The 57671-nt window shown below is 64.7% G+C and carries 42 protein-coding genes (2 of these 42 only partly in view); 19 read left to right on the top strand and 23 right to left on the bottom strand.

Going from position 1 to position 57671, the window contains the following annotated elements:
- A protein-coding gene (locus IC757_RS01315) for a TonB-dependent receptor domain-containing protein (protein ID WP_190975615.1) crosses the window boundary here: on the bottom strand, positions 1-2515 show its 5' portion. The gene continues 575 nt to the left of window position 1, outside the view; the window shows 2515 of its 3090 coding nt (coding positions 1-2515); the start codon lies at positions 2513-2515; the stop codon falls past the left edge of the window.
- A 464-nt stretch (positions 2516-2979) separates the two neighbouring features.
- Here IC757_RS01315 and IC757_RS01310 point away from each other — a divergent pair, with 464 nt between their 5' ends.
- The 5 genes from IC757_RS01310 (at position 2980) to IC757_RS01295 (ending at position 6400) form a co-directional block, all read left to right on the top strand.
- Positions 2980-3927, top strand: a complete 948-nt coding sequence (locus tag IC757_RS01310) for a tetratricopeptide repeat protein (protein ID WP_190975614.1) — start codon at positions 2980-2982, stop codon at positions 3925-3927.
- Positions 3876-4166 carry an IS66 family insertion sequence element accessory protein TnpA gene (gene tnpA, locus IC757_RS16950; RefSeq protein WP_411913464.1) on the top strand — a complete coding sequence of 97 codons (291 nt, stop codon included), beginning with the start codon at positions 3876-3878 and terminating at the stop codon, positions 4164-4166. Before IC757_RS01310 ends, tnpA begins: the two co-directional genes overlap by 52 nt.
- Positions 4166-4546: an IS66 family insertion sequence element accessory protein TnpB gene (tnpB, locus tag IC757_RS01305; RefSeq protein ID WP_190975613.1), complete on the top strand. Its 381-nt coding sequence runs from the start codon at positions 4166-4168 to the stop codon at positions 4544-4546. The genes tnpA and tnpB overlap by 1 nt, the downstream gene beginning before the upstream one ends.
- Entirely contained in the window at positions 4539-6098 is a 1560-nt protein-coding gene (gene tnpC / locus IC757_RS01300; protein WP_190975612.1) for an IS66 family transposase, read from the top strand. The genes tnpB and tnpC overlap by 8 nt, the downstream gene beginning before the upstream one ends.
- Before the next feature lie 149 nt (positions 6099-6247).
- Positions 6248-6400, top strand: coding sequence for a hypothetical protein (locus tag IC757_RS01295; RefSeq protein ID WP_190975611.1), 153 nt, complete (start codon positions 6248-6250; stop codon positions 6398-6400).
- A 277-nt stretch (positions 6401-6677) separates the two neighbouring features.
- On the opposite strand, the gene IC757_RS01290 is transcribed toward IC757_RS01295, so the two are convergent.
- From IC757_RS01290 to IC757_RS01280, 3 genes are all read right to left on the bottom strand, one after another.
- Positions 6678-9584, bottom strand: coding sequence for a TonB-dependent receptor plug domain-containing protein (locus tag IC757_RS01290; protein ID WP_190975610.1), 2907 nt, complete (start codon positions 9582-9584; stop codon positions 6678-6680).
- Between the two features lie 360 nt (positions 9585-9944).
- Positions 9945-11699, bottom strand: a complete 1755-nt coding sequence (locus IC757_RS01285; protein WP_190975609.1) for a phosphoenolpyruvate carboxykinase (GTP) — start codon at positions 11697-11699, stop codon at positions 9945-9947.
- A gap of 91 nt (positions 11700-11790) precedes the next feature.
- Positions 11791-13053, bottom strand: coding sequence for a 6-phosphofructokinase (locus IC757_RS01280; RefSeq protein ID WP_190975608.1), 1263 nt, complete (start codon positions 13051-13053; stop codon positions 11791-11793).
- Positions 13054-13242: 189 nt separating this feature from the next.
- Between IC757_RS01280 and IC757_RS01275 the strand changes: the two genes are divergently transcribed.
- Positions 13243-13803 (top strand): adenylate kinase, encoded by a 561-nt coding sequence (locus IC757_RS01275; RefSeq protein WP_190975607.1) that lies wholly within the window; start codon positions 13243-13245, stop codon positions 13801-13803.
- Here the strand turns inward: IC757_RS01275 and IC757_RS01270 are convergent.
- Positions 13772-14035, bottom strand: a complete 264-nt coding sequence (locus IC757_RS01270) for a sulfurtransferase TusA family protein (protein WP_190975606.1) — start codon at positions 14033-14035, stop codon at positions 13772-13774. The genes IC757_RS01275 and IC757_RS01270 overlap by 32 nt on opposite strands.
- On the opposite strand from IC757_RS01270, the gene IC757_RS01265 reads away from it, so the two are divergent.
- Genes IC757_RS01265 through IC757_RS01255 form a run of 3 tightly spaced genes read left to right on the top strand, consistent with a single transcriptional unit; the run spans position 14034 to position 16482 of the window.
- Positions 14034-14534 carry a hypothetical protein gene (locus IC757_RS01265; RefSeq protein WP_190975605.1) on the top strand — a complete coding sequence of 167 codons (501 nt, stop codon included), beginning with the start codon at positions 14034-14036 and terminating at the stop codon, positions 14532-14534. The genes IC757_RS01270 and IC757_RS01265 overlap by 2 nt on opposite strands.
- Positions 14531-15889 carry a UDP-N-acetylmuramate:L-alanyl-gamma-D-glutamyl-meso-diaminopimelate ligase gene (gene mpl / locus IC757_RS01260; protein ID WP_190975604.1) on the top strand — a complete coding sequence of 453 codons (1359 nt, stop codon included), beginning with the start codon at positions 14531-14533 and terminating at the stop codon, positions 15887-15889. Before IC757_RS01265 ends, mpl begins: the two co-directional genes overlap by 4 nt.
- Positions 15886-16482 carry an LON peptidase substrate-binding domain-containing protein gene (locus IC757_RS01255; RefSeq protein WP_223846199.1) on the top strand — a complete coding sequence of 199 codons (597 nt, stop codon included), beginning with the start codon at positions 15886-15888 and terminating at the stop codon, positions 16480-16482. The genes mpl and IC757_RS01255 overlap by 4 nt, the downstream gene beginning before the upstream one ends.
- Here the strand turns inward: IC757_RS01255 and IC757_RS01250 are convergent.
- Positions 16412-18463: a VTT domain-containing protein gene (locus IC757_RS01250; RefSeq protein WP_190975603.1), complete on the bottom strand. Its 2052-nt coding sequence runs from the start codon at positions 18461-18463 to the stop codon at positions 16412-16414. The genes IC757_RS01255 and IC757_RS01250 overlap by 71 nt on opposite strands.
- A gap of 73 nt (positions 18464-18536) precedes the next feature.
- Here IC757_RS01250 and IC757_RS01245 point away from each other — a divergent pair, with 73 nt between their 5' ends.
- Positions 18537-19358, top strand: coding sequence for an SDR family oxidoreductase (locus IC757_RS01245; protein ID WP_190975602.1), 822 nt, complete (start codon positions 18537-18539; stop codon positions 19356-19358).
- 140 nt (positions 19359-19498) lie between these two features.
- Here the strand turns inward: IC757_RS01245 and IC757_RS01240 are convergent, their stop codons facing one another.
- Positions 19499-20788: a citrate synthase gene (locus IC757_RS01240; protein WP_190975601.1), complete on the bottom strand. Its 1290-nt coding sequence runs from the start codon at positions 20786-20788 to the stop codon at positions 19499-19501.
- 380 nt (positions 20789-21168) lie between these two features.
- Positions 21169-22461 carry an IS1380 family transposase gene (locus IC757_RS01235; protein ID WP_190975600.1) on the bottom strand — a complete coding sequence of 431 codons (1293 nt, stop codon included), beginning with the start codon at positions 22459-22461 and terminating at the stop codon, positions 21169-21171.
- Positions 22462-22647: 186 nt separating this feature from the next.
- Here IC757_RS01235 and IC757_RS01230 point away from each other — a divergent pair, with 186 nt between their 5' ends.
- Positions 22648-23790, top strand: coding sequence for a hypothetical protein (locus IC757_RS01230; RefSeq protein WP_190975599.1), 1143 nt, complete (start codon positions 22648-22650; stop codon positions 23788-23790).
- A gap of 109 nt (positions 23791-23899) precedes the next feature.
- On the opposite strand, the gene recG is transcribed toward IC757_RS01230, so the two are convergent.
- The 7 genes from recG to IC757_RS01195 all read right to left on the bottom strand — a co-directional run bounded on the left by recG (position 23900) and on the right by IC757_RS01195 (position 31017).
- The gene (gene recG, locus IC757_RS01225) at positions 23900-25948 is read right to left on the bottom strand and encodes an ATP-dependent DNA helicase RecG (protein WP_190975598.1); all 2049 of its coding nucleotides are present in this window, start codon (positions 25946-25948) and stop codon (positions 23900-23902) included.
- A gap of 6 nt (positions 25949-25954) precedes the next feature.
- Positions 25955-26341 (bottom strand): RidA family protein, encoded by a 387-nt coding sequence (locus IC757_RS01220; RefSeq protein ID WP_190975597.1) that lies wholly within the window; start codon positions 26339-26341, stop codon positions 25955-25957.
- Between the two features lie 39 nt (positions 26342-26380).
- On the bottom strand, positions 26381-26986 hold the full coding sequence (locus IC757_RS01215; RefSeq protein ID WP_190975596.1) for a DUF6445 family protein: 606 nt from the start codon (positions 26984-26986) through the stop codon (positions 26381-26383).
- Between the two features lie 38 nt (positions 26987-27024).
- Positions 27025-29139 carry a RelA/SpoT family protein gene (locus IC757_RS01210; protein ID WP_190975595.1) on the bottom strand — a complete coding sequence of 705 codons (2115 nt, stop codon included), beginning with the start codon at positions 29137-29139 and terminating at the stop codon, positions 27025-27027.
- A 64-nt stretch (positions 29140-29203) separates the two neighbouring features.
- Positions 29204-29476 carry a DNA-directed RNA polymerase subunit omega gene (gene rpoZ / locus IC757_RS01205; protein ID WP_190975594.1) on the bottom strand — a complete coding sequence of 91 codons (273 nt, stop codon included), beginning with the start codon at positions 29474-29476 and terminating at the stop codon, positions 29204-29206.
- A 52-nt stretch (positions 29477-29528) separates the two neighbouring features.
- The gene (gmk, locus tag IC757_RS01200; protein WP_190975593.1) at positions 29529-30170 is read right to left on the bottom strand and encodes a guanylate kinase; all 642 of its coding nucleotides are present in this window, start codon (positions 30168-30170) and stop codon (positions 29529-29531) included.
- Positions 30160-31017 carry a YicC/YloC family endoribonuclease gene (locus IC757_RS01195; protein WP_263405578.1) on the bottom strand — a complete coding sequence of 286 codons (858 nt, stop codon included), beginning with the start codon at positions 31015-31017 and terminating at the stop codon, positions 30160-30162. Before IC757_RS01195 ends, gmk begins: the two co-directional genes overlap by 11 nt.
- An 83-nt stretch (positions 31018-31100) precedes the next feature.
- Between IC757_RS01195 and rph the strand changes: the two genes are divergently transcribed.
- From rph to IC757_RS01175, 4 genes are all read left to right on the top strand, one after another.
- Positions 31101-31823 (top strand): ribonuclease PH, encoded by a 723-nt coding sequence (gene rph / locus IC757_RS01190; protein ID WP_190975591.1) that lies wholly within the window; start codon positions 31101-31103, stop codon positions 31821-31823.
- Positions 31804-32421: an RdgB/HAM1 family non-canonical purine NTP pyrophosphatase gene (gene rdgB / locus IC757_RS01185; RefSeq protein WP_190975590.1), complete on the top strand. Its 618-nt coding sequence runs from the start codon at positions 31804-31806 to the stop codon at positions 32419-32421. The genes rph and rdgB overlap by 20 nt, the downstream gene beginning before the upstream one ends.
- Positions 32422-32566: 145 nt before the next feature.
- Positions 32567-33718 carry a radical SAM family heme chaperone HemW gene (hemW, locus tag IC757_RS01180; RefSeq protein ID WP_190975589.1) on the top strand — a complete coding sequence of 384 codons (1152 nt, stop codon included), beginning with the start codon at positions 32567-32569 and terminating at the stop codon, positions 33716-33718.
- A gap of 75 nt (positions 33719-33793) precedes the next feature.
- The gene (locus IC757_RS01175) at positions 33794-35059 is read left to right on the top strand and encodes an MFS transporter (RefSeq protein ID WP_190975588.1); all 1266 of its coding nucleotides are present in this window, start codon (positions 33794-33796) and stop codon (positions 35057-35059) included.
- Between the two features lie 45 nt (positions 35060-35104).
- On the opposite strand, the gene IC757_RS01170 is transcribed toward IC757_RS01175, so the two are convergent.
- Both IC757_RS01170 and IC757_RS01165 read right to left on the bottom strand, forming a co-directional pair.
- Entirely contained in the window at positions 35105-35494 is a 390-nt protein-coding gene (locus IC757_RS01170; RefSeq protein ID WP_190975587.1) for a type IV pilin protein, read from the bottom strand.
- A 195-nt stretch (positions 35495-35689) separates the two neighbouring features.
- On the bottom strand, positions 35690-35941 hold the full coding sequence (locus tag IC757_RS01165; protein ID WP_190975586.1) for a type B 50S ribosomal protein L31: 252 nt from the start codon (positions 35939-35941) through the stop codon (positions 35690-35692).
- Positions 35942-36269: 328 nt separating this feature from the next.
- On the opposite strand from IC757_RS01165, the gene IC757_RS01160 reads away from it, so the two are divergent.
- From IC757_RS01160 to IC757_RS01145, 4 genes are all read left to right on the top strand, one after another.
- Positions 36270-37814 (top strand): gamma-glutamyltransferase, encoded by a 1545-nt coding sequence (locus IC757_RS01160; protein ID WP_190975585.1) that lies wholly within the window; start codon positions 36270-36272, stop codon positions 37812-37814.
- A 147-nt stretch (positions 37815-37961) separates the two neighbouring features.
- Positions 37962-43022 (top strand): hypothetical protein, encoded by a 5061-nt coding sequence (locus IC757_RS01155; RefSeq protein WP_190975584.1) that lies wholly within the window; start codon positions 37962-37964, stop codon positions 43020-43022.
- Positions 43019-48838: an alpha-2-macroglobulin family protein gene (locus tag IC757_RS01150; protein ID WP_190975583.1), complete on the top strand. Its 5820-nt coding sequence runs from the start codon at positions 43019-43021 to the stop codon at positions 48836-48838. The genes IC757_RS01155 and IC757_RS01150 overlap by 4 nt, the downstream gene beginning before the upstream one ends.
- A complete protein-coding gene (locus IC757_RS01145) occupies positions 48838-51027 on the top strand; it encodes a transglycosylase domain-containing protein (RefSeq protein ID WP_190975582.1) in 2190 nt (729 codons plus the stop codon). Before IC757_RS01150 ends, IC757_RS01145 begins: the two co-directional genes overlap by 1 nt.
- Positions 51028-51033: 6 nt before the next feature.
- Here IC757_RS01145 and IC757_RS01140 read toward each other — a convergent pair whose 3' ends face one another.
- The 6 genes in view from IC757_RS01140 to IC757_RS16905 are tightly spaced (at most 56 nt apart) and all read right to left on the bottom strand, a layout consistent with a single transcriptional unit that may run on beyond the window.
- Complete coding sequence (locus IC757_RS01140) at positions 51034-53184, bottom strand: primosomal protein N' (protein ID WP_190975581.1); 2151 nt, start codon at positions 53182-53184, stop codon at positions 51034-51036.
- Positions 53185-53195: 11 nt separating this feature from the next.
- Complete coding sequence (locus IC757_RS01135) at positions 53196-55355, bottom strand: carboxy terminal-processing peptidase (RefSeq protein WP_190975580.1); 2160 nt, start codon at positions 55353-55355, stop codon at positions 53196-53198.
- A gap of 1 nt (position 55356) precedes the next feature.
- Positions 55357-56070, bottom strand: coding sequence for a lipoyl(octanoyl) transferase LipB (lipB, locus tag IC757_RS01130; protein WP_190975579.1), 714 nt, complete (start codon positions 56068-56070; stop codon positions 55357-55359).
- Between the two features lie 56 nt (positions 56071-56126).
- Positions 56127-56396, bottom strand: a complete 270-nt coding sequence (locus IC757_RS01125) for a YbeD family protein (protein WP_190975578.1) — start codon at positions 56394-56396, stop codon at positions 56127-56129.
- Positions 56397-56405: 9 nt separating this feature from the next.
- Positions 56406-57569 carry a D-alanyl-D-alanine carboxypeptidase family protein gene (locus IC757_RS01120; protein ID WP_190975577.1) on the bottom strand — a complete coding sequence of 388 codons (1164 nt, stop codon included), beginning with the start codon at positions 57567-57569 and terminating at the stop codon, positions 56406-56408.
- Positions 57570-57597: 28 nt separating this feature from the next.
- Positions 57598-57671 carry the 3' end of a septal ring lytic transglycosylase RlpA family protein gene (locus IC757_RS16905; protein ID WP_190976891.1) on the bottom strand. 712 nt of this gene lie beyond the right edge of the window, so only the last 74 of its 786 coding nucleotides appear in the window; its start codon lies off the right edge, out of view; its stop codon occupies positions 57598-57600.

Genomic DNA, 57671 nt, shown 5'->3' with positions numbered 1-57671 from the left:
GACCACGATCGAACATGTCACAGAACTGGTTCGGGAAGTCCGTGGAGTCGTAACAGGCTTCCATGATGTCGTTGAGCGAGAAGCTGACGATGGCGTCCTCGATATCGATCTCGATGTAGTCGACCTGCAGCAGCAGCCCGGGGATAAAGGACGGGCTGTAGGCAATACCGATGTTGTAGCTTTCGGCCTGCTCGTTTTCGAGATCGAGGTTGCCGCCGGAGAAACCGCGACGCGATGCGTTGGGCGCAATGCTGACAAAGTCCGCCGGAATACCTTCGGCATCACAGTTGGCCTGACGCGTTGCCGGATCCGGCCCCGAGCCGCGGAAACGGCCGTCACAGGGGTCGTTCGCGAACTGGCTGCTCTCGACCACCGGCAGGAACAGTTCGGTCACCGCCGGGGCACGCACGGTTTCCTGCATGTTGGCACGAATCATGACGTCTTCGATCGGACGGTAGTTCAGACCAATCGCCCAGGTGTCATCGGTGCCGGCCAGGCTGTTGTCGATGGCCCGGTAGGAGCCTTCGAAGGTCAGCGCGTTCAGGAACGGGATCTCCATGTCCGGCGAAACCAGCGGGGCCAGGAATTCGCCGTAGACGTCGGTGGTGTCATATCCACCAGCCAACGAGTTGTCGGACAGACCCTTCAGGCTGGCAACCGGGCTGGCGGTGAAGGAAGCGAACTCGGTACGGTGCTCCACGCCACCGGCAAAGGCCAGCATGCCGGCGGGCAGTTCGAACAGATCACCGCCGATAAAGGCGCTGTAGACTTCCTGCTCGATCCGGGTGCGACCGCCCGTGCTGTAGCTGATGTAATCCTTGGCTTCCTCGGAGACTTCACCGAAGGGGTTGAACGGCACGCAGTCGCCCGGATTGCCCAGGGGCATATCGGCCGCGGCGATACCCATGCCACGCGGCCGCAACTCTTCACCGTAGCCTTCCTCGAAGTTGAAGCGGCAGTCGATCTGGCCGGTTTCGGGATTGGTAGCCACGTCCATGGCCGCCAGCCAGCGCCAGTCATTGACGCCCGTCGACGAGGAGGAAATGCCGCTTTCGCCATACTGATAGCCAACTTCCCAGAACCAGTCGCGGTCGGCCAACTCGAACTCGCCTTCCAGACCGACGCGCGAGCTGAAGGTGTTGCTTTCATTGGTGACTTCACGCGCACCGAGATTGGTCCAGCCACGATGCAGGTAGAAGAAGTCCTGGGCATTGCCATCCTCATCGACCGGCATCACGCCTTCAAGCTCGTCACGTGCAGCCTGGGGCAGGAAGGGGTGGTCCAGCGGGAACTGCAGGGCAGCACTCATGCCGCCAAAGGCGCCGGAACTGTAGAGCTGGGCCTGGTAACCCGGGTTCTCGGCGAAGTAGCGGTTGGCAAACACCTGGGTGGTGGCCCGCACATGGTCGTTGATGTCGTAATGACCGATACTGACGACGTTCCAGCGCTCGTAGCCTTCCTGGGCCGTATTCGTGGCCTCAAGGTCCAGACCGTCACCGCCGGAGCCCCACACCTGGTTACCCGTCGGGGTGCCCGGGTCATACGGAATGATGCCGCCCTGACCATCGAACTGACGGAACTGCCCGTCAGGCCAGATACCGAGACCAACATTGGTGATGGCCAGCGGCCCCGGAGCGATGATGCCGGTGAACGACAGAATGCCGGCACGGGGGTCGGGATAGAGCCGAACCTGGTTGCCCGGCACTTCGCCGGTCTCCGGATCGGGCACCATGTCATCGCCGACCGGGGTAAACGAAGAATAGGTGTTGGCAAACGACGGAACATCCCGGGCCGGAATGTTGTCCATTTCGTTGTACTCGATACCGAATACCAGGTTGCCTCGATTGTTGTCGAAGTTGCCGCCCAGCAGACCGCGGATGGAGACCTCGTTGCCGATGTCCTCACCGATGAAACGGTAGTCGGCAGCCAGCTCCATGCCCTCGTAGTCGTCCTTGAGGATGTAGTTGACCACACCGGCCACGGCATCAGCGCCATAGATGGCCGAGCCACCCACATTCATGACTTCGATGCGCTCGACCAGGCCCACCGGGATATTGTTGACGTCAAGCTGACCACCAGGGGCGGATGCGCCCCCAACCGGGGAGTTACTGGAAACGAAGCGACTGCCGTTGACCAGGGTCAGGGTACGCTGCGAACCCAGCCCGAACAGGTTGATGGTGCGCTGCCCGAGACCCTGGCCGGCCGCTGCGGTATTTGACGGCAGAATCGGCGAAGCCGCTGCCGAAACGCCCGGGATATCGGTCACGGCGTCCTGCACGTTGACCTGGCCGCGCTCGGTGAGATAGTCGCTGTCGATGGTGGTCACCGGCTGGGTGGTCACCATGTCAATGCTTCGAATACGTGAACCGGTTACGACGATCCGGTCCAGATCTGCTGCCTCTTCCTCGGTTTCTGCCTCGTCATTCTGCTGGGCAAATGCCGACGGCATGCCGTAAACACCGGCCAGCGCAACGGCGATCGCCGCAGGCAATAGCCTTTTATTGAACTCAACCATTCTGATTGCCTCCATCAAGTTACAAAGATTTCTGGTTTGGTTATCGAGTCGGATGTTGTGATGTGTATTTGGAAATCGCACCATCGACCTTAAGCAACAGTGCTGAAAACCTAACTTCCACCGCTTCAATGCTAGCAAGCTGCCTGCACAAGCGCAACACTTTCTTAATATTTCCTGAACCTCATCATGATCAATTCACAACATCCGGATACGGCTTTTTAACTGCTTGAATTGACAGCAAAAAACACAACTCACCCACGCCTGATGACCACTCGCAAAATGGCCACGGCGCGTAAAAGACCCAATCCAGGCGACCCCAATCGTCCAATTTTCGTGGATTTCCCGAGGAATCAATTGGCCAACTCATGGTCTATAAGATCGGAATTCCATTTTTCGCCCGGAGCAGAATTGATTCCGAAACACCCGGAAGGACCGGCGACCTGACCCGAATCTAGCGAGAGCGCATGATGCAATGGGTTCAAGCGGCAGCACTGGCGATGACGGTATCCGCGGCGCCGCCGCCACCGGAACCCGAGGCCGTATTGACGTTGCCCGATGAAATCATCGAGCAACTCGATGCAAGGATTATTCGCCACACCCGCTCCAGCGATCGACGGCTCGACCAGGTCGTGCGTTACATGCTCAGGTCCGGCGGACTGAACCTCAGCTACCTGCACTCACCCACTCGCGACGTGACCGGCGCCATTGAGGACGGTCAGGCCAACTGCCTGTCCTTCACGCTGATCTTTCTGGCCATGGCCGACCACCTCGGCCTGGACACCACCGCGCGCGAGGTCCAGGCCCCGATCAACTGGCGACGCGACGGCAGCTCGGTGTATGAGTCGGGCCATGTCAATGTCCGGGTGGTCACACCCCAGCGTCGTGCCGTGGTGGACTTCGAGCCCGACCCCATCCGCTCCCGCCAACTGGCCAATACCCGGCGGGCGCGCGACATCAGCCGGGAGCGACTCCTGGCGCACTTCTACAACAATCGCGCGGCCGAACTGCTGGGAGAAGGCTGGCTGGAAGCCGCACGACAATGGAGCGACGTGGCCCTGGAGCTGGCGCCGGAATTCTCGGCCGCACTCAACAACCGCGGCGTGATCGAGAATCGCCTGGGCCACACCGACGAAGCGCGCCGGCATTTCGAAAGGGCACTGGAGTTAGCCCCCGAGAACACCAGCGTACTGTTCAACCTCTACGAACTGTATCAGCGCGAAGAGCAGGAATATCTGGCCGAGAAGATGCTGGAGCGCATTGATGGCATTCGCTCTCGCGACGTAACCGGTCATTCGGGGCCGTTCTTCCCCAAGCGGATGTGGGCCGCTAACCTGCTCCCGAACTCACCAAGGAGCAAACCATGTCACGCACGACCCGTATCCGCCGATCTGCTGATCAATGGAGAAGTCTGATTTCCAAGCAGGCTGATAGCGGCTTGACTCAAAGCGTCTTCTGCCGACGCGAGGGGCTTTCATTGAGCACCTTTTGTAACTGGAAACGCAAGCTGTCATCGGAATCTGACTCTCGTGCCGAGGAATCGGCAGAGTCTGAGCCATGGATCGACCTGGGGGGTCTGGCGGCAACTGACCCTGGCTGGGACATTGAGCTGGACCTCGGTAATGGTGTGTGCCTCCGCTTCCGTCGCAGCTGATGTTCTTTCCAGAAGACCGTGTTCGAGTGTGGCTGTACGCGCGGCCCACCGACATGCGCAAGCAGTTTGACGGGTTGGCGGCACTGGCGCGCAACCAGCTCAATGAAGACCCGATGAGTGGTCACCTGTTCGTGTTCATCAATCGCCGACGGACCTACATGAAGGTGCTGTACTTTGATCGTGGCGGCTACTGTCTTTGGTCCAAGCGACTCGAGCAAGGGCAATTCAACTACAACTGCCAGCGTGGCGAGAAACAGGCCTTGAGCTGGACGGAGTTGAAGCTGTTGCTTGATGGTGTTCAGGTCCAGAAATCGCGTCAGTTCAAGCGCTATCAGCATCCTGTCGGCGCTGTAGCAAGGTATAATGCAGCCCATGGTTGAGGCCACTTCCAAGACGGATAGCACGACGAGCGAGAATGTCCAGTTGCGTAATGAGAATGACGCGCTGCGCGAGGAGCTTCAGTCCGTCAAGCAACAGCTTGCCTGGCTTCAACGTCAAGTCTTTGGGCGCAAGTCCGAGAAGCGCCTGATCGATCAGGATGCCCGTAGCGGACTGCTGTTCAATGCGTTGCCTGAATCAGAATCCCCGACACCGACTGAACAAGTCAGCTATACCCGTCGCAAGGGTGCCAAGGAACGCGGTGATGCGGTTACCGACTCGGGTCTTCGCTTCAACGAGGACGTGCCGGTCGAAGTGATCCATGTAGCGGATCCGGAGGCCGAATCGATCCCCCGGGAGCACCGTGAGGTGATCGATGAGAAGGTCACGCATCGTCTGGCCCAACGGCCCGGTAGCTACGTGGTGCTGGAGTATCGCCGGGCCGTGGTCAAGGACAAGCGTAGCGACCACATCCACACCGCACCCACCCCGGCCAACGTGCTGGAGGGCAGCCTGGCCGATGTCAGCTTCCTGGCCGGCCTGCTGATCGACAAGTTCTGCTATCACCTGCCCCTGTACCGTCAGCATCAGCGGCTGGCTATGAGCGGCATTACGGTCAGCCGCAATACGCTGACCCAACTGGTTGAGCGAGCCATCAGGCTGCTCAAGCCCGTTTATGATGCCCAGCTCGAACACATCCTGCGCTCGAAAGTCCTGGCGATGGACGAAACGCCGATCAAGGCTGGACGTGGCAAGCCGGGCAAGATGAAACAGGGCTGGTTCTGGCCGGTGTATGGGGAGGATGATGAAGTCTGCTTCATCTTCTCCGACTCACGCGGCAGCAAAGTCGTGACCCAGGCTCTGGGTGAGCAGCTCGATGGCACCTTGGTGACCGACGGGCACTCGGCTTATACCAAGTATGTGGACCAACGTCCTGCCGTCACTCATGCCAACTGCTGGGCGCACGCCAGACGCAAGTTCGAGGCGGCGCTGAAAGCCGAGCCCAAGGCTGCCAACGAGGCGCTGGAGCTGATCGGTCAGCTCTACCAGATCGAGCGCCAGATCCGCCAGAAGGATCTGCATGGCGACAAGAAGCTGACTTGGCGGGCCGAGCACAGTCTCCCGGTCGTCAAGGCCTTCTGGGCCTGGTGTGATCAGCAGCGTCAACGCATGGATCTGGCCAGGTCCAGCCCTTTGCTCAAGGCGCTCGGCTATGTGGCGGGGCGTCAGGCCGCTTTGCAGGTGTTCCTGAGCGACCCCGATGTCCCGATCGATACCAATCATCTGGAGCGGGCCCTTCGGCCGATCCCGATGGGCCGCAAGAACTGGCTCTTTAGCTGGTCGGAACTCGGCGCTCGTCATATCGGCGTGATCCAGAGCCTGCTGGTGACCTGCCGGCTGCATGAGGTCGACCCCTACACCTACCTGGTGGATGTGCTACAGCGCGTCAACGAGCACCCGGCCAGCCGGGTCGGAGAGCTGGTGCCACAGGTCTGGAAAGACACGTTCGCTGGCGAACCGCTGGTGTCGGACTTGCAGAGGGTCAGTCGGTAACGGTCTGTAATGACCGGTTACCTCGCGACCCCTATCTGCATTGGTCGATCGGGCGCAATTTCGAGCGGCTCGGCGAACTCGAACGTGCCGAGGCGCTGTATGCCAGAGCCATCCGGCTGGACGACGAGGAACCACTGTTTCACGCCGGAATGGCACGTGTCGCCAGCGCCAGGGGCCAGGCCCAGCGGGCCGAGGATGCCCTGCTCGAAGCCATGCGGCTGAGCCGCAAGGTGGGCAATGCAGACATGCCCTGGGACGAAACACTGCTGGCGCTCAAGGAAGGACTTCCCGAAGCCCGATAAAAGGTGCGGCCTACTCCCCCGCACGATCCGCAACCCACTGTCTCGACATAAACAAGAGACTGGATCACAGTGGGCACGCAGCGGCACCCCTTTAAACTCCAACTCTCTTTCCGTTTCTTTCCCTGTGCCCTCTGTGCCTCTGTGGTGAATTCTTTTAGCAAACCCAACGAAGGGGAAAGAAGACTCCACACGGCAGTCGCAGTATCAGCGATGCCTGCTAAAAAAAGGGCGGGCCCCCGAAAGGACCCGCCCTGCAAGGCTAACGACAGTTCAGCAATTAGAAGCTGACGTTCACCCCAAGCGTGTAGAACCGACCCAGCACATCGTAGAACTGCGGGAAGGTGTTACCGCTGTTGGCTGCCGTCGAGCCAATGGTGTCGCCGACGTTCGGAGCGCTCTTGTCGAACAGGTTGTTGATAGTGGCATTGAGCCGGACATTCTCGTTGATGCGCCATGCACCCGACAGGTCGAAGTAGCTGAAGCTACTGATGCTCGAGAAGTCGTCCAGCCAATCACCGGATCCCGGCTCGACGTCCAGACCGCTCATGTAGCGCCAGTTCAGCGAGACATCGTAATCACCACGCGTCCAGGTCGTCCGCTGGTTGAAGCGCGTCTCGTGAATCAGGCCGGCGCCGGTTGCTTCGTTACATGCCACGCTGTAGTAGCCAAGGCAATCACGTGCAGAGGAGGCCGGGCTGTCCTGAAACTCCCAGTTCAAGACACGGGTAAGGTTGAGCGTGAAGCTCAGGTCACCCATGTCGTTCGGGAGCGGCATGCCGTAGTTCACGCCCAGGTCGATACCTTCGGTCTTCGACCGACCCGAGTTGGACAGTGCCGTGACCACGCCAAGCGCATCCGAAGCATTGAGGTCGCCACCGGTCGGGCTGCGCAGGATCAACGAACAGGCCTCGTTGAACTCGAAACCCGGGTTGAGAGCCGGATCGTAGCACTGCTCCAGCAGGTCGGTGGAACTGGGCGAGGAGATCTGATCTTCAATCTCGATGCGATAGTAGTCCACCGTGACGGTCAGGTCATCGACGAAGAACGGCTGCCAAACAACCCCGGCCGTCCAGGTATCGGCTTCCTCGGGGCCCAGCTCGGGGTTGCCGCCGGAGAGCACGTTGATCTGGCCAGCAGCCGGCGAAGGCAGGTTACCCACGACGCCGGTCGGAACGCCCGTCTGCACACAGAGATTGGACAGCGTACCCGGGGTACCGGCTTCGTCCTGGTTGATCCGATCGCCCTGGCAGGGGTCGGTGCCCAGGTTCGACAGGCCGGAGACCTGCGGAGCGAACAGCTCGTTCACGTTAGGCGCACGCGTGGCGCGCTGCACCATGCCTCGAACCAGCAGCTCGTCGGTGGCCTCCCAGTTGAGGCCGGCCTTCCAGGTGTCGTACGAGGTCGAGCTTTCATCGGCAACCGAGAAGTCGGTGTAGCGATAACCACCTTCGAAGGTGACGCCCTGGACAATCGGGGCAATCATTTCGGCGTAGACTTCACGCAGCGTGAAGGCGCCCGAGCGATCGGGGGTGGGCGCACCGGTCCCCAGCACTTCGCCCTGAATCTGCGAAGCCTGATCGGACAGGGTGGCGGCAGCGACACGTCGATACTCAGCACCGACAGCAACACCGATCGGCTCATCGGCCATCGGGCTGCGAATGTCGCCCAGATCGCCGGCGAAGGTCAATGCTCCAACCTCCTGATCGACCGTCTGGGTCGACAACGACGACAGGTTGATGAAGTCGATCATCTCGTCGGTGATCGAACCTTCCGGTCCGAACAGGTTCAGCGGAACACAGTTGTTGGAATCGTCCAGGCACTCATCAACTTCAACCGCACGCAGGGCCTGCTGAACGCGGGAATTGGAACCCCAGTTGCCCTGTGTCTGAACCTGCGACGCCTGGCCCTGCGACCAGTACGCGTCATAAGTCCAGTTGATGCCGATGTCGCCACGCGCGCCTACCGTGTACTGGTAAACGTCGTTCTCGAAGTCGTTCAGACGCGGTCCAAGCTCGGTCATGCGACGACGGGCCTGCATCGTGACTTCTTCGGTGCTGCCGGCAACGCAGTCCTCAGGGGCGATATCGTGCGTGGCACAGATCTGGGCACGACCCTCGTCGGTGAGGAACGGATTGCCAATCGGGACATTCCAGTTATTGAAGAAGGTGCCCGACGGGGCCAACTGCGCCCGGCGCGTGTTGTCCATGTAAATGAACTCACCGTAGGCTTCCACTTCGGGGATGATTTCGTAGCGGGCCAGCGCCGTGGCCTGCGTACGCTCCAGTGCGCCCTGGTAGAAGTTCGTCGGGTTGTAGTTGTAGAGCTGCAGGTCGTCGGTAAACCGCCCCTGATCCGGATCCCACTGGGCCAGTACGGATCCCTCACCTTCTACCAGCTCCACCAGCGAGAAGGTGGGCACGCCGGCCGAGGAACCACCGGGCTGGCCGGTATCGGAAAACAGGGAGAACTCACCGATGTCACGCTCACCCATCGTCAGGGGCTCGATATCGGTGTAGCTGAGGGCCATGGTGACGTTACCGCGACCATCTGAGGTGTTGGCGCCAACAATGAAGTCGGTGCGGGTGCGATCGGCATCACCCTTTTCCGACATGCCGTAGAAGCTCGACAGCTCCACGCCTTCGAAATCCGAACGCATCACGAAGTTGAGCACGCCGGAGACGGCGTCAGCACCGTACACGGCGGAGGCACCACCAGTCACCAGGTCGGCCCGCTCAAGCAGGGCAACGGGGACAATGTTGGTGTCGACCTGACCGGTCAGGTTGAACGGCACGATACGACGGCCGTTGATGAGCACCAGGTTTCGGTTCGAACCCAGGCCACGGAGGTTGACCGTGCTACCGCCGCCGGTTCCGTTATTGGTACCCGGGCCAAGCGCCGGCACCGCGACAGGCAGCTCACGGATGACGTCTTCGATCGACGCAGACTGGCGGAACTGCAACTCTGAATCATCAATCGAAGTAATGGGGCTGCTCGACAGCAGGCCGGGCGAGACTACGCGAGTACCGGTTACGGCAATGCGATCAATAATGTCGTCAAGATCACCGTCATCATCGGTGTCCTGCGCCCAGACCGATCCACCGGTCGCCATGGCGGTCGCGATCAACCCGACCCCAAGAGCCAGCCGTACCGACTCTGTTAATGAATTTCGCTTATACAACTTCATCAGACTCTCCAGTTTGTCTTCTTGATTTGCACTCAATAAGCTATCTTCTGATTTGCACCATTTAAGGGCTTTTCTATATGCGTTCGACAGTGCACCTGATTATTCACAGCGCACGGCCTGAGCGAAAAGTCCGGCTACACCGGCACGCCAAAATGGCGACCCGAGCAAGGCCGGCCCTCCGACTCGCCGCCGATACTAGCATCATCGAATGGCGATGAAAAGGGGATTGCCAATACATTCTGAACGCGAAGCTAATCTTCTCTGAACAAAGAAAAGCTTGATATTCAACTGTTTTTGGATAAAGCGAAACGATTTTCACGCCATCTCAAAAGACCAATGCGACAAGGGCCCAGGATTCACTCATCCCGCCTCGCCAAGCCGCGTTGCGACCCGGTCCAGCTCCTGGCGCAGCTCACCCGGCACACGACCGCCGAATTGCTCCAGGTGGGCGGCAATATCGTCCAGTTCAGCCAGCCAGGCCGACGGTTCCACCTCGAGCAGCGCTTCCATGTCCGGGTGCTGCTCCAGGCCATCAGTATTGATGGCTCCATCCTCCGGCAAGCCACCAACCGCCGTTTCACGAACCTGGGCTTGCCCCAGGCAACGGTCGAGCACCCACTCCAGCACGCGCATGTTGTCGGAAAAGCCGGGCCAGATGAAGCGGCCGTCGGCGTCGCGCCGGAACCAGTTGACCTGGAAGATCTTCGGAGGATGGCTCAGTTTCGAACCCACCTCCAGCCAGTGCGCCCAGTAGTCGCCAAAGTTGTACCCGCAGAATGGCTTCATGGCCATGGGGTCGCGCCGCACCACACCCACCGCGCCGGTCGCCGCAGCCGTGGTCTCCGACGCCATGCCGGCACCCAGCAGCACACCATGGCGCCAGTCGCGCGCCTCCAGCACCAGCGGAGCGAGGCCGGCCCGACGTCCGCCGAACAGGATAGCGTCGATCGGCACGCCCGATGCGCTCTCGGCGACCTCGGAATAACTCGGGCAACGCTTGATCGAAACCGTGAAGCGTGAGTTCGGATGGGCCGCCGGGCCCTGCCGCGGATCGAAATCACGCCCGCGCCAGTCTTTCGCCGGCACGCGGTCGTCCAGACCTTCCCACCAGGGCTGGTTGTCCTCGGTGACCGCCACATTCGTAAAAATGGCCTCGCAATCCAGCATGGCCAGGGCATTCGGATTGGTCTTGTTGCCGGTGCCCGGCGCCACACCGAAGAAGCCAGCTTCCGGATTGATCGCCCACAGGCGCCCGTCCTCGCCCGGGTGCAACCAGCAGATGTCGTCGCCAACTGTCCATACCTTCCAGCCGGCCTCGCGGTAGGCTGCCGGCGGAATCAGCATGGCCAGGTTGGTCTTGCCACAGGCCGACGGGAATGCGCCGGCCACGTAACGAACCTCGCCCTGCGGGTTCTCGATACCGACAATCAGCATGTGTTCAGCCAGCCAGCCCTCGGTTCGCGCCTGGTAACTGGCAATGCGCAGCGCATGGCACTTCTTGCCCAGCAGGGCATTGCCGCCATAGCCCGAACCGAAACTCTGAATGCTGAGTTCCTCCGGGAAATGCATGATGTAGCGCCGGTCCGGGTCAAGCTCGCCGGTCGAGTGCAGACCCTTGACGAAATGACCGTCGTTCTCGATGCGCGCCAGCGCATCGGCCCCCATGCGCGTCATCAGGCGCATATTGACCACGACATAAGGGCTGTCAGTGATTTCCACACCGCAGCGCGACAGCGGTGAATCGACGGGACCCATGCAATAGGGCACAACGTAGAGCGTGCGGCCCTCCATGCAGCCGGCAAACAGCCCCTTCATCAGGGCATGGGCCTCGGCCGGGGCCATCCAGTTGTTATTGGGCCCGGCCTGGTCCGGGTCTTCCGTGCAGACAAAGGTCAGGTGTTCGACCCGGGCCACATCGTCCGGATCGGAGCGGTGCAGATAGCAGTCGGGGTGGGTGTCCGGATTGAGCTTTTCGAGATCGCCGGACTCCAGCATCGCAGCAATCAGACGTTCATTTTCGGCTGCAGATCCATCACACCAAGAGACCTGGCTGGCGCGGGTGTGCGTGGCGACCTGATCGACCCATTCATTGAGCGCTGTAAGTTTGGAAGACATGATGTTTGGCGGCGGGCAGACTATGCGGGATAAACCCGGCAGGGTAGCCGCTTGCAGCGCGGGTTGCAATATGGCGACGAACCGCCGGCAGTCAGAGCGGAAAACGATCCAGCCGGCGCGGCAATTCGGCCAGCCTCGGTCGCACATAGCGCGGCAGACCATCGGCGGCAAACGGCGGAAAGGCCTCGCCGCGAATCAGCGGCGCCAGGTACTCCCGACAGGCCGGCGTAATGCCGAATCCATCCTCGGAAATGAAGTGATCCGGCAGGGTCTTTTCCTGATTGGCGATGCGCTCAAGGGATGCCGCCTCGGTGGTCCAGCGGTAGGGATGGTCCGAAATCCGGCGAATCACCGGCATGACGCCGTTCTGCCCCTCGACGGCCAGCTCGACGGCGGCCTCGCCGACCGCACGCGCATGCTCGAGATCGGTCTGCGAGGCAATGTGCCGAGCCGAACGCTGCAGGTAGTCGGCCACCGCCCAGTGGTTCTTGAAACCAAGCTGGTCCGTGATCAGCTCTGCGATCATGGGTCCGACACCGCCGAGCTGACGATGGCCGAAAGCATCCTTGCCACCGGCATCGGCCAGAAACTGACCTTGCTGGTCCCGCAGTCCTTCTGAAACCACCACTGAACAGTAGCCATTCCGCTCGACTGATTGCTGCACGGCATCCAGAAAGCGCGCCTGGTCGAAGCCGCGCTCGGGCAACAGGATCACCTGGGGCGGATCGCCTTGCTCGCGCTGCGCCAGGCCCGCGGCCGCGGCAATCCAGCCCGCATGCCGGCCCATCACTTCCAGCACGAACACCCGAGTCGAGGTGGAAGCCATGGACAACACATCAAGACTGGCTTCGAGAATGGACACCGCCACGTACTTGGCCACGGAACCGAAACCCGGCGAACTGTCGGTCACCGCCAGGTCGTTGTCGATGGTCTTGGGCACACCAATGCATTGCAGCGGATACTCGAGCCGCTCGGCCACCTGCGAGAGCTTCCATGCAGTATCGGCCGAATCGTTTCCGCCGTTGTAGAGGAAACAGCCGATATCGTGGGCCCGAAAAACCTCGATGATGCGCTCGTACTCGCGCCGGTCCTCGGCCACGTCGCGAAGCTTGTAGCGGCAGGAACCGAAGACGCCTCCCGGCGTATGAGAGAGCGCGGCGAGCTCGTCATCCTGCAGACTGGCCGTATCAATCAGCCGCTCTGTCAGCACACCGACGATGCCATCCCGAGCGGCCAGCACCTGACCGAATGCATCAGTCCTGCGGCGCGCAGCCTCGATGACCGCGGCCGCGGTGGCATTGATGACCGGCGTGACACCGCCGGACTGGGCATACAGAAGATTTCGTCTTGCCATGACTGGCTGTCTTTGAAGATGCGGGTTTCAGACCCGGCAGAATAACGGAATGTCCTGCCCAGAAACATGACACAAGACACACTTTCTGGTTATGCACTCATAACCCCGGCCCATTTGACACTCAAGACCCATTCCGGTTAATTTTGCCGGCTTGTTTCCATTTCCCCTCATTGCGACAAACAGCAAACCATGCGTATCGTACTGCTCGGCCCGCCTGGCTCAGGCAAGGGCACCCAGGCTGCCCTACTCAAGGACCGCATCAAGGTTCCACACATCTCCACCGGCGACCTGCTGCGCTCGGCAGTGGCCGATGAAACGCCCCTGGGCCGGCAGGCCCGGTCCTTCATGGACCGCGGCGAGCTCGTGCCCGACGAACTGGTGCTGGGCCTGATCGAAGAACGTCTTGGCGCGGCGGATGTGCAGCCGGGCTTCATTCTCGACGGCTACCCTCGCAATCTCGCCCAGGCACGCGCACTGGACGAACTGCTCGAGCGTTTGGAGCAACCAGTGGAAAAGGCCCTGGAGCTGCGAGTCGACGAAGAACAGATCATTCAGCGACTGGCCCGACGTGCCGAAGAGGAAGGGCGTTCCGACGATACCGAGGAAGTGGTCCGCAATCGCCTGAAGGTCTACCGGGAGCAGACCGCCCCTGTATCGGAGCACTATCGCGAACACGGACTGCTGGCCGAGATTGACGGCATCGGCAGCATCGAGGACATCAACCAGCGCCTGGCTGACGCCCTGGGCTGACACGAATCCGGACATGCACCGTGCCGTCGACGGTTTCTGCCAGCAGCAACTCGTGACCCGCATGCTCACAGTAGACGGCCAAGTCCAGTTCAGCCAGGGGGTCGGTGGCCCACACCTCGAGAATATCTCCGGGGCTCATGCCGGCAACCGCGCGGCGAGTCTGCAACACGGGTTCGGGGCAGACACTGCCGCTGCAATCCAGCACTTGTCCGGGCGGATCATGTTGTTCCATGTCTGACTTCATCGCGCGCCTGTTCGGAATCGTGACCCTGCGCCTGGGACCCCAGGACCTGCCTGTCGGCAACACCTCCCTGGCCCTGGCCATGCTACTGTACCTGCTGGTATCGGGCATGGCCATGACACTGGGCGAGGCGCCTGATCAGGCCGGACTGGTGCTGGCACTGGCGCTGGTGCTGCCGCTGATCCTGGCCCGCATCGTCCTGACCCTCAGACGACTACCCCAACGCTGGCAGCAGACCGTCACCGCCCAGTTCGGCACCAGCGCCCTGCTGACCGCCATCAGCCTGCCACTGACCGTCAGCGCCGGCGCCGGCGAACCCGCCACCTGGACCGCGCTGGCCGCTCTGATCGTGTTCATCTGGTCATTTGCCGTCGATGCCCACATCTGGCGGCATGCGCTCGACACCACCTTCGCCGCCGGCCTGGCCGTCGCGGTGATATTGTTTGCTCTGACCCTGTTTGTCATCACCACGTTGGCTGGACCCCTGTGAAAATACATATTCTCGGAATCTGCGGCACCTTCATGGGTGGCGTGGCCGCCCTGGCTCGCGCTGACGGACACGAAGTCAGCGGATCGGACCAGAACGTCTACCCTCCGATGAGCACCCAGCTCGAGCAACTGGGCATCGACCTGGCCGAGGGCTATCGGCCCGAGCACATCGCCGCCGACACCGACCTGGTCATCGTCGGCAACGCCCTGGGTCGCGGCAACCCGGCCGTGGAGCACATCCTCAACGAGAACATCCCGTTTACTTCGGGCCCGCGCTGGCTGGGCGAAAACTACCTGCGTCGGCGCAAGGTACTGGCCGTGGCCGGTACGCATGGCAAGACCACTACCGCCAGCATGCTGGCCTGGATACTGGAACAGGCCGGGCTGGCACCGGGCTTTCTCATCGGCGGCATTCCCACCGACTTCGGTGTCTCGGCTCGTGCCGGCGAGGAGTATTTCGTGGTCGAGGCCGACGAATACGATACGGCCTTTTTCGACAAGCGGGCCAAGTTCGTGCACTACCGCCCCCGCATCGCCATCCTCAACAACCTCGAGTTCGACCACGCCGACATCTACCCCGACCTGGCCTCGATCCAGACCCAGTTCCATCACCTGGTGCGAACCATTGCCGGCAACGGCAGCATCCTGGTCAACGCCGCTGACAGCGAACTGGCTGAAGTGCTGGACATGGGCTGCTGGACCCGACAGGTCCCGTTTGGTTTTCACGACAGCGACAGTGGGCAATGGCAGGTACGGTTGATCGAGCCTTCCGGTCGCCGCCTGGAGATATTCCACCAGGGCGAATCACAGGGCGAACTGAACTGGACCCAGACCGGCCGCCACAATGCACTCAATGCACTGGCCGCCATCGCCGCGGCCGGCGAGGCCGGCGTCCCGGTCGCCAGGGCCATCGAGGCACTGGCCCGCTTCGGCGGCGTCAAGCGGCGCCTGGAACGACTGGGCGAGTGTGGCGGTGTCCATGTCTACGACGACTTCGCGCATCACCCCACCGCCATTCGACTCACCCTGGAGGGGCTGCGCAGGGCCGTCGGCAACGCGCGCATTCTGGTCGCCCTGGAACCGGCCAGCAACACCATGCGCGGCGGTTTTCATGTCAACGAACTCCCGGCCGCCCTGGCCGCCGCCGACCATGTCTGGCTGCGCACCAGTGAGGCCATGGACTGGGACCCACACGATGTGCTGGAACGATGCGGGGGCGAGGGCCGTCCGCGCAGCCGTGTCGAAGCGCTGCTCGACGACCTGGCCGGCAAGGTCCGGCCCGGCGACCATGTCGTGTTCATGAGCAACCGCGGCTTTGAATCCGCGCCACAACGCTTCTTCGACCGCCTCGCGTGAGCACCGAACTGCCCCTGTTCCCGCTGCAGACCGTGCTGTTTCCCGGCGCGACGCTGCCGCTTCGCATTTTCGAACAGCGCTACCTGAGCATGGTGCGCGACTGCACTCGCGCCGACAGCGGCTTCGGCGTGATCTGTGCCTGGCCGGCAGCGCAGGCCGGACGCGCCCGCCATGCGCGCATCGGAACAGAGGCCATCATTACCGATTTCTCGACCCTTGACGATGGCTTGCTCGGGCTTCGCTGCGAAGGCCGACGCCGGTTCCGCATCATCGATACACGCGCGCGCGACGATGGACTGTTGATCGGCACGGTCGACTGGCTGCCTCCAGAACCGGCCGCGGCCGTGCCGGCCCGGTTTGCTGCCCTTCAGACCCTGATGCAGGAATTGCTGAGTCATCGACAAACCGCCAGTGACATCGATATCGACATCGACGATGCCGTCGAGCTGGGGCGCTGCCTGGCCGCGCTGCTGCCGCTGGAACTCGAGCATGCCCAGGCCCTGCTTGAGATGAGCGACCCTGTCAGTCGACTGGAAGCCCTCGTGAGCCTTCTGCAGGACCCGGCCGATGAGCCGGATGACTCGGCACACTGAGCGCCGGCTCGAAGTACAGCCGTAACGCCTCCGAAACGGTCAATTGCACATGACCTGACAACGCGCTTTCCAACTGTGCATCGGCCGGCTTGCCTTCCGGCTCGGTCACTGTCCAATAACGGATCAGCCCGAACAGTCGCGCCGGAGCTACGGTTCGCACCTGGCCAAGCCAGATCGGCACTCCCCCTGGCTGCACCCTGGCACCGGACGACCACAGCCTCAGCACCACCATCTGCTCCTCGCCGACGGGCAGAACACGCACCAGGTGCTCCGGACGCCCGGCAAACTCACGCGGCAGGTGCGGCATGGCCAGGGCATCGTCCCCGGGTTCGGCCAGCCGGGTCCACGGGCTCGCCACTTCCGTTTCGGGCCGATGCCAGCCGGCAGACTCGAGCTGATAGGCCAGCGCATCCAGATCGCCAGCGACCTGCAGATCGAAGCGCTGCAGCGCGGCGGCACCGATCCGCGATCGTCGCTCGGGCAGGGCCGCCCAACCCTCGGACAGCCACTCCGACAGGCTCAGATGACGTTCCGTCGGCGCCAGGCGGGAGGCCTCGAGCATCGATTGCAGGTGATTCCCGGCATGCTGACCGCCCAGAATGACCAGCAGGCCATAGAACACCAGGGCCACCAGGAACGGCCGGCTGCGCGGCAGGGCACGCTGGCGATAGCCGATACCCACCAGCGCGACCCAACCGCCCCCCAGGGCCAGGGCCGCGAGAATGCCGCCAAGAGATACCCGCCCCAGGTACAGATTGGCCAGGCAGACCAGCATCAGCATGAGACTGGTCAGCAGGTAAGGCCATTTGCGCAATCCGGCCGGCAGATCCTTGGCAATCATCACGGCAAAGAACCCGAGCACCGCAGTGGTCAGCACGGTTGCGCGATGGGGAATCTCGCCCAGCGAAGGCATCGCTTCCGGCGCCTCAACCAGCCGCCTCATCAATGCGGCCAGCATGGCCGCCAGCAGCCATGCCCCGGCCGTGGCCACCAGCCAGTGCCAGGCCGCATTGGTGCGTCGAACCGCCAGCAGCAACAGCGTCATGATGGCGGCCACCATACCCATCACCGGCATCTCACCGGCCAGCGACAGCGCGGCAAAAACGGGGTCGGCGGCATGACTGCGCAGACTCGCCGCCCAGCCGGCCACCTGTTGCTCGGCACCCAAGGCCCCGGTAGCGAACGGTGCGACCAGCAAAACCCCCAGCAGCAACGCCAGCGACACCAGGAGCAGTAATCCCAGCAGGGCCACGGAAAGCAACTCGCGCTTGCCGGGCTCGAACAGCGGCGCCACCACTCGCCCCAGCAGCGGGTGCTCGCTGCTCCAGCGAATCAGCGACTTGAGCCACCAGGCGCTGCGACGGGCGGTAAAGTTGTAAACCAGCCGCGTCAGCCAGACTGCCATCCAGCCACCCAGCACCACGACCAGCAGGATCACCACCAGGCGGCCGGCAAACTCGGCAGCAAGTTCCAGCGAGGCGCCAAACAGCATGCCCGGCAGCAGGTAAGCCGGCGCCCACAACACGCAGGCCGGAATGGAGAAGGCCAGAAAAGCACGCATGGGCATGCTCATCATGCCCGCAACCAGCGGCACCACCGGTCGCAGCGGCCCGACAAAGCGACCGATGATCACCGCCTTGCCACCATGGCGGAGTACCGCGTCCTGTCCGGCGGCGAGCATGTCGGGGCGCCGACTCAGGGGCCAGAGCCGCGGAATCTCCGACCGGAAGCGCGAACCCGCCCAGTGACTGACCAGATCGCCACACAGTGCGCCGGCGGCCGCCCCCAGCCAGCACCAGAAGAACAGCACCGGGTCGGCACCGATCACCGTGCCGACGATGAACAACAGAACGATGCCCGGGATGAAAATTCCGACAATGGCCAGTGATTCAAGCAGCGCGAAGGCAAAGGCCATCGCCACCAGCCAGACCGGATGAGACTGGAGCAGCTGATTGAGATTGGCGAGAAACCCGGTATCCATGCTTCAGCCGGCGCGCGCCGTGTACCCCTTCTCCGATGTAGCATACCCCTCACACCGGAATAGGACAGCATTCATGACCCAGTCACTCGCCAACAAGACCCTGTTCATCACCGGCGCCTCGCGCGGCATCGGCCTGGCCATCGCACTGCGTGCCGCGCGCGATGGCGCCAACGTCGCCATCGCCGCCAAGACCGACCGCCGCCACCCCAAACTGCCGGGCACCATCCACAGCGCGGCGGAAGACATCGAGGCCGCAGGCGGCCGCGCCCTGCCGCTGAAAGTCGACATCCGCGACGAACAGGCCGTGGGCGAGGCCATGACAGCGGCCGCCGACCACTTCGGGGGCATCGACATCCTGGTCAACAACGCCTCGGCCATTTACCTGGCACCCACCCCCGAAGTGCCCATGAAGCGATATGACCTGATGCACAGCGTCAATACCCGCGGCACCTTCGTCTGCTCGCAACAGGCTCTGCCGTGGCTGGAACAAGCCGACAACCCGCACATCCTCAACCTGTCACCGCCGCTGAACATGGACCCGAAATGGTTCGCCCCGCACGTGGCCTACACCATGGCCAAGTATGGCATGAGCATGTGCGTGCTGGGCATGTCGGAAGAGTTTCGTGATCGCGGCATTGCCGTCAACGCGCTGTGGCCCAGAACCGTCATCGCCACCGCCGCCCTGGCCATGCTCGGCGGCGAAGTCAACCCGGAAAACTGCCGCAAGCCCGAAATCATGGCCGACGCCGCCCATTGGGTACTGACGCGACCATCACGCCAGTTCACCGGACACTTCTTCATCGACGACGAAGTGCTGGAGAAGGCGGGGGTGACGGATCTGGATCGTTATGCGGTGAAGCCGGGCGAGGAGTTGTTGCCGGATTTGTTTTTGTGAGAGGAAATATGGGAAAAGGTAAAAGGTAAAAGGAAAAACAAGGGGCATTCAGGAGCACCAGGCTAACGGATCAAGTACCAGCCTGAATTTCCTTTCACCTTATCACCTTTTTCCTTATCCCTTTCACCTCGCCAAGCGCATCAGCGCTTGGCGATATCCACATAATCACGCTCGCCGGCCCCGGTATAGACCTGGCGGGGGCGGCCGATGCGGTGGGGAGTGCCGGCCTGTTCCAGCCACTGGCTGACCCAGCCGACGGTGCGGCCGATGGCGAACATGGCGGTAAACATGCTGGTCGGAATGCCCAGCGCCTTGTAGATGATGCCGGAATAGAAGTCGACATTGGGGTAGAGCTTGCGCTCGACGAAGTAGTCGTCTTCCAGGGCGATTCTTTCCAGCTCCATGGCCAGGTCGAGCAGCGGGTCCTGCTGGCCCAGCTCTTCGAGCACTTCGTGGCAGGCCTTGCGAATGATGGTCGCGCGCGGATCGAAGTTCTTGTAGACGCGATGACCGAAACCCATCAGCCGGAACGGGTCGTTGCGGTCCTTGGCCTTTTCGACGTACTTGCCCACCTGGCTGACATCGCCGATCTCGTTGAGCATGTTGAGCACAGCCTCGTTGGCGCCGCCATGGGCCGGCCCCCACAACGCAGCAATGCCGGCGGCCACGCAGGCATAGGGGTTGGCCCCGGTCGAGCCGACCAGGCGCACGGTGGAGGTCGAGGCGTTCTGTTCGTGATCAGCGTGCAGGATGAACAGCAGGTCCAGTGCCCTGGCAGCCACCGGATTGACCTCGTAGGGTTCGGCCGGCACCGAGAACATCATGTGCAGGAAGCGCTCTGAATAGCCCAGGGAGTTGCGCGGATAGGCACTGGGCCAACCCATGTGGTGACGGTAGGCCGCCGCGGCAATGGTCGGCATCTTGGCAATCAGCCGCTTGGCCGCCAGCACGCGCTGCTCGGGATCGTTGACATCCAGCTTGTCGTGGTAGAAGGCGGCCATGGAGCCGACCACGCCAGACAGGATGGCCATGGGATGTGCGTTGTAATGGAAGCCCTGCATGAAGGTGTTGAGCTTCTCGTGCACCATGGTGTGGTAGGTGATGTCGCGCTCGAACCCGGCATACTGGTCGGCATCGGGCAACTCACCGTTGAGCAGCAGGTAGGCCACCTCGACGAAACTGGACTGCTCTGCCAGTTGCTCGATGGGATAGCCGCGATAGCGCAGGATGCCGGCATCGCCATCGATGTAGGTGATGTCGCTCTTGCAGCTTGCGGTGGCGCCATAACCAGGATCAAAGCTGAAGTAGCCCAGCGTCGAATAAAGCTTGCTGATATCCAGCGTGGGATCACCTTCGGTGCCGGCAACGACCGGCAGGTCCAGGCTTTTTCCGGATTCGGAATCGGTCAGGGTGAGTTTGCGCTCTGTCACCGGGCTCTCCTTGGCAGGCGGTTGCTTGTAAAGGGGTTGCAGGCAGGCCGAACTGCCGCTTGGCGGCCGCTGACGCTCTGGCCACCCGCAGTACCGGGCCGTACGGAACGCATTAGTATCGCATATCGAGCGCCGGACTTGCAGCACCGCACTACTGAAACCCCTTGATTCCCTGATAAGCCTGCCAAGCGGCTCAGAGATTGCCGGGCAGGCTTCCGGCGGCACGTATTGGAGTCCCTCTTCTTTTGAATGAGGTCCGTCGGATGCTTGAGAGCGGTGTTTGAGGGGTGTTGTGCTGAAGTTTTGTGTCATCGGGCCGCACCTGCCCGTGACCGGTGCTCTCCAGTCGATCTTGATGGCCTGAGTGAGGTCGTAGACGGCTACTCGAGCTGGCAGGCGGCGTGATACAGCCAATCGAGTCGGAAGGTGGTCTTGGCAAAGTCCAGCCGCCACTGCCGCGCTCGCCTTACCAGTCGAGCCGGGGTGTGGATGAGGTAGCGGATGATAGGCCGGATCGAGTGTTTGCGGCTCTCGGCGGGCAGGAAGTCGTACTGCAGCATTCTGAGCAGGATCTGGGCGAGTTGCCCGCACAAGTAGTAGGCCTGATTGGCATGGAAGCGTCGACAGGGCGGATGGTGCAGATCCAGATCGATCAGCGGCCCCTTGAAGGCGTTCTCCTGGCCCTGCTTCTGGCGGTGGCGTGCCACCAGTTCGCCCACCGGGAGATCATCGCGGGAGACCAGGGTGACGGTATAGGCCGGCTCCAGCCGCTGCTGGGCACCGTCATGGGTGCGCCGGATCACCACATGGGCGTGTTCGCGCCAGCCTTGAGGACGGTGATGGACCAGCGTGGCTTGTTCCCCCATGCCGATGTCAGTCCAGGCCGACTCAGGCAAGCCCTGGAGCATGCGCAGGACCGGCGCCCGGAAGCCATCGTGGGTGACGCTGACCGAGTAGCCCCAGCCCTGCTGGTGACAGAAGTCGACAAACTCACGGCCGTAATAAGCGTTGTCCACATGAACCCAGACGGCGTCATCCGGATCGAACCACTGGCGGATCGATTCCAGCTGCTCGCGCCAGCCCGCCGTCACCGCCACTCCGCCTGGATGCAGATGACCGGCAGCCCTAAGCCCGCCAACGAACACCCCGTGCAGCCAGTACTGCTGGGTGCCGTCATAGCCCTTGCCCGCACCTTCGAACAGCCGGCCTTCAACCTCAATGGCCGAGCCATCGATAAACACTGGCACATAGCCCCGCCGGCTTTGCTCATGAGCAATCACCTCAGGCGCCAGCTCAGCCGCTACCGAGCCCACCAGTCGCTCAAGTCCCTCAACGTCTGCCGCACCGAAGCGGCTCAAGCACTCGCCCAGGCGACGGTGGTCAGGGACCTCCGCCAAACCCAGCAAGCGACCAGACGTGTCGTCGCAACGCAACGCATCCACATCCGATAGCGCACCGCCTCCCGCCACCTGCGAGGCGACCAGGCTCAACACCATCTCAGCATCCGACGCGCCCCGGCGACGTCGCTTGAGCGACAGCGCCTGCGACAGACGTCTGCCCAGATCCAGCCGCTTGAAGGCCTGACCCAGAAAAACCCATCCACCTCGATGCGTCAGACGCGCATCCGTGAAATCCACTTCGACCTTGGTCGGCGTTCCCGTTATCCTGTCCATCAAGCGCACCTTTGGAGTGATTGGTTTTGTCACCCGGCATTGTGCCGTAACCACTCCAACTGGTGCGCTTCTTCGTTTTCAGGCGAATCCTTATCCGGGGATCAAGGTACTGAAAAGGGGTGACAGTGCGCATCACTCTTGTTACCTTTGAGGGTGAAATTCACCGCTGTCAACGCAATCGACGCCATGAAACGAGCCTTGCAGATCCTCCTTGTTGCGGCCATTTTCGCACTGATGGCCTTTCCGGCACTGGCCGCCGACGGGCAGGCAAACTACATCGACTCCGACATCACCGGCAACTGGTATGAACCCGAACGCCCCGGCCATGGTGTGCAGATCGAGATGCTGGACAAGAGTCAGGTGCTGGTGGCCTGGTTCACCTACGACATGAACGGCGATCCCCTGTGGTTGCTCGGGCTGGGCGATGCCGGCGGCGATACCCTGAACGCGGAAATGCGTCGTTACCGGGGCGCCAGTTTTCCGGACGGCTTCAACCACCAGGACATTCAGGGCGAAGTGTGGGGAGAGATCGAGCTGCAGCTGACCGGGTGTGATGCGGCAACGCTGTCCTACGCACCCGTGGATACCTTCCTGGCCGACGGCGAGCTGAATCTGGAGCGCCTGACCCGCATGGACGGCTCGCGCTGCCCGGCCCAGGATCGGTTCGATGAAACCCGGCGCTTCAATCTCGACCGCGGGCCGGCCGGATTCGAGGCCCTGTTTCTCGACTACTGGCAGGGCGAAGAAGAGTTCATGGAGCTGGACTGGGGCCACGAGGAACTGCCCGCGCAGTGGAGCGGACGCCACGGCCTGGCGATCAGTGGCAACAACCGCACCGACGACCTGATGATGGTCCTGATGCGGCTGATCGACGGCCTGGAGCCGGATACCCGTTACCGACTGGAGCTGGAAATGCAGTTCGCCACTAACGTTCCATCGGGCTGTTTCGGTGTCGGCGGCTCGCCGGGCGAGTCGGTATTCGTGCGCCTGGGTGCATCGGGCGAGCAGCCGGACTACGTGCTCGAAGACAACGGCTCGGGCGAGATGCCGCCCATGCGCCGCCCGTCCATCGACCTCGGCCAGCAATCAGCTCCCGGACGCTACGCACTGGCCGTGGGCGACATGGCCAACCGCCTGGACGACCAGTGGTGCGGCGACCCCGATTCACCATGGCAACTCAAGCGGGTCAGCACCGCCGGACAGGATTTCGAGGTCAATACCGACGAACAGGGCCGGCTGTGGGTCTACGGCCTGAGCGATTCCGGCTTCGAAGCCACCACAACCTGGTACATGACCGAGTTCGTGGTGCGCCTCAGCCCAGTGGGCTGAGGTGCGGTGAGGTAAAAGGTGAAAGGTAAAAGGAAGGAGAAAGTAGAGGCGAGAGAGAGCTGACTTTGTCAGCGGTCAACGCGCGCCCTTTCACCTTTACACCTTCCCCTCAAACGTCCACAAACTGCTCCGCCTCTCCAATCCAGCGTTCAATAACGATATCGGCACCCCCGCGGTCCAGCCGTTCGGCAAGATTCCTGACCGGGTCGAGCAGTTCGGCGTCGCGGCCGAGATCGGCCACCCGGAATCTCAGCATGCCGGTCTGGCGGGTGCCCAGCACCTCGCCGGGGCCGCGCAGTTCCAGGTCCTTTTCGGCGATGACGAAGCCATCGGTGGTTTCGCGCATGGTTTCCAGGCGCGCCCGCGCGGTGTCGCCCAGCGGCGGCTTGTAGATCAGCACGCAGGCCGCCTGAGCGCTGCCGCGCCCGACCCGCCCGCGCAACTGGTGTAGCTGCGAGAGTCCCAGGCGTTCGGCATTCTCGATCATCATCAGGCTGGCATTGGGCACATCGACCCCGACCTCGATCACCGTGGTGGCCACCAGCAGGTCAATGTCACCGGCGCTGAAACGCGCCATGATGTCCTGTTTTTCGGCCGCTTTCATGCGCCCGTGGATCAGCCCGACGGAAAACCCCGGCAGGGCGCGTTCCAGTTCGCTGGCCGTGGATTCGGCCGCCTGGGCCTCGAGCAGATCCGACTCCTCGATCAGCGGACACACCCAGTAGGCCTGGCGGCCCTCGGCCAGGGCGCGACGCAGCCGCTCGATGATCTCCTCGCGCCGGCCCTGACTGATGGCCACCGTGGTCACCGGCTTGCGCCCGGGCGGCAATTCATCGATGACCGAGACTTCCAGTCCGGCATAGGCGGTCATGGCCAGCGTTCTGGGAATCGGGGTGGCGGTCATGACCAGTTGGTGGGGCACGCGCTCACCGGCACTGCCCTTGGCCGCCAGCGACAGGCGCTGATGAACACCGAAGCGGTGCTGTTCGTCGACCACGATCAGCGCCAGGTCACGAAAACGCACGCCGGCCTGAAACAGGGCATGGGTGCCGATGGCAATATCGGCCTCCCCGGCCAGCGCCTCCAGCGCCTGGCGACGGGCCTTGCCCTTTACCTTGCCGGCCAGCCAGGCCAGTTTCAGCCCCAGCGGCTCCAGCCAGCCCGAGAGCGTATTGAAGTGTTGCTCGGCCAGGATCTCGGTGGGCGCGACAATGGCCGCCTGACGACCGGCCGCAACCGCGGTCAGCATGGCGCTGGCCGCCACCAGAGTCTTGCCGGAGCCGACATCGCCCTGCAGCAGGCGCCGCATGGGGCGCTCATCGACCAGATCATCCACGATCTCGGACACCACGCGCCGCTGGGCTGCCGTGGGCTCGAAACCGACACGCTCCAGCAGGCTATTCCGCAGCGCCGTCCCGGGGCCCAGCGCCACGGCGTGCTGACGCTGCCGGGCCCGATTGAGCCGCGCCAGGGCGAGATGGTGGGCCAGCAACTCCTCACAGGCCAGACGCTGGACAGCACGATGATACCCGTCGGCCAGCGCATCGAGGTTTTCGCCCGGACCGGGCCGGTGGATGGTCAGTACGGCCTGGTCCAGCGCCATCAAGTCATTCAGCCCGACCAGCGGATCGATCAATTCGAGCTGGCCATTCTCGACCCTTTCAACGGCACGATCGATCAGCCCGGTCAGGGTGGCCCGCGCCAGTCCCTGGGTGACCGGATAGACGGGCGTGAGGTGCTCGGGCAAGGCATGATCCGTCCCGGCGCCAAGCACCCGGCATTCGGGATGGGCCATCTCAAAGCCTTCCGGCCCGAAACGCACATCGCCGAAGCAGCGGATGCGATTGCCGACCCGGAACATCCGCAACTGGCTGGGATAGAAACGAAAATAGCGCAGGGTAATCTGGCCGCTGTCGTCGGCCAGGGTGACCAGCAGCATGCGCCGCCGGCGCTGCACGACTTCCTGGTGCATCACCCGGCCCTCCACCTGCACCCGGGCGTCGGGCCGCACCCGGTTCATGGGCGTGATGCGGGTGCGGTCCTCGTAGCGTAGCGGACGATGAAACAGCAGGTCGGTTTCCACGAGGATGCCCAGCGCCTTGAGCCGCGCAGCCACCTGCGGCCCGACACCGGGCAGATCACCCACCGGGCGGGACATGACGGACTAGCCGGGCAGCACCAGAACCGCGTCCATTTCAACCGGCACACCCTTGGGAAGCGCCGCAACCTCGATCGTGGCCCGGGCCGGATAGGGCTCGGAAAAGCGCTCGCCCATCAGCCGGTTGACCACGGCAAACTGACCGAGGTCGGTGAGAAAGATATTGAGCTTGACAATGTCGTCCAGGGATCCGCCGGCAGCCTCGGCCACCGCCGCCAGGTTGTCGAACACCCGACCAACCAGCGCCTCGAAGTCACCCTCGACCACCTCGCCGGTGGCCGGGTCCAGCGGAATCTGGCCCGACAGGTAGACGGTATCGCCGGCACGCACGGCCTGGGAATACGGGCCGATTGCAGCGGGCGCCTGGTCGGAATGGATCGGATGCTTGTTCATGATGATGGATTCTCCCGGATGTTCAGGTTTCAGGCCCGCTCAGGCCTGGACATAAAACAGCAGCATGACCAGGCGGCCGGTTTCCTTGCACTGGCCGAAGCTGGGCCCGGCGTTGTGCCACTGCCATGGCCGAAACAGGGTCAGACGATTGAAGCGCATGGGCACGCTGTAGATCTTTTCCCACTTGCTCATGTCGTTGGTGTCCTTGAGCAGGAAGTCGTCCCAGACCTCGGTAGGGCGCTGGTATCCCATCTTCTTCAGGTCTTCCGGGGTGACCGGGGCCCGTTCGGTGTCGGTGGGCCGGTGACGGAAGAAATCCGTTCCTCCCTGGCACTGGTGCGGCAGGTTCAGATACAGAATGCCCGACCAGTGCGCCTTGTCAATGTGCACATTGCCATCGCCCGTGTCGCCTTCCAGCGTGATGCGGCACTTGCCGTGAGCCGTTCCCGGGGCCGGGCGCAGCGGCTCGCCGACGATGTCCTGAACCACTTTGTCCAGATCGCCGGTGGGCAGCGGCACTTCCGAGTTCCTGCCGGGGAAATAGGTTGTTTTCTCCGGTTTCGGATAGTTCAGGCCGAGCGCCACCTTTCTGACGGTTTCGGGGTCGGACAGAAAGTCATCGACAATAAGATGGTTGAGTAGCATGCCTGCAATCGATAATCAGAACGGCGGTCATTCTCACATCATGCGATCTCGCGAACAACCTTGAGCACATGCCGGTTTCTTCGCAGTCGGCGTATGATGCGAGCCAACTGGTTGCGATCCCTGACACCCAGCGTGAAATGCAGAATGGCGGTTTCGCGCGTGGTCGACGGCTGCTCGACTCGCTCGATATTGGCACCAACCTCGCTCAGCGTGGCCGACACCGAAGCCAGTACGCCGGGACCGTTGATGGTGACGATCTTCAGTCGTACCGAGAACTGCCCCCGCATGACCGGCGCCCAGGCGACATCCAGGCAACGTTCGAAATGCGCTTTCCTGAGTTCAGGCACGTTGCGGCAGCGCTGTCGATGAATGACGATGCCCTTGCCCGGCGACAGGTAGCCCATGATCGGATCGCCCGGCACGGGATGGCAGCAGTTGGCGTAGTCGATGGCGCTGCCTTCGGTGCCGCCAATGGTCAGCGTCTCGGTGGCCGGGCCCTCGGTTTGACGACGTTGGGTCAGCGGCAGCAGTTTCTGGGCCACCACCCCGGCCAGCATGTCGCCTCGGGCAATGCGGATCAGCAGGTCCTCGATCCGGTCCAGGCCGAGCTTTTTCAGGTATCGGGCCAGGCGCCGGTCCGACACCCGCTCCATGGAGTAGCCGCGCCGGGCCAGGGCCTGGTCGAGCAGACGGTCGCCCACGGCCACCGAATCGGCCTGTTCGAGATTCTTCAGATGAGAGCGGATCGACGTTCGGGCCTTGGAGGTGACCACGAACTCCAGCCATTCCGGTTCTGGAGCCGAACCCGGCTCGGTGAGGATCTCCACCGTCTGACCGGTTTCAAGGCGGGTATTGAGCGGCAGCTTTTCCTTGTCGATGATCGCGCCAACGGCCTCGTTGCCAACATCGGTGTGAATGGCATAGGCGAAATCCAGCGCCGTGGCATCGGCCTTGAGGTCGATGATCTTGCCGCGCGGGGTGAACACGAAGATCTCGTCGGGGAACAACTCGGCCTTGGCCGCGTCGAGAAACTCCACCGAGTCACCGGCACGCGACTGCGTCTCGACCAGCTTGAGCAGCCACTCGCGCGCACGCACGGCGGTCGAGCCATCGGGCGTAGCCTTGTACAGCCAGTGTGCCGCGGCACCCTTCTCGGCCACCAGGTCCATCTCCTCGGTACGGATCTGGATTTCCACCGGCACATCGAACGGCGAACCCAGCACGGTATGCAACGACTGATAGCCGTTGGGCTTGGGCAGCGCAATATAGTCCTTGAAACTGCCGGGCTTGGGCTTGTAGAGCGCATGCGCCACGCCCAGCGCCTGGTAACAATGCGGCTCGGAATGGGTCACGATGCGGAAGGCGTAAAGGTCCATGACCTCGTCGAACGACAGCGATTTGTCGCGCATCTTGCAGTAGATGCTGTAGGTCGTCTTGGTTCGTCCCTCCACCCTTGCCGGAATACCGGCTTCGCTCAGACGCTTCTTCAACGCCTCGGTCACCGAATCGATGATCTCCGCACGATTGCCGGCGTTCTTGCGCACCCGGCGGCGAATCACGCGGTAGCGGTTGGGATGCAGATGACGAAAACCCAGCTCCTCGAGCTCCTCGCGCAACTCGTTCATGCCCAGACGACCGGCGATGGAGGTGTAGATCTGCAGGGTCTCGGCCGAAATCCGACGTCGGGCGCCCGGACTCATGACCTCGATGGTGCGCATGTTGTGCAGGCGGTCGGCCAGCTTGATGAAGATCACCCGCAGGTCGCGACTCATGGCCAGCAGCAACTTGCGGAAGCTCTCGGCATCCGCTTCCTGGCGGGTGCGGAACTTCATCTTGTCGAGCTTGGTTACACCGTCGACGAGTTTGGCAATCTGTTCGTCGAAATCGCGTTCCAGGTCGGCATGTTCGAGGTGGGTGTCCTCGATGGTGTCGTGCAGAATGGCCGCGGCGATGGTCTGGTAGTCCATGCGCATGCCGGCCAGGATGCGCGCCACGGCCACCGGGTGGAAGATGTAGTCCTCGCCGGAGCGACGCTTCTGCCCTTCGTGGGCAACGGCACCGGCTTCATAGGCGCGCAACACCACGGCCACCTGCTGTGGCTCGAGGTAGGTATTGAGCAGGTCTCTCAGCTCGCGAACCGGGCCGGGCAGCATGAGAGAATTTCCGGAGTGGGAACTGGGTGCACGATCGATGGCGGAACCTCCGGTCCCGACTCGATCAGTCGAGATCGTCTTCGGGAGGCTGCGGGATTTCGGCCTGCATGGCGGCCAGGCGGGCGTCCAGCTCGGCCTGCAGATTGGCGATATTGTCGTCGTCGACCTCGCCTTCGGCGATCTCGCGCAAGGCAATCACGGTGGGCTTGTCGGACTCTTCTTCGACCAGGGGGTCGGCGCCATTGGCAATCATGCGGGCGCGCTGGGCGGCGGTCATTACCAGCTCGAAGCGATTGGGTACGGCTTCGATACAGTCTTCTACGGTTACTCGTGCCATGGTGTCGGTCTATCCTGAAATGGTGTTGGATCCGGGCACGCTTGCCCGAAAATCAATCCTTTATTGTAATCGGATTCGTCTCGGCATCCAACAGGCAGCGCGCATGCCCGATGCCGCGCCGTCGGCGCAGCGGCCAGGCCGCGATCACGGCCTCGAGATCATCGACGGCACGATCGAAATCGTCGTTGATCAACAGCCAGTCAAACTGCTCGCAGGCTGCGATTTCGCCGCGAGCCTCGTCCAGGCGGCGCTGAACGACCGCCGGCTCATCCAGCCCGCGGCCCTTGAGACGGGCCTCCAGCGTGGCCATCGAGGGTGGCAGGATGAAGATCAGCGCGGCATCGGGAAAGGCCTGCCGCACCTGTTCGGCCCCCTGGACATCGATTTCCAGCAGCACGTCGCGACCCGACGCCCAGGCCTGCTCGACGCGCTCGCGGGAGGTGCCGTAGTAGTTCCCGTAGACCTCGGCATGCTCTAGGTAGCGCTGCTGCGCAATGCCCTGCCGAAAGTCTTCGGCATCAATGAAGTGATAGTGCTGACCGTCGATCTCGCCGCGACGGGCCGGACGCGTGGTGTCGGAGACCGACAATGCCAGTTGCGGACAGCGCTCCAGCAGCGCGGCAATCAGGCTGGTCTTGCCGGTGCCGCTGGCCGCGGAAATCACATACAGTTCGCCGGTCGGCTTATTCGACATTCTGCACCTGCTCGCGCATCTGCTCGATCAGCACTTTCAATTCCACCGCGGCCTGACCGATCTCTGCCAGGGCAGCCTTGGAGCCCAGCGTATTGGCCTCGCGATTGAGCTCCTGCATCAGGAAATCCAGGCGCCGCCCCACCGGCTCGTCGAGCGTGAGCACCCGATTGAGCTCGGCGACATGGGCATCCAGCCGATCCAGCTCTTCATCTACATCGAGCTTCTGCAGCTGCAGTACCAGTTCCTGCTCCAGGCGCCCGGGCTCCACCGGAGCCTCCAGCGCCGCCAGGCGATCCCTGAAACGCTGTTCCAGGGCCTTGCGGATCTCGGGCAGATGACCACGCACGGACTCGGCTTCACGCTGCATCCCGGCCAGCCGGGTGCCCAGCATTTCGGCAATGGCCGCACCCTCGCGCTCGCGGGCATCCACCAGGGCATCCACGGCCTGGTCGAACAGCGCCAGCGCCTGATCGCGGTCTTCCTCCAGATCCGGGCGCGACTGCTCGATCAGCCCGGGCCAGTCCAGCAGGTGCACCAGGTCCGGCTCGGCGCTGCCACCGGCCAGCTCGGCAATCTCGTCGTGGGCATCGACCAGGGCGCGGGCCAGCTCATGGTTGACCTTCAGCCGGTCGCCGGCCATCGCGGAATCGGCCTGGAAACGCAGCGAAACCTCGACCTTGCCACGCGCCAGGCGCTCTTTCAGCCGCTGCCTGACCGTCGGCTCCAGCACCCGGAAATCCTCGGGCAGGCGCGGCGAAACATCGAGGTAGCGCTGGTTGACCGAACGCAACTCCCAGGTCAGCTGACCATGGGCCGAGGGTGCCGTGGCCTGTGCGTAGGCCGTCATGCTCCTGATCATGACTTTCCGAAGGTCGGGAAACAGGGCAACATGGTACCCTTGCCAGCCTGCGAAGAGAAAGGAATTCCGAATTGTCACGACCCTCAGGCCGACGCCCGGACGAGCTGCGTCCGGTGCGCATTGACCGTCATTTCACCAAGCATGCCGAAGGCTCGGTATTGATCTCCTGCGGCGAAACGCGCGTGCTGTGCACCGCCAGCGTCGAGGACCGCGTACCGCCCTGGCTGCGGGGCAAGGGCCAGGGCTGGGTGACGGCCGAATACGGCATGCTGCCGCGCGCAACCGGAACCCGCAACATGCGCGAAGCCACGCGCGGCAAGCAGGGCGGACGCACGCTGGAGATCCAGCGCCTGATCGGCCGCAGCCTGCGCGCGGTTATCGACCTGGAAGCCCTGGGCGAGCGCACCGTGACGCTGGACTGCGATGTCATCCAGGCCGACGGCGGCACCCGCACGGCATCCATCACCGGCGCCTACGTGGCCCTGATCGATGCCATGGACAAGCTCTTCGACAGCGGCAAGATCAAGCGCAGCCCCATTCATGGACGCATTGCTGCGGTCTCGGTGGGCATGCTGGGTCCGGATGCCGTGCTCGACCTCGACTACGCCGAGGACTCGGCGGCAGACACCGACCTGAACGTGGTCATGAACGATGGCGGCGGCTTTATCGAAGTCCAGGGCACGGCCGAGGGCCATGCCTTCCGGCGCGAAGAATTCGACGCCATGCTCGACCTGGCCACGAAAGGAGTAGCTGAACTCATCGAGATCCAGGACCATGCGCTCAAGGGCCATTGACCGCATCGTCCTGGCCAGCGGCAACGCCGGCAAACTCAGGGAGCTGTCGCACCTGCTCGAACCCATCGGCGTGGCCGTGTCCAGCCAGGCCGACTTCGACGTATCACCGCCCGAAGAGACCGGGCTGACCTTCGTCGAGAACGCACTGATCAAGGCACGCGAGGCCAGCCGCGCAAGCGGCCTGCCGGCCCTGGCCGACGATTCCGGCCTGGTCGTCGAAGCACTGGACGGTCGCCCCGGCATTCACTCGGCACGCTTTGCCGGCGACCAGGCCAGCGATGCCGACAACAACGCCCTGCTGCTCAAGAAGCTGAACGGCCTGCCCATGGAACGCCGCGCCGCCGCCTTCCACTGCTGCCTGGTCTTGCTGCAACACGACCGCGACCCAGCCCCAATCATCACCCACGGAATCTGGCAAGGCCACATCCTGGAAACACCACGCGGCAAAGACGGCTTCGGCTACGACCCCCTGTTCTACGACACCGAACTCGGCGCCGCAGCCGCCGAACTGCCAATGGGCGAAAAATCCCGAGTCAGCCACCGCGGCAAAGCCCTAAAAGACCTGATCAACCGATTAAAGGCAGGTTCGAGGTTCTAGGTTCGAGGTTCGAGGTTCAAGGTTCGAGGTTCTAGGCTCGAGGCCCGAGGCACCAGGCACTACCTTCAAAGCACCACCCCTTCACACTTCACACTTCACACTTCACACCTAACACTTAACACCTAACACACCCCTCCCCCACCCCGTGCTAACCCCCCCACCCCTCTCCCTCTACCTCCACCTCCCCTGGTGCATCGCCAAATGCCCATATTGCGACTTCAACTCGCATGCACTGGCCGGTGAACTGCCCGAGGGCGACTACATCGATGCCCTGCTGGCCGACCTGGAGGTCGATCTGCCGCGGGTGTGGGGACGAACGCTCTCGAGCATCTTTATCGGCGGCGGCACGCCCAGCCTGTTTTCCGCCGACGCCATTGATCGGCTGCTCTCGGGGGTGCGCGCACGCCTCGCGCTGGCGCCGGATGCCGAGATCACCATGGAGGCCAATCCCGGCGCGGTGGAACATGATCGTTTCGAGGGTTACCGTGCCGCCGGCGTCAATCGCATCAGCCTCGGGGTGCAGAGTTTCGACAACGAGCAACTCAAGCGACTGGGGCGGATTCATTCGGCCACGGAGGCCTCCAGGGCCATCGAGGCGGTCACGCGCGCCGGCTTCGAACGCTTCAACCTGGACCTGATGTGGGCCCTGCCCGGTCAGACCATCGAGCAGGCGCTGGCGGACCTGGAACAGGCCCTGGCTTTCGAACCGCGCCATCTGTCGCACTACCAGCTCACCATCGAGCCCAACACCGTGTTTGCCGCCCGTCCGCCTGAACTGCCCGAGGAAGAAATCATCTGGGACATGCAGCAGACCTGCCAGGAGCGCCTGCTGGACGCGGGGCTGACCAGCTACGAGATTTCGGCCTGGGCCGCACCGGGCCAGGCCAGCCGGCACAACCTGAACTACTGGTGCTTCGGCGACTACCTGGGCATCGGCGCCGGTGCCCATGGCAAGATCACCCTGCCGGCCAAAGGCCATATTCTGCGCACGCGCCGCAAGTCCCATCCGCGCCCGTACCTGAAGGCACAAGAGAACGGGTCGTTTATTGCCGAAGAAGCCATCGTGCCCGATGAGCAACTGCCCTTCGAGTACTTTCTCAATCGTTTCCGCCTGGACCAGCCCGTGCCCTGGACAGAGTTCGAGACGCGCACCGGTCTGGACCGCGAGCGCATTGCAGAATCCATGGACCGGGCCCGCGAACTGGGTTTGATCGACAGCGACGAGACGTGCATCTTCCGAACGGCCCGCGGCAAACGCTACCTCAACGATCTGCAGGCGCTGTTCCTGCCGCGATAGTTCTTTACGCCGGTCGAGGCAGGCTTACAATCACGCTCTGACACCGTCGTACCGTTGGCAAACCCCAGACACCCCATGCGCAGCATTTTCGCCATCACCACCCTGCTCTTCGGCATTGGCCTGATGCTGGCCGGCAACGGCCTGATCGGCACATTGCTGGGGGTGCGCGGCCAGATAGAAGGATTCTCCAGCACCCTGCTGGGCCTGGTCATGGCAGGGTACTTTGCCGGCTTTGTCGCCGGCACCTTCATCGTGCCCAACATGATCCGGCGGGTCGGGCACATCCGCGTGTTCGCCACGCTGGCCTCGCTGTGCTCGGTGACCGTGCTACTGCACGGGCTGTTCATACACCCGACAGTCTGGCTGCTGGCCAGGGCCATGGCCGGTGTGTGCGTGGTCGGACTCTACATCGTCATCGAAAGCTGGCTCAACGAGCAGACCGGCAACGAGCAACGCGGCCACATCTTCTCGGTTTACATGACCACCACGCTGATCGGGCTGGGCATCGGACAGTTGCTGCTGCTGGCCGGCGATGTCGCCACGCTGCATCTGTTCGCATTGGGCTCGGTCCTGATGTCTCTGGGCCTGGTGCCGGTGGCACTGACCCGGGTCAGCGAACCGCCGCTGGTCGAATCGCACCGACTGGGGCTCTCAAAGCTGTACTCGATCTCTCCCCTGGGCGTGGTCGGAGCGGTCTTTTCAGGCATCGGCACCGGCGCATTCTGGGGTCTGGGTGCGGTCATGGCCGCGGCCCTGGGACTAGGCGCCGGCGGCATCGCCGGGTTCATGGCACTTACCATTCTTGGCGGCATCCTGATGATGTGGCCAGTCGGCTGGCTATCCGATCGCTTCGATCGGCGCACCGTGCTGAGCTGGGTCTGCCTGTCTTCCGGCCTGGCCGCGTTGCTGGCACTGTGGCTGGCCAGCATCGAGCCCGTGCTGGTGCTGGCCGGCGGATTCGCCTATGGCGCCACGGCCTTCAGCATCTACGCCCTGTCGGCGGCCCACACCAACGACCACGTCGACCCCGAACACATGCTGGAAACCACCTCGGCGCTTCAGTTGATGTATGGCTCAGGTGCGATCGCCGGACCCATGATCGCCGGTGTGTTGATGCAGCACGTTCATCCAACCAGCCTGCTGGCCTTCATCGCCCTGGCCGCCTTCATCCCCGCCGGCTTCGCCCGTTACCGCATGCTGGTCAGCCCGCCGGTACCGGCCGATGACCAAGGGGACTGGGTTCCACAGTTCGCCACCTCGCCGGCGGTGCTGGAAATGTACCCCGAACAGGATGAAACGGCCGACTCCGACAGCGAGCAGCCTCCGCAAGCCAGTGCCTGAAGGCTGCCGGAGCAGCGCTGCCGGAATGCTATTCGGCCTGAACCCTCATTCGGTTCTCCAGCATTCAGCCATGTCCGGATTGGCATCTCTCTCGCCGCGGTGAGTCAGTGACAACTCGCGGCAGTCATCACGATCCTGAACGCCAGTGGGTGTTGCCGCCAGTGTAAAGCTGTCGTCGCCGGCGGTGATCGCAATGTTGTAGTGGCCGTCCGGTGACGACTCGGTTCCCGAGGGACAGCCAGTGCCGGTGTAGGAATTGTTCCTCGTAAAGCAGCGCTCCAGCTCCTGGGCCAGCTCCGTCAGGCCGGTCACGGCATCGGCACGGCGGGTACGATCGACATGATCCTGATACATGGGAATGGCAATGGCTGCCAGCACCGCGACAATCACCACCGCGATCAACAGCTCGATCATCGTAAATCCCTTGACCTTCATCGGTTTGCTCCTCGATCAGCAGTTCCCTGACCACCGATTATGGCCGATCGGGGCGAGACAAACCAGCAGGCAGGTAAAACGGGCAGGCACCGCCACTCGCAGGTAGCGAAGCGGAGGCGTGAAAAATGCGGAAATGATCCGCCTGGGGCTGGCTGCCGGTGCAGTGCGCCGGCAGACACGACCACGCGTGAGAGCTTACTTCTTGCCCTTGCCGTAGCGCTGCTTGAAGCGGTCGACACGGCCACCGGAGTCCATGATCTTGTGCTTGCCGGTGTAGAAGGGATGAGACTTGCTCGAGACTTCCACCTTGACCAGCGGATACTCGTTGCCGTCTTCCCACTTGATGGTGTCCTTGGTCTGAACGGTCGAACGGGTCTTGAAGACCAGGTCGCTGGATGTGTCCTGGAACACCACTTCACGGTATTCGGGATGGATTTCGGGCTTCATGACAGGTGGTTCCTGGGTCGATTGAAAATAGCCGGATATTGTCTGACATATGCAGGTGAAAAGCAAGCCGCCACCCCTCGTCGTCCCGGAATCGCCGCAGGCGATATCCGGGACCCCGCACGGTGATGCCTAGCACGGCGCCGTGCCAACGGAAAACTGCGAGGTCCCGGCTCTCCGCTACGCTACGGCCGGGACGATGGGAGGAGATACTAGGTCCGGCCGGGACGACGGGGGAGGTGTCAGTCCGGCCGGGACGTCGGGAGAAGAACAGGGTCGGCCGCTACGATGGACCGGCAATGCGCCCCCTTCTGTGGCAGAGTCACTATCCATGAAACCCGGACGATCACGGCGGGCCGGCTGGCGGGTGGCCAGCGGACATGAGGAGACCACTCAGGCGGCAGTGGCGATATTGCGTGCCGGGGGCAATGCGGCCGATGCGGCCGTGTCCGCAGCGCTGGCCGCCGCGGTGGCCGAACCGTTGTTGTGCTCCATCGGCGGCGGCCTGCACGGCCTGGTGCACTGCCGCGGTCGGGCGCCGCTGGCGCTGGATGCCTTCACCCAGACACCACGCAGACGCCGTCGCGATGCGCTGGACTTCTATCCGATCCTCGGCAACTTCGGCCCGGATGTACAGGAATTCCACGTCGGCATGGCCTCGATCGCCACGCCCGGAATGCTGGCCGGGCTTTCGGCCCTGCACGAACGTCATGGCCGTGTACCACTCTCGACGCTGGTCGAACCGGCCATGGAACTGGCACGCCAGGGCGTGGCACTCAATGCCATTCAGCACTACACGGTGCGCATTCTCGAGCCCATCGTGCGCGCCAGCGATGACTGTGCGCGCCTGTTCGGCCTGAATGATCGTCACGACGCCCTGCCAACTGAAGGAACACTGATTCGCAATCGGCCACTGGCTGACTTTCTCGATGCCATGGGCCGCGAGGGTGTGGTCCTGTTCTACCAGGGCGATACGGCGCGACAGCTTGCAAGCGACTCGGCCGACAACGGCGGGCATCTTGGCCTGGAGGACCTGGCCTGCTACCGGCCGCGCTGGCGGCGCCCCCTGAGCTGGACATATCGCGATGCACGCATCTGGTCCACGCCGCCACCGGCTTTTGGCGGCATGATGCTGGCACTGGCCAGCCACGGGCTGGAGCAACACCTGCCCGGCGGGCAGGCGTTCGGCAATGCCCCCCACCTCAAGGCCCTGCTGCAATCACTGGAGCAGACCGAGCAATGGCGCCGGAAACTGGAGCAGCCGGAACTGTTCAACAGCGACCGGGCACTGAGAAAGGCTTTCCTGGCCCTGATGCAGGCCGGCCCGCAGGCCAGGCGGGGCACCACCCAGATCAGCATCGACGACGGGCATGAACTGGGCATCAGCCTGACCCTGTCCAACGGCGAGGGCTCGGGTTACGTGCTGCCCGGCACCGGCATCCTGCTCAACAACATGCTGGGGGAGGAAGATCTCAACCGCAACGGTTTTCACCGCTGGCCCACCAACCGCCGCCTGGCCTCGATGATGGCTCCCATGATGCTCCGCCGGGGTCAGAGCCGCTGGCTGCTGGGCAGCGGCGGCTCCAACCGTATCCGCACGGCGCTGGCACAGGTGATCTGCAACCTGGTCGATTTCGACCTGCCGCTGGATGCGGCAATCGCCGCCCCGCGCATGCACCTGGAGAACGGCCAACTGGCCATCGAACTGGAAGAGGGCGCCTGGCCCGATGGAGTGACCGAGTGGCTGGATGAACACCAACCCCACGCCCGACGCTGGCCCGAGCGCAACATGTATTTCGGTGGCGTTCATGCCGTCGGGCCGGACGCGGCAGCAGCCGATCCGCGCCGCCTGGGAAGCGCCACGAGCTCATCCTGAGCTGTCCTGCCACATTTCTGCCACATTCTGCCCCGGTATGGCCATGACCACGCCCCGTGCCTGCCCGGCCAGCGTGCTGTAATCTACCCGGCTTTCACATCTGTCGTTCAAGCGCCCGGACGGGCGCGCTATTCGGGGAGAGTTTGCATGGCTCGTGATCGTTTTCGTTGCCTGGCCGGCTGCCTGGGACTGCTCTGCCTGCCGGCCATGGCCGGTGAACTGCTGCCGGTCACCGACCAACCGTTGCACCAGACCTGGCCCGCTCAGGCGCTGATCGAGCAGGTGGTTGCGTTGCCGGCCGACGGGCGCTACGCCGTTGTCGCCCGGGGCGAACAGCCGGTGGCCGTGCAGACCGTCGATCACATCATGGGCCCGTCGGCGCGACACCCCGAACGCCAGGACCTGATCGCCGAGGCCGGTGAACTGAAAGTGCGCCTGCACGCACCCGCCGATGCCACCGGCGAGATCGAGATGCACCTGCATCCATTCACCGAGCGCAACGATTTCGATGACCTGCCGGTACTTGAGGAAACCCGCCTGCTGACCACCGAGTTGCAGGATTTCGAGCAGCGTTCCTGGTGGTTGGTGGTGGATCGCCCGCGCACGGTCACCATCGAACTGGCCGGACGCTACCTGGCCGACGTCCGTCTGTGGCGCAACGGCGACTGGATCGAGGACCTGGAACCCGAAGCACGCGAGATCGATCCGGCCGGCGGCGAACCGCTGGCCTGGCGTCGCATTCACACCCGCCTGGAGGCCGGCACCTATCGTCTGGCCGCCTACGGCGGCCCCGGCACCACCTGGGCCGAGGACAGCGACGATGTATCGCTTTATGTGCGCAAGGGCGTGCCCCGCATGCCGGCCTGGGGCTGGTGGGAGTATGAAACCAGCCCGTTCGGGGTGGACTACTGGCGCGTGGAAGAAGGCCCCAACCTGTTCGAACTCAGACCCGAAGAGGCCGACACCGCCAGGCTGGCCGTCTCCCGCTGGAGCGCCGGCACCGATCCGAACCGCACCAGCGGCAACGTGCGGAACATGTCGCGCAACGCGCGCGACCCGAGGCTGGTGATCTCCGACACCAGCCCGGGCGAGCGCCTGCTGCAGGTCCGTTACCGGCCGGGCGGTCGCTACCGTCTTGCCGCGCTGCACCAGGGTCGCTCCTACCCGCTGAGTCAGCTCGGTCGCGACCCACACCTGATCAGCCTGGTCGGCGCCAGCGACCCGCGCGACACCATTGACGCCACGGCCCTGGTGATCGACCGATATCGGCGCAGCGGGGAGTTCGAGGTCGTGACCGAGCAGATGCCGGTACTCGACACCGAGCGCGGCTGGGCCCGGCGCTTCAACCTTCTGCGCCAGACCGAGCTGCTGTTCCGGGTCGCCCGTTCCGGCGAGTACCGCATCGAACTGACCGAGCAGTCCGAGGCCATGGTCGAATGGAAACTCAGGCCCCTGTACTCGGATACCCGCCACGGGCTGGCCGGTGAATGGCAGTTTTCGTCGCGCAAGGATCTCACCCTGAACGAAGGCCTCTACGCCCTCCAGCTGAGGCCGGCTCGCAACCATCCCGGCATCGCCGAACTGCGTCTTCGACACACGGCCACCCGGCCGGAGACCGTACCCGTCGAATCCGGCGAACGCGACCGCGGCGTTCTAGAATCGGTCACCTCGCGCAATCGCCGAATACTGCGCCTGAACGACTTCGACCAGGGCCACGGCGGCGCGATACTGCGGCCACTGCCACTACGGCTGGACACCCCCTTGCCGGTCACCCAGGCGGCCGAAAGCCAGCGCTCCTTCGAGGTTCGCGGCCGCGCCGGCCAGGTGGTTCGCGCCAGCCGCGCCGATGGCAGCAGGCTGGATATCGGCCTGTCGGCCGACGGGCCCTGGCAAGACGAGCTGAGCCTGGGTCAAGTGGGAACGCATACCGTCTGGGTACGCAATCAGGGCGAGAAGGCCGAGATCTACAACCTGCACGCATCGCTGCCCGACTTCGGCCCCGAGAGCATCGACGAGCTCAGCGGCCTGACCCTTGAACAGGAGCCGGAGCGCCGCCCCCTGCCCACGCTCAGAACCGGGCAGCCCGTGATCCTCGACATGAGACGCGGCAGCGAACGCAGTCACCTGGTGCAGGTCACCCGGCCCGCCCTGTACCGCCTGGAGACCATTGGCCTGCTCGACACCGAAGTCAGCTTGCGCAATCGGGTACGGGTCGACCTGGGTTCATCTTCGGCCGGCGGCAGCGGCCGTAATTTCCTGCTGCAACGCCACCTCGGGCCGGGCGAGTACCGCATGGTCAACGCCGTGCGCGGTCGCAGTGCCGGGGAACTGGGGCTGCAGGTGGCCGCCACACCGCTGCTGGATGCCGGCGAGCTCGATCTCGAAGCCACCGGCCGGACCACGATCGAGCCCGGCAAGGCCGCAGTCTACGAGATCGACATCGAGCAGGCCGGGCGCTATCGGATTCAGGCCCGGGGGCTGAAGAGCGACTTCAGCGTACAGATCGAAGGCCCCGATGGCTGGCCCGTTGTTCGCCCCGGATCTTCCACGCCCCTGACGGCCGAACTGCAGCCCGGCCGGCATCGTATCGTGGTGCTGCCGGGCGCCGTTGCCGCGCGGGTGCTGACCTCGGTGCGGCCCGAACATCCGGCACCCACGCCCGTTTTCCAGGGCCACGGCCCCCACAGACTCGAAGCCAATCAGCGCCTGACACACCACTGGCGCGAAAGCGAGCCGCGCCAGCCCGACCTGTGGGACTTCAACCTGCCCGACCGGATGCGCGTCAGGCTGACGCTGGATGAGGCCATGGAGGCGCGCCTGAAATACAGGGAAGACGACGACTGGCAGCCGGTGTCGGACTTTGCCGCCGGACGTTTCCAGACCCTGCCGGCCGGCAACTACCGGCTGGCCGTCCAGGCCGCGCGCGTGGATGATCGTCGTGACTACTCGCTGCGACTGCGCACGCGGGAACTGGTGCCCGGACAGCGCCGACAGGCGCGACTGCCCAGCGACCACTGGCTGTCACTGGACGAAGCGGCGCTGGTGCGTCTCTGGACCGGAGGCCGGCTCGACCTGCAGGCCCGGCTGGAAGACGAAGACGGACAGCGGATCGACTTCAGCGACCACCGCCCGGACGACTGGAACATGCTGATCAGCCGCCAGCTGCCGGCCGGCCGATACCGGCTCCGTCTGAGCGCCGTGAATTCGGGCAGCGGCTCTGTCGACCTGCACTACGACCGCATCGCCCTGCCGGAAGGACGACCGCTGGCCATGGGCGAGCAGCGCGAGATTGCCGGCGGCCAGGCCGAGAGCATGGCCGTCAATGTTCCCGACACGATTCCCGAACACGGGCTGCTGCTGGCCTTTGCCAGTCGCTCGCATGCCACCCACGGGGTGTCACTGGAACAGCGCGGCGAGACCGGCTGGGAAGTCTTGAGCAACCGCACCGGCCGAACGACGCTGGGCGGCTTCGTGCTCGACCCGGAAGCCGCCGGCGCCGAGTTGCGGCTGCGCGCCTGGCCGCTGGACGACGTGCCCGCGCCCATCCGGCTGGGCCTGGCCGATGCCGACACACGATCCCCGGTGGCCGGCGAATTGATGTCACTTAAAGCACCGCTGTCCGGGCTTGAGTTGCTGGCCGTCGGGCGTGATCACCACGGCCTGTCACGCCTGCACCCCTCCGATCTGACCGGCTGGCACTGGCTGGAAGGCGGACGCGAACTGACCGGCGTGGATCATGGCTGGATACCGGCCTCCCGCCCGGTGATCTGGCTGATGGGAGAGCAGGGTCATCAACCGCACAAGCTGCAGGCGGTTCGTCTTGCCGCCGAATCAACGCTGCGCCTGCCGGTGGGCGACTCCCGCGAGATCATGGTCGATGCCGATGAGAACAGCCTGAGGGTCTGGCAGCTCGACTCGGCCGTGGCCACGGTGCAGTTGCAGGCACTGGCCAACGGCCGCGGCAGCGGCTGGGCCTTCGGTTTGCAGCTTCCCGGTCAGGCCGGTTCGAACGCCATGGCCCTGGCCCTGCCGGGCACAGCGGTCGAACGCCTGCACCTGGCCCGCGCCGATCAACGCCGCGCACAACAACCGGCACGGCTGCGCGAACAGCGCCTGGAAATACAATCCCATGGCGCACTGGACTCCGGCAGTCGCCTGATCCGCCTGCCGGCCGGCAGTGCCGCGCATCTTGAACGGCCGGCAGGCCGTCCGCTGCGCGTCGCCCTGCCAGCCGGCGGCGCCGCCGCCCTGTCGAGTGACGACAACAGCACACTGCAACAACTGATGTCTGCCGGCACCGAACCGGCCAGCGTGCGCCTGGATGCCGACGGCGATACGCTCTGGCTGATCAACGCCAGCGACCAGGACCAGTCATTCAAGGTCCGCGTCGAGCTCGGGGCCGACGAACTGAACACCCCCTGGCAATGGGCCGGGCAAAGCGGCTACAGCGGCTGGCAGGAGTGGCGCCTGAGCTCCGATCGGCCCCTGCGCCTGGCCGGGGACAGCCGGGCGTACTGGCAGATCGACGAAGACGGACAGCGCAGCCGGCCGCAGGACGACGTCATCGACCCAGCGAGAGGCCGGCGTGTTCTGCTTCGCCACGGCCCGGAACACTGGGCGCTATGGCAACCCGACCGGCTCGACGGCGAGACGCTCGCCATCGACAGCGACGGCCGGAAGGCGCAGCGCATTCGCCCGCACCAGGATGGATTGCTGCAGTTGCGCCTGGACGATCAGCTCATCGAGCGCTGGTTGCCGGGCGGCCATAGCCATTGGACGATCCTGCCGGCCGGGCAATGGCAGCTGCGCTTTGCCGCGGCCCCGGGTCAGCAGGCCGATGGCCTTCCCGAGGTCACCGCCGAGCCGGCCGAAACCCTGTCGGAAGGACTGAGCCCGTCCGTGCGTCTGGGTCCCGGTGAAAGCCGGTGGTTCCAGTTCGAGCTGGCCGAAGAACAGACCATTGGCATTGGTCTTCAGAGCGAACGCGAGGCCGTCGAGCTGGTTCTGCATGACGCCGCTGGCGAACCGCTGGGCACTGGCGTGGCGCAGATGCACCAAGACCTGGCGCCAGGCCGTTACCTGGTGCGCGCTCGCCTGACCGCCGACCAGTCACCACTCTGGCTGCGCCTGGCCCTGGTCGGCACCGATACCCCCGATGACCTCATTCCCGCCTCTGTGCGCCAACGACTGATGGATGCTTCGCAATGACCCGTTTTTCGATCCAACGCATGCAACGCCTCGGTCTGCTTCTGCCGCTGCTGGCCCTGACCTGTCTGCCGCTGCCGGCACCGGCTGCCGGAGACTCGTCTGCGGTACTGGTTCCCGATACCTTTGTACGTCCCTGGGACCCGGTCACCGTGTTCTTCGACGAACCGCAGGACGTCGAACCCGGACTGGTACTCTCGCCGCCGGAATCGGTCGGCTTCTCGCCGGCTCACCCCGGCGTGTTCCAGTGGCTGGATCGCCAGACCCTGCAGTTCCGCCCTGCCGACCGCTGGCCGGCCTTGGCGCGCTTTGAATGGCAGGTGGATGGGCAACGCATCCCGCTGCACACCCTCATGCGACCGGCCCAGAGCAGCCGGCCGCGTGACGGTGCCGACGATCTGGCCCCCATCAAAACCGTGGAGCTGTCCTTTCCCGACCCGGTGCCGCTGGAGACACTCGCCGACATGCTCAGCCTCGAGGTCCACGCCCTGCCCGCTGTCGACAGCGAACCGACACGACTGCTTGATGCCACCGATTTCAGCCTGCAGCAACTCGAACGCAGTGGGCCGCAGCGGCCGGTGTCCTACCGCATTCGCCTCGATGAGCCCGTGGCCGAAGGGCACGAGCTGCGCGTGCAGCTGCGCCTGAGCGCGGCCGAGGACGACCAGCGCGCTTTTCAGACCCTGCGCTTTCGCACCCGCACGCCGTTCCGGGCATTGAGCCTGGGCTGCGGCAATGCCCAGCGCAGCGTCACCCGCGAGGGCAGCGATTACCCCGGCGACGACGCCCTGCTTTGCCACGGCGACAACCGGGTACTCGACCTGCACCTGAGCGACGCGCCGGCGGCCATCGACCCGGTGCTGGGTCGCAACCTGCTGCGGGTCGAACCGGCCGTCGACAACTTGAGCTGGCGCGTGGCCGGCTCGAGAATCCGCTTGAGCGGGGATTTCCAGCCCGACGTGCTCTATCGCCTCAGCGTGCACCCGGCCGGCCTGGAGGATCGACATGGCCGCACGCTCGACCTGCATGGCGTCACCAGCGTGGCACTGCGCTTTCCCGGACCGGACCCGTTCCTGCGCATCGGCCGCGGCCAGGGACGCCTGATGATGGAAACCTTCGGCCCCAGAATGCTGCCACTGCGCGGCCGGGGTCATGCCCAGGTGGACCTGCGCATTCATCCCATCGACGCCGAGGACCTGCGCTACTGGCCGTTTACCGACGCCCCGGTGCGCATCGACGAAAACCGGCGCCCACCCGGCCCGGGCGAGGAACCGGGCGCGCGCCGGGGTTCGGGCCCGCAATCGCTGCGCATGGGCAGCGAAGAACTGGCCCGGCGCATTCTGCTGCTGGGCAGCCCGCCGGTCTCGACCATCGAGCCGCTGCCACTGGATCTGGACGGGCCCTCGGCCCGCTTCGGACTGGATCTGGCCCCTTGGCTGGAGCAACTCGCCGGTGCCGAGCAGCCGGGTCATTACCTGGTCGGCGTGAGACGCATGGACGGCAGCGATGACCGCCACTGGCTGCGGCTGCAGGTCACCGACCTGTCGCTGACAGTCATCGAGGAAGAAGAACATGTGCGCTTTGTAGTCACCTCGCTTGAGACCGGCGAGCCCATCGACGGCGCGCAGGTGCAGATCGAGGCGCCGCCGCGTCGCCAGGACAACTCCAGGGATCTTCTCGTCACGCTGGACCGGGGGGATACCGACGCCGACGGCGCCTGGCGCTGGCGACCACGCCCGCGTTCGGGCAGTCATCGACCGGCGCGTATCGTGGTTCGTCACGGCGACGACCGGCTGGTGCTGGACGTCAACGGCGACCCACCCGAGCGCTTCTTCGACGGCCACATGAGCCCGGCGGGCAACTGGCTGGACTGGACGGCATCGCGACGCAGCATCGAGCGCCGTGGCGAGCAGGCCGAATGGCACTGCCACCTGTTTACCGAGCGCCCGGTCTATCGGCCCGAGGAAGGCATGCACATCGCCGGCTTCGCCCGCCAGGTCCATCGCGGGCAGATTCTCCAGACCGACCAGACCGTCCACCTGCTGCTGCGCGGGCCCGACGGCAGCGAGTGGCGTCACCGCACCGAACTCGACGAGGCCGGCGGTTTCTACTGGCACTTCGATGAGACCACCGAAGCCACCGGCGATTACCGGCTCAGCGCCCGGCTCGGCGGCCGGGGCAGCGACGACCTGTGCGGCCCGGTCACCGTGGAGCGCACACCCTACCGGCTGCCGCGCTTCGAGGTCCGTCTGGACGGGCCGGACCGGGTCGGCCTGGACGCGCCCTTCGAGCTGGTGCTGGATGCCGAGTACTACGCCGGCGGCACGGTCCGCGACCGTCCGGTGCGCTGGCAGATCACTCCGTTCCCCTATCGCTGGCAGCCACGCGGGCGCGAAGGCTTCCTGTTTTCGACCGATGCCCGCTATGCCTCCATGGGCGAGCTGTCCACCGATGCTGCCGGCAGCCGGCCCGGCCGCACCGACGAGACGGGCCGGGCCCGGCTGGAGATCGACCCCACCCTGGAAGACTCGGCCCAGCCGCGGCGCTATGTGGTCGAGGCCACCGTCACCGGCGATGATGACCAGACCGTCACCGACACCCATGACGTGCTCGCCCTGCCCCCCTTCCTGTTGGGCCTGAACACGCCGCGATACCTGCAACAGGCCGACGAACTGGACGTGGAAGTGCTGGTGGCCGGGCCGGACGAGAACCTGCTGGCCGGGCACGAGATCGAGCTGCGCCTGATCCGGCGGCGCTGGGCGGCGCGCCTGCGGGCCTCGGACTTCAGCGACGGGCAGCCGCGCTACAGTACCGAGCAGGTCGACGAGGTGGTCGCCGAACGCTCGCTGGTCAGCGACGATGAACCCCTGGCCGTCAGCCTGCCGCTGGCCGATACCGGCGTCTACCTGGTGGAGCTGACCGCACGCGATGCCCTGGGCCGGGCTCAGTCGATCTCGGTGGACCTGTTCAACGATGGCGAGGCCCGGGCCACCTGGTCGAAGCCGCCGTCGGAAACCTTCGAGCTGGTCAGCGCCGAAGAAAGCTATCGCCCCGGCGAAACCGCCCGGCTGGTGCTGCAAAGCCCGCTGGAGCAGGCGCGCGCACTGGTGATCGTGGAACAGCCCGATGGCGGCAATGATTATCACTGGATGAATGTCAGCGGCGGTCGCGCGGTGTTCGAACTGCCCATCGAGCGCGAACACCTGCCGAGTGTTCCGGTGCATGTGCTGCTCAAGCGCGGGCGCCTGGACGAGGACGACTTCGCCGCCTCGCGCAAGGCCGGCATGGACCTGGGCAAGCCGGTGATGATGGCCGCCAGCACCCGGATCGAAATCAACAATGCCGCCCATCGCGTCTACCTCGACATCGACCACCCGGCCGAGGCGCGGCCCGGCGAGGAAGTCGACCTGAAGCTGACGCTGCGCGACGAGAACGACCAGCCGCTGGCCGGTCATGTCAGTCTGTGGCTGGTCGACCAGGCCGTGCTGGCCCTGGGCGAGGAACAACGCCTGGACATGCTACCCGACTTCCTGCGCGAACGTCGCGTGCGCACGGCCCTGCGCGATACCCGCAACCGACCGGTCGGCTACCTGCCGTTTCTCACCGAACCCGGCGGTGATGGTGCCCTGGAGCGCATGCGCACCGGCATGGCCGACGAGATTCTGGCCGGGCTGACCATTCGCGAACGCTTCGAGAGTGTTCCGTTTTTCGAACATGCCATCGCGGTCGGTGCCACCGGCCAGGCCGTGGTGCCCATCACCCTACCCGACGACCTGACCAACTTCTTGCTGCGCGCCAAGGCGGTGGCCGGGGTCGACCGCTTTGGTCACGAGCGCGGACGCATCGCCGTGCGCCTGCCGGTCATCGTCCAGCCCTCGTTGCCGCGTTTCGTGCGCTATGGCGACGAAGCCACCCTGTCGGCCACCAGCCGCGTACTCGATGACAATGGCGGCAGCGCCGTGGCGGCCCTGCAACTGAGCGGGCTGGACAGCCTGGGCGAGACCAGCCGACCGTTCGAGTGGTCCGAGAGCGGCAGCAAGCGGCTGGACTTTCCGGTGTACGTGCCCTTGCCCGAAGACCACTCGTCCGAGCAGCTTGAAACGCCCCGCGCCCGGGTCACCATCGGCGTAGAGCGCGACAGCGATGGCGTCGGCGATGCATTTGCCGTCGATCTGCCCGTGCTGCCCGACCGGCGCGCCCTGAACGACCGCCTGCTGCTGCCATTCGATGATGATCAGCGCGCCCACGAACTGCCCGGCCCGGCCGAGCCGGTGCGCACCGGCAGCCTGGAGCGCAGCCTGCTGCTCAGCCCGCGTTCGGGCAGCCTGCAGGTTTCCGCCGCGCTCAATCAGTTGCTGACCTATCCGCATGCCGGCGCCGAGCAGCGCATCAGCCGCGCCCGCGGCCTGCTGGCGGCACGAGCGCTGATCGAACTGCTCTACCCCCAGTCAGGCACCGAGCTGATCGACCATCACGTGGCCTCGACCCTTGACTACCTGGTCGATGTCCAGCGCTCCGATGGCAGCATCGGCCTGTGGCCGCAGTCATCGCGCAGCCATGTGCCGGTCACCTCCTGGGCGCTGCACCTGGTGGTCGAGGCCGAAGCACAGGACTTCGAGATACCGGCATCACTGCGCAATGGCCTGCACCGTGCCCTCAGGGCCAGCCTGCGAGGGCGCAATTCCTACTTCTACAGCCGCTACACCGAACGCACCATGGCGCTGACCGCACTGGCCGCCGACGACGAACTGGATGCCGGCTACGCCGCCGAGCTGGCGCGCCGACGCCAGTTCCTGTCGCTCGAAGCCATGGCCGAGGTCACCCTGGCCCTGGCCTCCGGCAGCAGCCCGGGGGCGGTCCTGCTGGGCCAACTGGCCGACAGCCTGCACGCCGGCCTGATCTTCCAGTTGCGCGATGGCGAACCCGTGTACACGGGACTGCGTCAGGGCCCGTCGCCGGCCTCGCCCATGATTCTGCCGTCGGAAACCCGCGTCATCGCCCGCATGCTGCGCGCGCTGCGGGAAGTACCCGAACAGGGCCGGCGTGAGCAGACCCTGGTGGACGTACTGCTGCGATTGGGCGACGAGAACGGCTGGGGCCACAGCAATGCCAATGCCGAAGCCATCATGGCCCTGGTTGGGGAAATGCAACGGCCGCTTGAAGCCGATGAGTACCTGGACTGGCAACTAGACGATGACACCCTGTCGGTGGACACGCCATTGCTGCGCCACGCGATATCCGGCGAACAGGACCACCACCTGCGCCTGGACCAGGGCCAGGGAGCGGCCATGCAGCAGATGATCTATGTGCCGGAACCCCCGGGCAGCCACGCCGAGGCCCAGGCACGTGGCCTGGTGCTGGAACGCACGCTGGTGCGTATCGACCCCGAGCACGAACAGCCTGAACGTGAACAGCACCTGGAGGAGGCCGGGCAGGACATCGACTGGTCGGTCGGCGAAGTCATCGAACAGCGCCTGACCGTGATCAGCCCGCTGCAGCGCCATCACGTGGCCATCAGCCTGCCGCTGGCAGCCGGCATGGAACTGCTCAACCCCAGCCTGGATACCGCGCCCCCGGAATCGACACCCAGCCGGCCCGACAGCCTCGAGCCCGACTTTGTCGCCTGGCGTGACCACGAGGTGGTGTACTACTTCGACCAACTGCCGGCCGGCAGTCACCACTTTGCCTTCCGGGCACGGGCCCAGTTCCCGGGGCGCTACTCGCTGCCCCCGGCCCATGCCGAACTGATGTACCAACCCGACGTGCGCGGCCACAGCCATGGCGCGACCGTGCGCATAGCACGCCCGGGCAGCGACTGATGAACGGGCCCCGGCAGGTGCCGCTGCGGATCGCATGGCTGCCGGGCGCGACCCTGCTGCTGGCCTGTGTGTGGCTGCTGCTGGCCGCCTGGCCCCGCTCGGCACTGATCGAACCGGCGGCCAGTCATCGCCTGCTCGATCACCAGGGCCAGTGGCTGGCCGAAGTCGGCGGGCCGGCGGCGGGCGAGTACGGCTACTGGGCGCTTGAAACGGTGCCCGAGCGCGTGGCGCTGGCCACCCTGGCACTGGAGGATGCCCGCTTCGAGCGTCACCCCGGCGTGGACGGCCTGGCGGCCGTGCGGGCGCTGGTACAGAATCTGAGCTGCCGCTGCGTGCGCTCCGGCGCCTCCACGCTGGCCATGCAGACCGTGCGCCTGCAAGACCCGCGGCCGCGCACGCTGCGCGGCAAGCTGGTCGAGGCCGTGGCCGCGGTCCTGATGACGGCCCGGCACGGTCGCGAAGCGGTCATGCAGCAGTATCTGCGCCTGGTGCCCTACGGCAACGGCAGCCACGGCATTGCCCATGCTGCCCGCTACTATCTGGACAAGCCCGTCGAAGACCTGAGCTGGGCCGAGATCGCCCTGCTCTCGGCCGTGCCGCGCGCGCCGGCACGCAACAACCCGCTCACCGCCGACGGCCACGCCCGCGCCGTGCGCCGGGCCCAGCGCATTCTGGCCTACCTGCAGCAGGAAGCGGTCATCGACCAGGCCGACCTGGACCTGGCCAGGCGGCAACTGCCGGCCCTGCGGCTGCGCCCACCCGGCCGGCGACCGGCGGCGGCCATGCACTGGGTACTGGAATGGCAGCAGCGTCTGGAGCGTGCTCCGGAGGATGGCGGCCTGGTCTACACCACGCTGGACCTGGACCTGCAGCACCGACTCGATGCCACCGCGCGCGGGTGGATGAACGCGCAATACGAGGGCGGCGCCCAACAGCTGACCCTGATGGTGGTCGAGCGCGAGACCATGGCGGTGCGCGCCCTGGTCGGCTCGGCCGATTACCGGGGCGACTCGGCCGGGGCCATGGATTTCAGCCGCATCGCCCGCTCGCCCGGCTCGGTGATCAAGCCGCTGCTGTTTGCCATGGCGCTGGACCGCGGCGACATCCAGGCCGACACCCTGCTGTGGGACGAGCCGCTGGAAGCGCCCGGTGTGCGCAATGCCGACCGCCTGCACCTGGGCCCACTGCTGCCGCGCCAGGCCCTGGCCAACTCACGCAACGTGCCGGCCGTGTCGCTGGTGCATCAGATGGGCCTGGAGGCCAGCTACGAGTTCCTGCGCGAAGCCGGCCTGCACGACAGCACCCGCGCGGCGCGGCACTACGGCGCCGGGCTGGCCATCGGCACCCTGCCGATGCGACTGCGCGACGTGGTCCAGGCTTACGGCATGCTGGCCAACGATGGCTGGCTGATGCCGCTCAGGCTGCGCGAAGACCAGCCGGTCAGCGGCCAGAAGATCATCGGCGAGGTGGCCAGCCGCCAGGTCACCCAGATGCTGGCCGACCCCATGGTGCGGCTGCCCAGTTTCGCGCGCATGAGTGCGCTGGAATATCCCTGGCCGGTGGCCGTCAAGACCGGCACCAGCCAGGACGTGCGCGATGCCTGGACCGTGGCCTACAGCTCGCGCTACCTGGTCGGTGCCTGGATGGGCCGGCCCGACGGGCGCGGCATGCACCGCGAGCTGCGCGGGCTGCGCACCGCCGAGCTGGTGCAGGCGGCCCTGCTGGAGCTGCATGGAAGCGAGGGCCGGCATGCCAGCGCCTTCCCCAGGCCGCCCGGTCATGAACAGGTCAGCCTGTGCGCGCAGCCGACCGGCAATGGCCACTGCCCCCATCGCATCAGTGAATGGCTGCCGGCTGACCGGACCCGCCGCACCCCGAGCCCGCAAACGGTGACACTGCCACCGCTCAGCGATCACCAGCCGGCCCGGCTGCGCATCGCCGAGCCGGCCGATGGCAGCGTGTATTACCGTCATCCCGACACGCCCGAAGACCTGCAGTACGTTCCGGTCCGGCTGGCCGGCGAGGTGCCGGGCCCACAGGTGCTGTGGCATGTCGACGGACGTCCGTTCCGGCTGCTGCCGGCCGACGAGCCGCTGCACCTGCCGATGCAACCGGGCCGCTTTCGTGTCCACGCCGAACTGCCGTGGCGACCGGAGCAGTCGGCCATGGTGACGATCACGGTGCGCTGAGTCGCGCTACAGCTCCAGGGCGTCCATGTCCAGGTGCCAGCGCACCTGGCGGCTGGCCGGCAGTTCGTGCAGGCCTTCGTAGTGTCTTCCCAGGTGCGCCGAGAGCCGGGCCCGGTCGTCAGCCTGCAACCAGAGCTGGAAACGCCAGTAGCCGCCGCGCCGGGTCATGATGGCCGGCAAGGGGCCGATGATTTCGATATGCGCTGAGCGCAGCAGCCCCGCGGCCTGCTTGAGGAAGGCGCGGGGCGCATCGACCTGGTGGGCTTCGGCACGCAGCAGGGCCAGCGCCGTGGCCGGCGGTAGCTGGGCGGCGCAGCGCTCGTCGAGCAGGCGGCGCGCAAAGCCCAGGTAGTGGCCCCGGGCCAGGTCGGTGACCAGAGGGTGCTCCGGGTGACGGGTCAGGAGCAGAAACTCGCCTTCGCGCTCACCACGACCGGCGCGCCCGGCCACCTGGCAGACCACCTGGCCCAGGCGTTCCGGAGCCCGGAAGTCGGCGCTGAACAGGGCCTGGTCGACATCGAGCACGGCCGCCAAGGTTACCCCCGGCAGGTGGTGGCCCTTGGCCAGCATCTGCGTGCCGACCAGAATGCAGGGCTGGCCCTCGCGCACGCTGGCGAGCAGCTCGTCGAAATCGTGGCGGCCGCTCATGCTGTCGCGATCGACCCGGTGCACCGGCACATCCGAAAAAGCCTGCCGAAATTGATCTTCCAACCGCTCGGTGCCCGCCCCCAGCGCCAGCAGTTCCGGTGAGCCGCACTCGGGACAGCGCGGCGGGGTTCGCTGGTAGTGGCCGCAATGATGGCATTGCAAGCTGGCGGCGGACTGATGCCAGGTCATGTGGGCATCGCAGCGATGGCAGTCGGCCGACCAGCCGCACTCGGCGCACATCAGCACTGGAGCATAGCCGCGTCGATTGCGATAAACCAGCACCTGGCCGCCGGTATCGAGATGGCGCCGGATGGCCGTGACCAATTCCGGGTCCAGCCCACCGCCCCGGCCGCGGGCATCGGTAACGCGCCAGCGCGGCAGCCGTGCCGTACCGGCGCGCTCGCTCAGTTCGAGCAGGCGGTAGCGGCCCTGATATTCGTTGTGCAGGCTTTCCAGCGATGGTGTAGCCGAGCCCAGCACAATGGGTATACCCAGCCGGCGTGCGCGCATCACCGCCACGTCACGGCCGTGGTAGCGGGCGCCCTCGGCCTGCTTGTAGGAGCCATCATGCTCCTCGTCGACCACGATCAGGCCGGGCCGCACCAGCGGCAGGAACACCGCCGAGCGGGTACCGACAATCACGCGGGCCGAACCATCATGAGCGGCCCGCCAGCAGGCCAGCCGTTCGCCTTCGCTCAGGCCCGAGTGATAGACGCGGGCCGGAGCGCCCAGGCGCGACTCGATACGCCGGACCAGTTGCGCGGTCAGTCCGATTTCCGGAATCAGGATCAGCACCTGGCGGTCGCGCGCGAGCATGCGGCGAGCGGCGCGCAGGTAGACCTCGGTCTTGCCGCTGCCGGTGATCCCTGCCAGCAGCAGGCATTCGAAGCGATGGCGGGCGGCCAGCACGGCGGCCACGGCATGGCGCTGCTGGGCGTTGAGGGTCGGGCCGGGTTCCGGCGCTGGCAGCTCGGCCCGGTCCATCTCCTGCAGCAGACCAGCTTGATGCATGCGCCGCAACACCTCGCTGCCGATGCCCTGCTCGATCAGTTCCTGTCGTGGCCGTGCCCCGTCTATCAGCGATTCACGCACTTCGGCCTGACGCGGCGCACGCTCCAGCCCGGCCGACCGGCCGGCTTCGGTCAGTGCCAGGAATGGCAGTGGCGGCGGGCGAAAACCCCGGATTCGTCGGAGTGCCCCGGGCAGCAGAAGATTGACCGCCTCTCCGGGTGCCGCCCCGTAGTAGCGGCAGCACCAGAGCGCCAGTTCAAGCAGTTGGGGAGAAACCAGAGCCGGATCGAGCACCTGGCTGATCGGCTTGAGCCGATCGCTGGCATGGGTCGGGGCCTGGTGGTCGACGACCAGGCCAACGCATTCGCGCTTGCCGAAAGGCACCAGCACCCGACTGCCCACCGGCGGCAGGGTCTGCCCGGACGGCGGTAGGTAATCAAAGGGCCGCGGCAGCGGTACCGGCACGACCACGCGGGCCGCGAGCGGGGCGGAACCCACGCCGGGCCCGGTCAGTCGACGTCGATGCCGGAGGGTGCCGCCTCGCTGTGGGCCAGCAGGTGCGTGTCGCGATCGTAGTCGATCAGATCGGACAGGATGCGGGCCGATTCGGTCAGGAACAGGTCCGGTGCCTCGTCGTCGTCATCCTCATCATCCTCGTCATCGTCCACCGCAGCCACGCCTTCGAGCAGCCCCTCTTCCAGGTCGGGCGTGCCGCGGGCATGGCGCGATGCGCGTCGCTCCTCGGCGGCCTCGACTTCCTTGCGACGGGTCGGCTCGTGCAACGACACCGTCTCACGGTCACGCTGCTCTTCCCACTCGGCAAGTTCGGCCATCAGGTCGGCAAACTTGTCATCGGTCTTGACGCGCTCTTCGTGACGGTGGCGAGCCAAGTCGATCAGGCCTGAGAGGTCTGCATAGGGTTTGAAGTCCGTTGCATCGATTTCGCCCCAGGGCATGGCGAAATCCAGCGCGCTTTCGCCCCAGTCCTCGGGATCTCCCGGCGACGGCAGGACAAAATCAGGCACCACGCCCTTGGCCTGGGTGGAACCGCCGGCAATGCGATAGAACTGGGCCATGGTCAGCTTGATCTGGCCCATCTTGTCGTCCTCGCCGCGCGACATGTTGTCGAGATCGATCAGGTTCTGCACCGTGCCCTTGCCGAAGGTAGGCTCGCCGATGACGACGCCGCGCCCATAGTCCTGGATGGCGGCGGCAAAGATTTCCGAGGCCGAGGCGCTGCGCCGATCAACCAGCACACCCAGCGGCCCTTCCCAGGCCATGCCCGGCTCGCGGTCCTCTTCCAGGCTGACCCGGCCACGGGAATCACGGACCTGAACCACCGGACCGGTATCGATGAACAGCCCGGTCATGGTGGTGGCCTCGACCAGGGCACCACCGCCGTTGCCGCGCAGATCGACCACCAGGCCGTCAATACCGTCGGACTTGAGTTCGTTGATCAGGCGACGCACATCACGCGTGCTCGACCGGTAATTGGGTTCGTTGCGGGCCCGGCCCTGGAAGTCGACATAGAACACCGGCACGCGCACGATGCCAATCCGACGGGTCTCGTCACCCACCGGCACCTCGATGACTTCCTTGCTGGCGGCCTGCTCTTCGAGCTTGACCTCGTTGCGGGTGATCTCGAGTTCGGTCGACGGACCCCCCAGACCGGTCTCGGCCGGCAACACTTCCAGCCGCACGACGGTGTCGCGCTCACCGCGGATCAGGTCGACCACATGGTCCAGGCGCCAGCCGACCACATCGACCATGTCGCCATCCTCGCCCTGGCCGACGGCAATGATGCGATCACCCGGCTGCAGGCGGCCATCCAGGTCGGCCGGACCACCCGGCACAACCTCCATGACCGTGGTGTACTCGGTTTCGCGCTGGAGCATGGCGCCGATGCCGTCGAGTGACAGCCGCATGGAGATTTCAAAATCCTCCGAGCGCCGCGGCGACATGTAGGCCGAATGCGGCTCGACCGAGCGGGTAAAGGCGTTCATGAACAGCGAAAACACGTCTTCGCTGTTGAGCTCGTGGACGCGACGCTGCAGGCCTTCGTAGCGTTCGGTCAGGGTTTCCACAATGCTCTCGTCGTCCTGGTCGGCCAGGCGCAGGCGCAGCCAGTCGTTCTTGACCCGCTTACGCCAGATCTCGTCTAGCGACTCACGATCGGCTGCCCAGTCGGCCTCGCGCCGGTCGAAGCGGTATTCTTCCTCGATATCGAAGTCGAAACCCTTCTTGAGCAGCGCGAGGGCGTGGTCGGTGCGCTCGTCGACCCGGCGTGCGTAGAGGTTGAACATGTCGTAGGCCGGGTCGAGATCGGCCTGGCGGATCGCATCGGACAGGTAGTCGCGGTAGCGCTCCATGTCATCGACATCGGAGGCCGTGAAGAACGAGCGGTTGGGATCGAGCTGGCGCAGGTACTGATCGAAGATGCGCGACGACATGTCATCGTCGAGATCCTGCCGGTGGTAGTGGTAGCTGGTCAGAAACCGCGATGCCAGCCGGCTGGCATGCTCGTGATGCGGCTCGGCCGCCAGCGCATCGGGCGACGACTCGGTAATCGCCGCCGGCGCCGAGGTGGGCGTGTAGAGTCCCATCAGCGCCGGGACGGAAACCAGCGCCAGCACTGCAAGAAGCGAGAAGCGGATCAGGTTCGTTTTCATGTCAGCTATGACCGGATACGACGGCTTCAGTTCGAAGCTTCTCCGGCATCGTGTCCTGTATGTCGGTTCGATGGTAACCCATCAGGGGCGCCAGTGCCTTCACCAGCTTGTCGGCCATGTCCTGCCACTGCGCTTCGGGGACGTGGGCACTTACCTGCGTCATCTCCAACCCGGCAAATCCACAGGGATTGATCCAGGAAAAGGGGGTGAGATCCATATCAACGTTGAAGGCCAGGCCGTGATACGTGCGTCCGCGCCGAACCTTGAGGCCGATGGAGGCAATCTTGGCGGCGTCGACGAACACTCCGGGAGCGCCATCCTTGCGGGTGCCGACCACCGCGTGGCCGGCCAGCACGTCGATAACGGCCTGCTCGAGGCGATCGACCAGGCAGCGCACACCCACGCCGAGCCGCTCCAGGTCGAGCAGCGGGTAGGCCACGACCTGGCCCGGACCGTGATAGGTCACCTGCCCGCCGCGATCGGTCTGGACCACCGGGATATTGCCCGGATTGATCAGATGCTCGGGCTTGCCGGCCAACCCCTGGGTAAACACCGGATCATGCTCGACCAGCCACAACTCGTCGGCCGTGGACTCATCACGCTCGTCGGTGAAATCGCGCATCGCCGCCCAGACCGTCTCGTAGGGCTGACGACCCAGGTGGCGAACCAGGAGTTCCCGGGCTGAACCCTTGGCTGATTGGCAGGATGTAACCATTATCAATGCCCCATCATCCGTCTACCGTCTCCCATCTTCCGTCTCCCGCCCCGCATTCAAAGCGTCATCACCACCGCCGGCACGTCCCGAACTTCGGAATACACCGACTCCAGGTGAGAGCGTGATCGGACCTCGATGGTCACGGTAATGCTTTCGAAACGACCATGGCGGCTAGGACGCACGCGAACATCCTTTTCATCCGGAAGTTCGGCATGGCGCCCAATGGCGCGCAGCACCTCGGCCATGACATCCTCGCCGCTGCGCACCATGGCCTTGACCGGCCAGCGGCAGGGAAACTCAAGCGGACCGTCGTCGTGCTCGACCATGTGCAGCCGTCAATCGCCTCCGAACAATCCGCCCAGCCACAACCGCACGCTGTCGGTGGCGCGGCCGAAGAAGCCGGCCTCCTCGATGTCGGTCAGCGCCACCAGCGGCCGCTCGGCCACCGACTCGCCATCCAGGCTGATCACCAGCCGGCCCAGCTCGCTGCCCGCGCTGACCGGAGCAGTCAGCGTATCGTCCATTTCCAGGCGCGCTTCGAGCGCCTCGTAACGACTGCGCGGAATGGTCACGAACAACTCGTCCTCGATGCCCAGATCGATCTTGTTGTCACGCCCCCGCCAGATGCGCTCGCTGCTGAGTTTGTCTCCGGCCTCGTAGAGCTGGTAGGTCTCGAAGAAGCGGAAACCGTAGTTGAGCAGCGACTGGCTGGCCGTGGCACGGGCGTCCTCGCTGTCGGTGCCCATGACCACGCTGATCAGGCGCATGCCGTCGCGGCTGGCCGAGGTCACCAGGCAGTAGCCGGCACTGGAGGTATGCCCGGTCTTGAGGCCGTCAACCGAGGGGTCGCGCCACAACAAGCGGTTGCGGTTGTGCTGGCGAATGCCGTTGAAAGTGTATTCACGCTCCGAGTACCAGGAATAGAAATCCGGAAATTCCCGGATCAGGGCGGCGGCCAGAATGGCAATGTCGCGTGCCGTGGTGTACTGGTCGGGGTCTGGCAGACCGGTGGCATTGGTGTAGTTGGTGCCGGTCATGCCCAGGCGGGCGGCGGCATCGTTCATCATGCCGGCAAAGACCTCCTCGGAACCGCCGACATGCTCGGCCAGCGCCACGCTGGCGTCGTTGCCCGACTGGATGATGACACCCTTGAGCAACTCCTCGATACCGACGCGATTGCCGACCTCGACAAACATCCGCGAGCCGGGCATGCGCCAGGCATACTCGGAAATGACCACTTCGTCATCCAGCGACAGGTTGCCGTCACGAATCTCGGAAAACACCAGGTAGGAGGTCATCAGCTTGGTGATGCTGGCCGGCTCGACCCGGGCATCGGGTTCACGCTCGGCGATGGTCTGGTTGCTGTGATAGTCGACCAGCACGTAACTGGTCGCACCCACGGACGGCGGTGACGGTACCGGCGACTGGGCCAGGGCCGGGGCGGCCGACAGCACCAGGGTCAGCGCGATGATCTTGATCAGGGAGAAATGGGAAATCATGTCGATTGGACGATTGTGAGTCTCGGTCTCAGGGATAGACATATTGTGCCGGACCGAAGCCCAGTTCGGTGACCCGTTCGATCAGGGATCGGGCACGCTCGA

It is taken from the genome of Wenzhouxiangella sp. AB-CW3 (genome assembly GCF_014725735.1).
Lineage (GTDB): Bacteria > Pseudomonadota > Gammaproteobacteria > Xanthomonadales > Wenzhouxiangellaceae > Wenzhouxiangella.
This window is presented reverse-complemented; position numbering and strand designations above follow the sequence as displayed.

Bases quoted from the DNA above. Each gene is read 5' to 3' on its own strand.
- IC757_RS01220 (WP_190975597.1), bottom strand. From the start codon at position 26,341: ATGAACAAGCATCCGATCCATTCCGACCAGGCGCCCGCTGCAATCGGC.
- IC757_RS01275 (WP_190975607.1), top strand. From the start codon at position 13,243: ATGCGTATCGTACTGCTCGGCCCGCCTGGCTCAGGCAAGGGCACCCAG.
- rpoZ (WP_190975594.1), bottom strand. From the start codon at position 29,476: ATGGCACGAGTAACCGTAGAAGACTGTATCGAAGCCGTACCCAATCGC.
- IC757_RS01120 (WP_190975577.1), bottom strand. From the start codon at position 57,569: ATGATTTCCCATTTCTCCCTGATCAAGATCATCGCGCTGACCCTGGTG.
- IC757_RS01165 (WP_190975586.1), bottom strand. From the start codon at position 35,941: ATGAAGCCCGAAATCCATCCCGAATACCGTGAAGTGGTGTTCCAGGAC.
- recG (WP_190975598.1), bottom strand. From the start codon at position 25,948: ATGTCCCGCCCGGTGGGTGATCTGCCCGGTGTCGGGCCGCAGGTGGCT.
- IC757_RS01175 (WP_190975588.1), top strand. From the start codon at position 33,794: ATGCGCAGCATTTTCGCCATCACCACCCTGCTCTTCGGCATTGGCCTG.
- IC757_RS01145 (WP_190975582.1), top strand. From the start codon at position 48,838: ATGAACGGGCCCCGGCAGGTGCCGCTGCGGATCGCATGGCTGCCGGGC.
- IC757_RS01270 (WP_190975606.1), bottom strand. From the start codon at position 14,035: ATGGAACAACATGATCCGCCCGGACAAGTGCTGGATTGCAGCGGCAGT.
- tnpA (WP_411913464.1), top strand. From the start codon at position 3,876: ATGTCACGCACGACCCGTATCCGCCGATCTGCTGATCAATGGAGAAGT.
- lipB (WP_190975579.1), bottom strand. From the start codon at position 56,070: ATGGTTACATCCTGCCAATCAGCCAAGGGTTCAGCCCGGGAACTCCTG.
- rdgB (WP_190975590.1), top strand. From the start codon at position 31,804: ATGCGCTCAAGGGCCATTGACCGCATCGTCCTGGCCAGCGGCAACGCC.
- IC757_RS01310 (WP_190975614.1), top strand. From the start codon at position 2,980: ATGATGCAATGGGTTCAAGCGGCAGCACTGGCGATGACGGTATCCGCG.
- IC757_RS01265 (WP_190975605.1), top strand. From the start codon at position 14,034: ATGTCTGACTTCATCGCGCGCCTGTTCGGAATCGTGACCCTGCGCCTG.
- tnpC (WP_190975612.1), top strand. From the start codon at position 4,539: ATGGTTGAGGCCACTTCCAAGACGGATAGCACGACGAGCGAGAATGTC.
- IC757_RS01230 (WP_190975599.1), top strand. From the start codon at position 22,648: ATGAAACGAGCCTTGCAGATCCTCCTTGTTGCGGCCATTTTCGCACTG.
- IC757_RS01135 (WP_190975580.1), bottom strand. From the start codon at position 55,355: ATGAAAACGAACCTGATCCGCTTCTCGCTTCTTGCAGTGCTGGCGCTG.
- IC757_RS01285 (WP_190975609.1), bottom strand. From the start codon at position 11,699: ATGTCTTCCAAACTTACAGCGCTCAATGAATGGGTCGATCAGGTCGCC.
- IC757_RS01195 (WP_263405578.1), bottom strand. From the start codon at position 31,017: ATGACGGCCTACGCACAGGCCACGGCACCCTCGGCCCATGGTCAGCTG.
- IC757_RS01215 (WP_190975596.1), bottom strand. From the start codon at position 26,986: ATGCTACTCAACCATCTTATTGTCGATGACTTTCTGTCCGACCCCGAA.
- IC757_RS01210 (WP_190975595.1), bottom strand. From the start codon at position 29,139: ATGCTGCCCGGCCCGGTTCGCGAGCTGAGAGACCTGCTCAATACCTAC.
- IC757_RS01250 (WP_190975603.1), bottom strand. From the start codon at position 18,463: ATGGATACCGGGTTTCTCGCCAATCTCAATCAGCTGCTCCAGTCTCAT.
- IC757_RS01295 (WP_190975611.1), top strand. From the start codon at position 6,248: ATGGCACGTGTCGCCAGCGCCAGGGGCCAGGCCCAGCGGGCCGAGGAT.
- IC757_RS01280 (WP_190975608.1), bottom strand. From the start codon at position 13,053: ATGGCAAGACGAAATCTTCTGTATGCCCAGTCCGGCGGTGTCACGCCG.
- IC757_RS01160 (WP_190975585.1), top strand. From the start codon at position 36,270: ATGAAACCCGGACGATCACGGCGGGCCGGCTGGCGGGTGGCCAGCGGA.
- IC757_RS01150 (WP_190975583.1), top strand. From the start codon at position 43,019: ATGACCCGTTTTTCGATCCAACGCATGCAACGCCTCGGTCTGCTTCTG.
- tnpB (WP_190975613.1), top strand. From the start codon at position 4,166: ATGTTCTTTCCAGAAGACCGTGTTCGAGTGTGGCTGTACGCGCGGCCC.
- gmk (WP_190975593.1), bottom strand. From the start codon at position 30,170: ATGTCGAATAAGCCGACCGGCGAACTGTATGTGATTTCCGCGGCCAGC.
- IC757_RS01125 (WP_190975578.1), bottom strand. From the start codon at position 56,396: ATGGTCGAGCACGACGACGGTCCGCTTGAGTTTCCCTGCCGCTGGCCG.
- IC757_RS01290 (WP_190975610.1), bottom strand. From the start codon at position 9,584: ATGAAGTTGTATAAGCGAAATTCATTAACAGAGTCGGTACGGCTGGCT.
- IC757_RS01235 (WP_190975600.1), bottom strand. From the start codon at position 22,461: ATGGACAGGATAACGGGAACGCCGACCAAGGTCGAAGTGGATTTCACG.
- IC757_RS01170 (WP_190975587.1), bottom strand. From the start codon at position 35,494: ATGAAGGTCAAGGGATTTACGATGATCGAGCTGTTGATCGCGGTGGTG.
- IC757_RS01245 (WP_190975602.1), top strand. From the start codon at position 18,537: ATGACCCAGTCACTCGCCAACAAGACCCTGTTCATCACCGGCGCCTCG.
- IC757_RS01155 (WP_190975584.1), top strand. From the start codon at position 37,962: ATGGCTCGTGATCGTTTTCGTTGCCTGGCCGGCTGCCTGGGACTGCTC.